Source organism: Halorussus pelagicus, from assembly GCF_004087835.1.
Taxonomy (GTDB): Archaea; Halobacteriota; Halobacteria; order Halobacteriales; family Haladaptataceae; genus Halorussus; species Halorussus pelagicus.
This window is the reverse complement of the sequence record NZ_CP035119.1, coordinates 2,238,178-2,293,390: the sequence shown is the minus strand read 5'-3', so window position 1 is coordinate 2,293,390 and position 55,213 is coordinate 2,238,178. Positions and strand designations below refer to the sequence as shown.

General features: G+C 63.8%; 58 protein-coding genes and 1 tRNA gene (2 of these 59 running past the window's edge). 35 read left to right on the top strand and 24 right to left on the bottom strand.

Annotated elements, in window-relative coordinates:
* Positions 1–1,204: the 5' portion of a cation:proton antiporter gene (locus EP007_RS11500; RefSeq protein ID WP_128477791.1), read on the bottom strand. Its footprint begins 113 nt before the window's first position; 1,204 of the gene's 1,317 nt are visible here — the first part of the coding sequence; it begins with the start codon at positions 1,202–1,204; the stop codon falls past the left edge of the window.
* Between the two features lie 117 nt (positions 1,205–1,321).
* On the opposite strand from EP007_RS11500, the gene dph5 reads away from it, so the two are divergent.
* Entirely contained in the window at positions 1,322–2,095 is a 774-nt protein-coding gene (dph5, locus tag EP007_RS11495; protein WP_128477790.1) for a diphthine synthase, read from the top strand.
* A gap of 14 nt (positions 2,096–2,109) precedes the next feature.
* Here dph5 and artA read toward each other — a convergent pair whose 3' ends face one another.
* The 5 genes from artA to EP007_RS11470 form a co-directional block, all read right to left on the bottom strand.
* Positions 2,110–3,036 carry an archaeosortase A gene (gene artA, locus EP007_RS11490; RefSeq protein ID WP_128477789.1) on the bottom strand — a complete coding sequence of 309 codons (927 nt, stop codon included), beginning with the start codon at positions 3,034–3,036 and terminating at the stop codon, positions 2,110–2,112.
* A gap of 183 nt (positions 3,037–3,219) precedes the next feature.
* Positions 3,220–5,343: a DUF7827 domain-containing protein gene (locus EP007_RS11485; RefSeq protein ID WP_166035556.1), complete on the bottom strand. Its 2,124-nt coding sequence runs from the start codon at positions 5,341–5,343 to the stop codon at positions 3,220–3,222.
* A gap of 357 nt (positions 5,344–5,700) precedes the next feature.
* Positions 5,701–6,462: a VOC family protein gene (locus EP007_RS11480; RefSeq protein WP_128477787.1), complete on the bottom strand. Its 762-nt coding sequence runs from the start codon at positions 6,460–6,462 to the stop codon at positions 5,701–5,703.
* A gap of 84 nt (positions 6,463–6,546) precedes the next feature.
* Positions 6,547–6,978 (bottom strand): TIGR04206 family protein, encoded by a 432-nt coding sequence (locus tag EP007_RS11475; protein ID WP_128477786.1) that lies wholly within the window; start codon positions 6,976–6,978, stop codon positions 6,547–6,549.
* On the bottom strand, positions 6,978–8,087 hold the full coding sequence (locus EP007_RS11470) for an OBG GTPase family GTP-binding protein (RefSeq protein WP_128477785.1): 1,110 nt from the start codon (positions 8,085–8,087) through the stop codon (positions 6,978–6,980). The genes EP007_RS11475 and EP007_RS11470 overlap by 1 nt, the downstream gene beginning before the upstream one ends.
* A gap of 137 nt (positions 8,088–8,224) precedes the next feature.
* Between EP007_RS11470 and EP007_RS11465 the strand changes: the two genes are divergently transcribed.
* Positions 8,225–8,713, top strand: a complete 489-nt coding sequence (locus EP007_RS11465; RefSeq protein WP_128477784.1) for a 50S ribosomal protein L11 — start codon at positions 8,225–8,227, stop codon at positions 8,711–8,713.
* Positions 8,714–8,875: 162 nt separating this feature from the next.
* Here EP007_RS11465 and EP007_RS11460 read toward each other — a convergent pair whose 3' ends face one another.
* Entirely contained in the window at positions 8,876–9,262 is a 387-nt protein-coding gene (locus tag EP007_RS11460; RefSeq protein WP_128477783.1) for a DUF7344 domain-containing protein, read from the bottom strand.
* A 188-nt stretch (positions 9,263–9,450) separates the two neighbouring features.
* Between EP007_RS11460 and coaBC the strand changes: the two genes are divergently transcribed.
* The 11 genes from coaBC to hpt all read left to right on the top strand — a co-directional run bounded on the left by coaBC (position 9,451) and on the right by hpt (position 19,449).
* Complete coding sequence (coaBC, locus tag EP007_RS11455; RefSeq protein WP_128477782.1) at positions 9,451–10,608, top strand: bifunctional phosphopantothenoylcysteine decarboxylase/phosphopantothenate--cysteine ligase CoaBC; 1,158 nt, start codon at positions 9,451–9,453, stop codon at positions 10,606–10,608.
* Positions 10,609–10,796: 188 nt separating this feature from the next.
* The gene (locus tag EP007_RS11450) at positions 10,797–11,843 is read left to right on the top strand and encodes a monovalent cation/H+ antiporter subunit E (RefSeq protein ID WP_128477781.1); all 1,047 of its coding nucleotides are present in this window, start codon (positions 10,797–10,799) and stop codon (positions 11,841–11,843) included.
* Positions 11,840–12,115, top strand: coding sequence for a cation:proton antiporter (locus EP007_RS11445; RefSeq protein WP_128477780.1), 276 nt, complete (start codon positions 11,840–11,842; stop codon positions 12,113–12,115). The genes EP007_RS11450 and EP007_RS11445 overlap by 4 nt, the downstream gene beginning before the upstream one ends.
* A complete protein-coding gene (mnhG, locus tag EP007_RS11440; RefSeq protein ID WP_128477779.1) occupies positions 12,112–12,429 on the top strand; it encodes a monovalent cation/H(+) antiporter subunit G in 318 nt (105 codons plus the stop codon). Before EP007_RS11445 ends, mnhG begins: the two co-directional genes overlap by 4 nt.
* On the top strand, positions 12,426–12,959 hold the full coding sequence (locus tag EP007_RS11435; RefSeq protein ID WP_128477778.1) for a DUF4040 domain-containing protein: 534 nt from the start codon (positions 12,426–12,428) through the stop codon (positions 12,957–12,959). The genes mnhG and EP007_RS11435 overlap by 4 nt, the downstream gene beginning before the upstream one ends.
* Positions 12,956–13,438 carry an MnhB domain-containing protein gene (locus EP007_RS11430; RefSeq protein WP_128477777.1) on the top strand — a complete coding sequence of 161 codons (483 nt, stop codon included), beginning with the start codon at positions 12,956–12,958 and terminating at the stop codon, positions 13,436–13,438. Before EP007_RS11435 ends, EP007_RS11430 begins: the two co-directional genes overlap by 4 nt.
* Positions 13,435–13,791, top strand: coding sequence for a cation:proton antiporter subunit C (locus EP007_RS11425; RefSeq protein ID WP_128477776.1), 357 nt, complete (start codon positions 13,435–13,437; stop codon positions 13,789–13,791). Before EP007_RS11430 ends, EP007_RS11425 begins: the two co-directional genes overlap by 4 nt.
* Positions 13,784–15,325 carry a monovalent cation/H+ antiporter subunit D family protein gene (locus tag EP007_RS11420; RefSeq protein ID WP_128477775.1) on the top strand — a complete coding sequence of 514 codons (1,542 nt, stop codon included), beginning with the start codon at positions 13,784–13,786 and terminating at the stop codon, positions 15,323–15,325. The genes EP007_RS11425 and EP007_RS11420 overlap by 8 nt, the downstream gene beginning before the upstream one ends.
* A gap of 3 nt (positions 15,326–15,328) precedes the next feature.
* Positions 15,329–16,960: a cation:proton antiporter gene (locus tag EP007_RS11415; RefSeq protein WP_128477774.1), complete on the top strand. Its 1,632-nt coding sequence runs from the start codon at positions 15,329–15,331 to the stop codon at positions 16,958–16,960.
* Positions 16,960–18,711: a Na(+)/H(+) antiporter subunit D gene (locus EP007_RS11410; RefSeq protein ID WP_128477773.1), complete on the top strand. Its 1,752-nt coding sequence runs from the start codon at positions 16,960–16,962 to the stop codon at positions 18,709–18,711. The genes EP007_RS11415 and EP007_RS11410 overlap by 1 nt, the downstream gene beginning before the upstream one ends.
* Positions 18,712–18,882: 171 nt before the next feature.
* Positions 18,883–19,449 carry a hypoxanthine/guanine phosphoribosyltransferase gene (gene hpt / locus EP007_RS11405; protein WP_128477772.1) on the top strand — a complete coding sequence of 189 codons (567 nt, stop codon included), beginning with the start codon at positions 18,883–18,885 and terminating at the stop codon, positions 19,447–19,449.
* A 299-nt stretch (positions 19,450–19,748) separates the two neighbouring features.
* Here the strand turns inward: hpt and EP007_RS11400 are convergent.
* Both EP007_RS11400 and EP007_RS11395 read right to left on the bottom strand, forming a co-directional pair.
* Positions 19,749–19,821, bottom strand: a tRNA-Arg gene (locus EP007_RS11400).
* Positions 19,822–19,834: 13 nt separating this feature from the next.
* Positions 19,835–20,107 (bottom strand): Sec-independent protein translocase subunit TatA/TatB, encoded by a 273-nt coding sequence (locus EP007_RS11395; RefSeq protein WP_208023490.1) that lies wholly within the window; start codon positions 20,105–20,107, stop codon positions 19,835–19,837.
* 215 nt (positions 20,108–20,322) lie between these two features.
* Between EP007_RS11395 and EP007_RS11390 the strand changes: the two genes are divergently transcribed.
* Both EP007_RS11390 and EP007_RS11385 read left to right on the top strand, forming a co-directional pair.
* Positions 20,323–20,793 (top strand): redoxin domain-containing protein, encoded by a 471-nt coding sequence (locus EP007_RS11390; RefSeq protein WP_128477771.1) that lies wholly within the window; start codon positions 20,323–20,325, stop codon positions 20,791–20,793.
* Positions 20,794–21,184: 391 nt separating this feature from the next.
* Entirely contained in the window at positions 21,185–22,012 is an 828-nt protein-coding gene (locus EP007_RS11385; RefSeq protein WP_128477770.1) for an HD domain-containing protein, read from the top strand.
* Here EP007_RS11385 and EP007_RS11380 read toward each other — a convergent pair.
* The 3 genes from EP007_RS11380 to EP007_RS11370 all read right to left on the bottom strand — a co-directional run bounded on the left by EP007_RS11380 (position 22,009) and on the right by EP007_RS11370 (position 24,706).
* Positions 22,009–22,377, bottom strand: a complete 369-nt coding sequence (locus EP007_RS11380; RefSeq protein ID WP_128477769.1) for an ATP-binding protein — start codon at positions 22,375–22,377, stop codon at positions 22,009–22,011. The genes EP007_RS11385 and EP007_RS11380 overlap by 4 nt on opposite strands.
* A 111-nt stretch (positions 22,378–22,488) precedes the next feature.
* Positions 22,489–23,592, bottom strand: a complete 1,104-nt coding sequence (locus EP007_RS11375; protein WP_128477768.1) for a glycosyltransferase — start codon at positions 23,590–23,592, stop codon at positions 22,489–22,491.
* 85 nt (positions 23,593–23,677) lie between these two features.
* Positions 23,678–24,706: a glycosyltransferase family 4 protein gene (locus EP007_RS11370; protein WP_128477767.1), complete on the bottom strand. Its 1,029-nt coding sequence runs from the start codon at positions 24,704–24,706 to the stop codon at positions 23,678–23,680.
* Between the two features lie 29 nt (positions 24,707–24,735).
* On the opposite strand from EP007_RS11370, the gene EP007_RS11365 reads away from it, so the two are divergent.
* From EP007_RS11365 to EP007_RS11345, 5 genes are all read left to right on the top strand, one after another.
* Positions 24,736–24,969, top strand: a complete 234-nt coding sequence (locus EP007_RS11365) for a hypothetical protein (protein ID WP_128477766.1) — start codon at positions 24,736–24,738, stop codon at positions 24,967–24,969.
* A 159-nt stretch (positions 24,970–25,128) separates the two neighbouring features.
* A complete protein-coding gene (locus EP007_RS11360; protein WP_128477765.1) occupies positions 25,129–25,404 on the top strand; it encodes a ribonuclease P protein component 4 in 276 nt (91 codons plus the stop codon).
* Positions 25,405–26,790: 1,386 nt separating this feature from the next.
* Complete coding sequence (locus EP007_RS11355) at positions 26,791–28,065, top strand: orc1/cdc6 family replication initiation protein (protein ID WP_208023607.1); 1,275 nt, start codon at positions 26,791–26,793, stop codon at positions 28,063–28,065.
* Between the two features lie 81 nt (positions 28,066–28,146).
* Entirely contained in the window at positions 28,147–28,392 is a 246-nt protein-coding gene (locus EP007_RS11350; RefSeq protein WP_128477763.1) for a YhbY family RNA-binding protein, read from the top strand.
* Entirely contained in the window at positions 28,392–29,276 is an 885-nt protein-coding gene (locus EP007_RS11345; RefSeq protein WP_128477762.1) for a mechanosensitive ion channel family protein, read from the top strand. The genes EP007_RS11350 and EP007_RS11345 overlap by 1 nt, the downstream gene beginning before the upstream one ends.
* A 99-nt stretch (positions 29,277–29,375) precedes the next feature.
* Here the strand turns inward: EP007_RS11345 and EP007_RS11340 are convergent, their stop codons facing one another.
* Positions 29,376–30,263 (bottom strand): aminotransferase class IV, encoded by an 888-nt coding sequence (locus EP007_RS11340; RefSeq protein WP_128477761.1) that lies wholly within the window; start codon positions 30,261–30,263, stop codon positions 29,376–29,378.
* Positions 30,264–30,373: 110 nt separating this feature from the next.
* On the opposite strand from EP007_RS11340, the gene EP007_RS11335 reads away from it, so the two are divergent.
* A complete protein-coding gene (locus tag EP007_RS11335) occupies positions 30,374–30,910 on the top strand; it encodes a CinA family protein (RefSeq protein WP_128477760.1) in 537 nt (178 codons plus the stop codon).
* Between the two features lie 66 nt (positions 30,911–30,976).
* On the top strand, positions 30,977–31,459 hold the full coding sequence (locus EP007_RS11330; protein WP_128477759.1) for a metal-dependent hydrolase: 483 nt from the start codon (positions 30,977–30,979) through the stop codon (positions 31,457–31,459).
* Here the strand turns inward: EP007_RS11330 and EP007_RS11325 are convergent.
* A complete protein-coding gene (locus EP007_RS11325) occupies positions 31,456–32,214 on the bottom strand; it encodes a PHP-associated domain-containing protein (protein ID WP_368408074.1) in 759 nt (252 codons plus the stop codon). The genes EP007_RS11330 and EP007_RS11325 overlap by 4 nt on opposite strands.
* A gap of 105 nt (positions 32,215–32,319) precedes the next feature.
* Between EP007_RS11325 and EP007_RS11320 the strand changes: the two genes are divergently transcribed.
* The 4 genes from EP007_RS11320 to EP007_RS11305 all read left to right on the top strand — a co-directional run bounded on the left by EP007_RS11320 (position 32,320) and on the right by EP007_RS11305 (position 36,472).
* The gene (locus EP007_RS11320) at positions 32,320–33,978 is read left to right on the top strand and encodes a long-chain fatty acid--CoA ligase (protein ID WP_128477758.1); all 1,659 of its coding nucleotides are present in this window, start codon (positions 32,320–32,322) and stop codon (positions 33,976–33,978) included.
* A 303-nt stretch (positions 33,979–34,281) separates the two neighbouring features.
* Positions 34,282–35,436, top strand: a complete 1,155-nt coding sequence (locus EP007_RS11315) for an acyl-CoA dehydrogenase family protein (RefSeq protein ID WP_128477757.1) — start codon at positions 34,282–34,284, stop codon at positions 35,434–35,436.
* 98 nt (positions 35,437–35,534) lie between these two features.
* Positions 35,535–35,876 (top strand): hypothetical protein, encoded by a 342-nt coding sequence (locus tag EP007_RS11310; RefSeq protein ID WP_128477756.1) that lies wholly within the window; start codon positions 35,535–35,537, stop codon positions 35,874–35,876.
* Between the two features lie 227 nt (positions 35,877–36,103).
* A complete protein-coding gene (locus tag EP007_RS11305) occupies positions 36,104–36,472 on the top strand; it encodes an aminotransferase class V-fold PLP-dependent enzyme (protein WP_128477755.1) in 369 nt (122 codons plus the stop codon).
* A 511-nt stretch (positions 36,473–36,983) separates the two neighbouring features.
* On the opposite strand, the gene EP007_RS11300 is transcribed toward EP007_RS11305, so the two are convergent.
* From EP007_RS11300 to EP007_RS11285, 4 genes are all read right to left on the bottom strand, one after another.
* A complete protein-coding gene (locus EP007_RS11300; protein ID WP_128477754.1) occupies positions 36,984–38,666 on the bottom strand; it encodes an acyl-CoA mutase large subunit family protein in 1,683 nt (560 codons plus the stop codon).
* 148 nt (positions 38,667–38,814) lie between these two features.
* Positions 38,815–39,396, bottom strand: a complete 582-nt coding sequence (locus EP007_RS11295) for a GNAT family N-acetyltransferase (protein ID WP_128477753.1) — start codon at positions 39,394–39,396, stop codon at positions 38,815–38,817.
* Between the two features lie 305 nt (positions 39,397–39,701).
* Positions 39,702–40,007, bottom strand: a complete 306-nt coding sequence (locus tag EP007_RS11290; RefSeq protein ID WP_128477752.1) for a DUF7565 family protein — start codon at positions 40,005–40,007, stop codon at positions 39,702–39,704.
* A 73-nt stretch (positions 40,008–40,080) separates the two neighbouring features.
* Positions 40,081–40,776, bottom strand: coding sequence for an HAD family hydrolase (locus EP007_RS11285; protein WP_166035554.1), 696 nt, complete (start codon positions 40,774–40,776; stop codon positions 40,081–40,083).
* 384 nt (positions 40,777–41,160) lie between these two features.
* Between EP007_RS11285 and mce the strand changes: the two genes are divergently transcribed.
* Complete coding sequence (mce, locus tag EP007_RS11280) at positions 41,161–41,544, top strand: methylmalonyl-CoA epimerase (RefSeq protein WP_128477750.1); 384 nt, start codon at positions 41,161–41,163, stop codon at positions 41,542–41,544.
* A gap of 9 nt (positions 41,545–41,553) precedes the next feature.
* Here mce and EP007_RS11275 read toward each other — a convergent pair whose 3' ends face one another.
* Entirely contained in the window at positions 41,554–42,201 is a 648-nt protein-coding gene (locus tag EP007_RS11275; protein ID WP_128477749.1) for an FAD-dependent oxidoreductase, read from the bottom strand.
* Between the two features lie 126 nt (positions 42,202–42,327).
* On the opposite strand from EP007_RS11275, the gene EP007_RS11270 reads away from it, so the two are divergent.
* The 3 genes from EP007_RS11270 to EP007_RS11260 all read left to right on the top strand — a co-directional run bounded on the left by EP007_RS11270 (position 42,328) and on the right by EP007_RS11260 (position 45,614).
* The gene (locus EP007_RS11270; RefSeq protein ID WP_128477748.1) at positions 42,328–44,088 is read left to right on the top strand and encodes a 2-oxoacid:acceptor oxidoreductase subunit alpha; all 1,761 of its coding nucleotides are present in this window, start codon (positions 42,328–42,330) and stop codon (positions 44,086–44,088) included.
* On the top strand, positions 44,085–44,948 hold the full coding sequence (locus tag EP007_RS11265; RefSeq protein ID WP_128477747.1) for a 2-oxoacid:ferredoxin oxidoreductase subunit beta: 864 nt from the start codon (positions 44,085–44,087) through the stop codon (positions 44,946–44,948). The genes EP007_RS11270 and EP007_RS11265 overlap by 4 nt, the downstream gene beginning before the upstream one ends.
* A gap of 237 nt (positions 44,949–45,185) precedes the next feature.
* Positions 45,186–45,614 carry a hypothetical protein gene (locus tag EP007_RS11260; RefSeq protein WP_128477746.1) on the top strand — a complete coding sequence of 143 codons (429 nt, stop codon included), beginning with the start codon at positions 45,186–45,188 and terminating at the stop codon, positions 45,612–45,614.
* Between the two features lie 6 nt (positions 45,615–45,620).
* Here EP007_RS11260 and EP007_RS11255 read toward each other — a convergent pair whose 3' ends face one another.
* Complete coding sequence (locus tag EP007_RS11255) at positions 45,621–46,628, bottom strand: twin-arginine translocation signal domain-containing protein (RefSeq protein WP_128477745.1); 1,008 nt, start codon at positions 46,626–46,628, stop codon at positions 45,621–45,623.
* 169 nt (positions 46,629–46,797) lie between these two features.
* Between EP007_RS11255 and EP007_RS11250 the strand changes: the two genes are divergently transcribed.
* From EP007_RS11250 to EP007_RS11235, 4 genes are all read left to right on the top strand, one after another.
* The gene (locus EP007_RS11250; RefSeq protein WP_128477744.1) at positions 46,798–47,703 is read left to right on the top strand and encodes a hypothetical protein; all 906 of its coding nucleotides are present in this window, start codon (positions 46,798–46,800) and stop codon (positions 47,701–47,703) included.
* Between the two features lie 102 nt (positions 47,704–47,805).
* Complete coding sequence (locus EP007_RS11245) at positions 47,806–48,561, top strand: hypothetical protein (protein WP_128477743.1); 756 nt, start codon at positions 47,806–47,808, stop codon at positions 48,559–48,561.
* Positions 48,562–48,691: 130 nt separating this feature from the next.
* On the top strand, positions 48,692–48,904 hold the full coding sequence (locus EP007_RS11240) for a hypothetical protein (protein WP_128477742.1): 213 nt from the start codon (positions 48,692–48,694) through the stop codon (positions 48,902–48,904).
* Positions 48,897–50,126 carry a digeranylgeranylglycerophospholipid reductase gene (locus EP007_RS11235; protein WP_128477741.1) on the top strand — a complete coding sequence of 410 codons (1,230 nt, stop codon included), beginning with the start codon at positions 48,897–48,899 and terminating at the stop codon, positions 50,124–50,126. The genes EP007_RS11240 and EP007_RS11235 overlap by 8 nt, the downstream gene beginning before the upstream one ends.
* A 66-nt stretch (positions 50,127–50,192) precedes the next feature.
* Here EP007_RS11235 and EP007_RS11230 read toward each other — a convergent pair whose 3' ends face one another.
* Together EP007_RS11230 and EP007_RS11225 are read right to left on the bottom strand one after the other, a co-directional pair.
* Entirely contained in the window at positions 50,193–51,788 is a 1,596-nt protein-coding gene (locus EP007_RS11230) for an AMP-binding protein (protein ID WP_128477740.1), read from the bottom strand.
* Positions 51,781–52,605: an alpha/beta fold hydrolase gene (locus EP007_RS11225; protein ID WP_128477739.1), complete on the bottom strand. Its 825-nt coding sequence runs from the start codon at positions 52,603–52,605 to the stop codon at positions 51,781–51,783. The genes EP007_RS11230 and EP007_RS11225 overlap by 8 nt, the downstream gene beginning before the upstream one ends.
* Positions 52,606–52,693: 88 nt before the next feature.
* Here EP007_RS11225 and EP007_RS11220 point away from each other — a divergent pair, with 88 nt between their 5' ends.
* On the top strand, positions 52,694–53,110 hold the full coding sequence (locus EP007_RS11220) for a MaoC family dehydratase (protein ID WP_128477738.1): 417 nt from the start codon (positions 52,694–52,696) through the stop codon (positions 53,108–53,110).
* A gap of 327 nt (positions 53,111–53,437) precedes the next feature.
* Here the strand turns inward: EP007_RS11220 and proS are convergent, their stop codons facing one another.
* Both proS and EP007_RS11210 read right to left on the bottom strand, forming a co-directional pair.
* Positions 53,438–54,895: a proline--tRNA ligase gene (gene proS, locus EP007_RS11215; RefSeq protein WP_128477737.1), complete on the bottom strand. Its 1,458-nt coding sequence runs from the start codon at positions 54,893–54,895 to the stop codon at positions 53,438–53,440.
* Positions 54,896–55,013: 118 nt separating this feature from the next.
* Positions 55,014–55,213: the 3' end of a hypothetical protein gene (locus EP007_RS11210; protein WP_128477736.1), read on the bottom strand. The gene runs 343 nt beyond the window's last position; 200 of the gene's 543 nt are visible here — the last part of the coding sequence; the start codon falls outside the window, past its right edge; its stop codon occupies positions 55,014–55,016.

Here is a 55,213-nt window from a genome sequence, read left to right as displayed (position 1 = left end):
GGACGACGAACCCGAGCAGCGCCCAGAGCTTGTCGGCCGCGACGAGCAGTTCTATCTCGCCGAACGACGCCTCGTTGAGCGCGAACGCCAGATAGTAGAACGAACCGATACCGCGAATCCCAAAGGCGGAGACGACGAGTCGCTCGCTCCACGGCAGCGACGAGCCGAGCATGCCGATGACTCCGGCGACCGGACGGACGACGAAGATGAGCGTGAGACCGACGACGATATCAAGCAGGGTCAGCGGAGCCAGCAACCCCCCGGCGATGGCTCCGCCGAACAGCACCAACACCGTCGCCATCACGATTCGCTCGATCATCACCGCGTAGTCGTGCAGGGCGGTGTAATACTCGTGTTCCCACTCGTAGTGGCGGAGTTCGACCGCGGCGACAAACACCGCGATGAAGCCGTAGCCGTGGACGAGTTCGGTCGCGCCGTACGTGATGAGCGTGACCGCCAGCGCCTCCGCGCCCTCCATGACCTTGCCCAGTTGGGTCGTGACGCTCTCGCTGAAGATGACCCGCGCAAGCACCTGTCCGGCGAGATACCCCATCACGACGCCGACCGCGATTTCGTAGAGGAAATGCATGAGGAACCACTCTCCGAGCCAATCGAGCGAGGACGCTCCGGCGGCCGCCGCGATAGCGATAGCGAGATGGGTGAACGGGAAGGCCAGTCCGTCGTTGAGACCTGCCTCCGAGGTGAGCGCGAACCTGACTTCACCCTCCTGTTTCTTGGGGTCGATCTCCTCGTCCATCTCTTCGGTCGGCGGCGTCGCCTGCACGTCGGAAGCCAGCACCGGGTCGGTGGGTGCGACGACAGCCCCGAGGAGGACGGCAGTGGACACGAGCGTTCCCAACACACCCCACCCGAGAAGCGCGGTAGCGAGTATCGTCAGCGGCATCGTGATGGCGAGGAGACGCCATGTGTTCGACCACGCCTGCCACTCGAACGGACGGTCGAGTTTCAGTCCCGCCCCAGTCAGCGCGATTATCACGACGAACTCGGTGAGTCGTTCGGCGAGGTCCCCGTGTTCGACCGGGTCGGGTATCTCGACCCCGAGCGGGAGCGAGAACAGCAGCGCTCCGGCGACGACGTATATCAGCGGAAACGACATCGGCTTGTCCGAGAGGACCCGCGGCAGGACCACAGCACCGAAGATTGCAATACCGGCGACGAGCAACGCGGCTTCGTAAGCGCCCATTGGTCACATCATACCTCATTTTTACCTAAATGTCCGGGGGCCGAGCGCCGGACGAGGATCGCTCCTCGCTCGCCCCGACTCGAAAGCCTATAGCAACCGGGAGCACCTACGTCCGGTATGCTCACATTCGTCGGTCTCGGTCTCTACGACGAGCGCTCAGTAACCGTCGAGGGCCGCGACGCGATACGCGACGCCGACCGCGTCTTCGCCGAGTTCTACACCAGCAAACTCCTCGGGGCGACCATCGAGGACCTCGAACACTACCACGACACCGACATCGAGGTCCGGGACCGCGCGGGCGTCGAGCAGGACCCCGAAGCTATTCTTCGTGCGGGTGCCGACGGCGACGCGGTCTTTCTCACGGCGGGCGACACCATGATTTCGACCACGCACGTTGACCTCCGCCTCCGGGCCGAGGAGCGGGGCGTCGATACTCGCGTCGTCCACGCGCCGACCGCCGAATCCGCCGCCAGCGGCCTGACTGGTCTCCAGAACTACCGGTTCGGCAAAGCGACGACGCTCCCCTTCGACTACGCCCACGGTGCCGAGGGCGTCCCCGCGAGCGTCACCGACGCTATCGACGAGAACCGCGAGCGGGGTCTCCACACGCTGGTCTATCTCGATATCAAAGCCCGTAACGACGAGTACATGACCGCCGACCACGCCGCCGACCTGCTCGTCGAGGAGTATCCCGACCTACTGGCGGTCGTGGTCGCGCGCGCCGGAAGTCCGGACCCGCTCGTGACTGCCGACCGCCTCTCGGAACTCGCAAAACGAGATTTCGGCGACCCGCTCCACCTGCTCGTGGTGCCGGGCGACCTCCATCACATCGAGACCGACGCGCTCCGCGAACTCGCCGGTGCTCCGCCGGAACTGGTCGAAGTCGAATAAAAACAGCCCGCTTCTTACTCGCCCTTGCCGTCAGTGGCGATGGACCGCTCGGTGCCGACGGCCTCGTGGAGGTCGTACTCGTCGCCGGTCACGATGTAGAGCACGTCCTCACCGACGGTCAGCAGTTCGGGCACCTCGCGCGCGACCGCCCACGCGATGCCCACGAGCGCGACCACCGAGAGACCCTGGGCGAGCACGCGGTCGGAGATGAAGTACGACACCATGTTCGGGTTTTCATAGCCGATCAGCGCCATCGTCGGATCGACGAATATCTGGAGCCACTGCTGGCTGAACGCCAGCGCGATGAAGACCACACGGGCGAGATTCAGCGCCCAAATGACCGGGATTGCGACGGCGAAGGCCCGCAATTTTCGCCGGAGCGGTGCCCGCACCGCGGCGATGAGGCCGCCGAAGATGGCCATGCTCCCGATTCCGGTACACGCGAGCAGGACCCGAATCGTGAACTCGCCGTCCTCGGGCGTGTCGAAGAAGTATGCACCCCGAATCGACCCTTCGCGCTGGAGGACCTCGAACTCGTAACCCAGCGCCTGCATCACGAACTCGCCCTGCCACGTCACCGTCTCGATGAGCCACTCCTTGCCCGGCGGAAACATGGTGAACGGCATGTAGATGAGACCCATGAACGCGACGGCCCGCGAGAGCAAAAAGAGCGTTTCCCGACCCTGCAAGAGCAGGTAGGCCGCGTAGAGACACGCGGGGAGCGCGACGAGACTCAGCGCGCCCTCGATGAAACTCTTCTGCTCGAACGCGAAGTGCGGGAAGAGGACGAGCCAGAAGACGCCGAAGACGGCCCACGCCGCCGACCCGAGGTAGCGCGCCCGGCCGCGTCCGCGGTCGCCGTCGTACCAGTCGAGCGCGGCCGCCGCGGCGAAGAGGCCAACCGCGAGCCACGCGAGTCCGTCTGTCAACGCGGAGGTCACTGTTACCCGTGTGAAAGCGGCCCCCGAATAAAGAGTTGACGGCTCAGGCCGTCTCGGGTATGGATTGATTACGAGTACGGAAACGAGTCGTTTCTTCGTACGACGACGCCATCGCTGTCGAGTCGAGTACGCGAAAAATGGAAACCGCGAAAACCGGGAAGCCCGGTGGTTAGTTAGCTACGCTTAGTTGCTGCGGCGGAGAGCCAGCAGCGCGGCAGCGACGAGTGCGACGAGAGCCACACTGACACCGAAGCCGGGGATGCTACCGTCACTCGACGTAGTGGTTTCGGTAGGCTCCTCGGTGGTCTCCTCGCTGGATTCATCGGTGGTGGTCTCCTCGGTGGAGTCCGCAGTGGTGGTCTCAGTCGTCGTGGTCTCGGTCGCGTTGTCCGATTCCGTGGTCGTCTCCTCGACGACGTTCTCGACGATCTGTCCGTCAACCTCGTCACTCGCGTCGTTGGACGAAGCGGAGACGGTCAGTTCCGTTCCGACCTCGGTATCACTGAAGTCGAACGGAGCGGTGAACTCGCCGTTCTCGTCGACAGTGGCCGTCGCGGTCTGAACGAACTGGTCGGACTGAACCTGCACGGTGAACTCGCTACCAGCGGCGATGCTGGTCTCACCGGTGATGTTCGTCTCACCAGCCTCGACTTCGAGCACGTCGCTCTCGTTCAGGTTGCTGAATTCGAGGGTGCGCTCCTCGACGCTGAAGTTCGTGCTAGCGGTCTGAGTGTTCTTCGTGAGAGGACTACGCTCGTGGAGCTTGAACTCAGCCATGTAGTCGTCGCCAGCCTCGATACCGTGGCTGTCGTCGGTGTTGATGAGAGCGTAGAACGTGTTGTTCGCACCGTCGAAGTAGACCTCTTCCGCAGTCGAGCCGTTGAAGCTGTTACCGTCAGCGTTTGCGCCAGCGTTCGTCTGAGTGAAGTTCAGCGCGTAGTACGAACCACCGTTCGCCCACGTGTTGCCACCGCTGGACGAAAGCGTGGTGTTGTTGAGTTGAGCCTTGTCGGTGAGATTTCCGTAGAGACCCGAGGCCTCGACCTGAACAACTGCGATGTCGTTCAGAGCCGTCGAGTCATCTTCGGAGACGCCTTCAAGGAGACTACTAACGTCGTCGGGGTAGTTCGACGCACTGGGGTGGGTCCACGCCTTCACGTTGTCGACCGATCCCGCACTCAGGACGAGTTGCGTCACGTCCTGTGCATCAGTACCGACACCGGTCGTCATCTCGTAGGTACCCGAGCCGGAGGCACCAGCCGCGATGGGGTTGTCGATTCCACCGGGACCGAGGTTGCTACCGGAGAAGACGCCCTGATTGTACTCAGCGTTCTTGTTACTCCAGTTGTAGACGTTGTCCTCGTCCTGAGCTTCGAGGAACGCCGTCGGGTCGTCGGCACCCGCAGTGTGGTAGGTGTTGAAGTCGACAGTCACCTGACCGTCGCTGTCGTTGTCAGCAACGGTGAAGTTTGCCTTCCAGTTAACTGCGTCGCCACCAATGGAGACGTTTGCAGTCTTACTGTTAGTGAGGTTGACAGTGAACGTTGCAATGTCACCACGCTCCTGCGAGAGAGCGCTGCTACTGGCGAACGACGACGAGGCGTCACCGCCTTTCGTGACGTTGATGCTTGCCTCGGCCGTCGCGCTAGTGTCGTTGACCTCGAAGTTGAAGGTGTAATTGCCAGCTTCCTGATCAACGAAGTCCGTGTCAAGCGAATCTCGGGAGAAGCTGTTGAATGCGACACCGTCTTCGGTCTTCTTATCGGCGTCGAGAACCTCGTTGAGTTCGCTCGAGGAAAGACCGTCAGCGGTGACGGTCATGTCGTAACCTGCTCTGGCCGAGTCGATGGTGATCGAGGTCGACGAGTCGAACTTGTTGTCGACCGAATCGTCATCGAAGGACGCGGACAGGTCCTGCGAAGCGACCGAGAACGTGTGAATCGGCGTATCACTCTGTGCAATCTGGAGGCGATACTTGCCGTCCAGGTTGTTCGTTCCGAACTGAACGTCGCCCGTCCCGTTCGTGACGAACTCCTTAATGAACTCGCCGTCCTCGGAATTGTCCGAGGAGTCGACGACGATTTCGAGCTTCAGCTCGTCTGCAGTTGCACCTTGATCATTCTGAACGTTGTTCACGTACAGCGTCTGTCCCTGCCAGTAGCGCTCGCCGTTTGCGACCTCCGTACCGGCGTCGCTTCCGTAATTCGCGGCGGCCGTGCCAGCGAAGGCTGCGGTGCCAGCGAATACGGACATCACGAGCATCGCAGACAGGAAGACACTGCGAAGTTTGTTAGTTGTTGTTGTCATGTTTGGTTTGTTTATTCGGTCGGCGACAGCATCTTTCCGCTGCCCGTCGGAGTCCGGCACCGCACCGGGCATGGGCAACCTGTACTCGCTACTGCCACCATGGGTAGGGGTACGCATGAAAAGTTAAGCCCTGATTATAAGTGCTTTGTGGTGTCGAATGGAATTCGCCAATCGTTCTCACGGCCTCGGACGCCGGTTCTGGGCGGTTCAGCAACGCGGGATTACTCCGACGCTCCGAGAGCGATTTATAAAGAAACGCGACGTTTCCACCGTTCGGGGCACACAGAGCGGCCTGCTGTTTAGTTTTACTCGGAGAGAATTAGTCAGAAAGTCATTGATTGTCGCTCGTCGTTCGCGCTACTCGTCGCGTTCCAGAACTTCGATCTCGTGACCGTCCGGGTCCTTCGTGAAGGCGTAGCGGTTGTCACAGGACTCGGGGTCGCGGTAGTCCTCGGCGTCGCGCTCCATCAGCGTCGCCCAGTCGTCCTGCAGGTCCTCGGCGCGGACGGCGAGGTGGCCCCACGCGTCTCCGAGGTCGTACGTGCGCCCATCGTAGTTGTAAGTAAGTTCGACGGCCATCGCCTCGTCGGCCGCGCCCTCCGGTTTCATGAAGTAGTTGGCGAAGGTGTCGGACTCCCAGCGGCCGGTGTGTTCGTACTCCAGTTTTCGGGTGTACCACCCGAGCGCCTCGTCGGCGTCCTCGACGCGAATCATGGTGTGGTCGAGGCTCCAGCGCGCGCCGTGGTCGCGCTCGACGATTTCGACCTCGTGGCCGTCGGGGTCTTTTACGAAGGCGTACGAACCGCCACAGGAGTCGGGGTCGCGGTAGTCCTCGACGCCCTCGTCCATCAGTTGCTCGTAGGCGTCGTACACGTCCTCGACGCGAACCGCGATGTGTCCCCAGCCGTCGCCCATCTCGTAGGTCCGGTCGTCGTGGTTGTAGGTGAGTTCGAGGACCGCGCCCTCCTCGTGGACGTTCTCGGGACCGAGGTAGACGTTGGTGAAGGTGTCGGCCTCCCAGCGACCCTTCTCCTCGTAGTCGAGGTGGTCTCGGTACCAGTCGAGCGTCTCCTCTAAGTCCTCTACGCGCATCATCACATGGTCGAGCGTGGCGTTCATGACGGTTCGAACGTGGCGGTTCCGGAGCGAAAAGGGTACCGTTCGCGGAAACATCGGGGTCGTGCGTGTGCGCGTGAGAAAGAATTAGCGCCACAGCGCGGTCCGAAGGTCCGGCCAGTGGAACCACCACGTCGCCGCCCAGAGCAGGAGTGACCCGACCGGCACCGCCAGCGGACCCGGCCCTCGGAGACCGAGCGTGAACCGTAACACGCTGAGGCCCGCCAGCGCCAGCAGACCGCCCGTCACGCGCCGGTCTTCGAAGTCGAGCGCAACCTGTCCGAGTACAGCATTACCGACCGCAAGGAGGTAGAGGAGGACCGCAATCGGCCACGCGAGCAGTCGGTTCGGGAGGCCGCGGGTGTAGACCAGCAGGTAGTCGGGAAGCGTCGTGACGTGAATGGGGTCAAGCGTCGCCAGCCCCCACGCGAAGACCAATTCGCCGGAAGTGAGAACGGTCCACGGGAGCGCGGCGAGCGCGAGCAGTGCGAGCGGTCGCCGCGCGTCTCGGTCGGCCATCACTTCCGGACGACGAGTCGAAGCACGTCCTCGTCTGCGAGTTCGTGTTCCGTGCCGACCTGTTGCTCGTCGTGTTGGGCGCTCGGCCCGCTGACGCGGGCGAACCGGAAGCGGTCTTCGAGTTCCCCGCCGAGTTTCCGGGCGGCGTCGCCGACAGTCGAACCCTTCTTCATCACTAGCGGTTCCTCTTTGTCAACCCCCCGACCGGGCTTGTCCATGTAGATGCGCATGAGGCCCAACTCCTCCCAGATGGTCTGTTTGAGCGAGTCGAGACCCTTCTCCTTGTGGGCGGAGATAAAGATGGCCTCCTCGGGTTCGATGTCGTGGTCCCGCAGTTGCTCGTTGACCGTCTCGACGTAGTCCGGTTCGATGAGGTCAACCTTGTTGACCGAGACGATGGAGGGGATGTACTCGCGGTTGTCCATCACGCCGTCAACGAGTCGATCAACGTCCAGTTGTTCGCGGATGGTCACGTCGGCGTTGACGTAGCCGTACTCCCGGAGGACTTCCTTGACCACATCCTTCGAGAGGTCAAGGTCAACGCTCGACGTGACGCGAATGCCGCCCTTGCCCTTCTTCGAGATTTTGACGCTCGGCGGCTCTTGGTCGAGTCGAATCTTGTTCTCGTAGAGTTCCTTTTGCAGGCGCTCGTACTGGTCGATTTCGAAGACCGAGAGGACGAACACCACGAGGTCGGCCGCGCGCACGACCGACAGGACCTCTTGGCCGCCGCCGCGTCCGTGGGCCGCGCCCTCGATGAGTCCCGGCACGTCGAGTAGTTGGATGTTCGCGCCGTTGTACTGCAACATGCCGGGGTTGACGTTGAGCGTCGTGAACTCGTAGTCGCCGACCTCGCTCTCGGCGGCGGTCAGAGAGTTCAGCAGCGTCGATTTGCCGACGCTAGGGAATCCGACGAACGCGACGGTCGCGTCGCCGTGCTTCTCGACGTGGTATCCTTCGCCGCCACCGGCGGAGGACTGGTTTTCGAGTTTCTCCTTTTTCTCCGCGAGTTTGGCCTTGAGCCGTCCGATGTGGCTCTCCGTGGACTTGTTGTACGGCGTCTCGGCAATTTCCTCGCGGAGGTTCTCGATTTCTTCCTCCAGTCCCATTAGCAGTGTCTCGGCCGTGCGCGCCGAAAAACCCTTTCTTTCTTGGCAGTCCCCCGTCGTCACGGCGTCGGGAGACCGCGCCTCGCCGACGACTGACTTAGCAAGTCTTAAAACCGCTCCGGAGTGTTCGTTTAGGTATGGCTGAGACGATAGAAGTACTCGTCCCCGGCGGGCAGGCGGACCCCGGTCCACCTCTCGGTCCCGAACTGGGACCGACGCCGGTCAACGTACAGGAGGTCGTCAACGAGATTAACGACCAGACGGAGGCTTTCGACGGTACGGAAGTCCCCGTTACCATCACAGTCGAAGACGACGGTGGCTTCGAGATCGAGGTGGGCGTCCCGCCGACGGCGGCGCTCATCAAGGACGAAGCAGGGTTCGACACCGGTAGCGGTGAACCTCAGAAGGACTTCGTCGCGGACCTCTCCATCGACCAAGTCCGAACCATCGCCGAGCAGAAGTCTCCCGACCTGCTCGCGTACGACACCAAGAACGCCGCGAAGGAGATCGTCGGCACCTGCGCCTCGCTCGGCGTCACCATCGAGGGCGACGACGCCCGCGAGTTCAAGCAGAAGGTTGACGCTGGCGACTACGACGACGTGCTTCTCGGCGAAGCCGAAGCGTAGACCGCACCGTTACTTCCTGCTTCCCGCGTTTGGATAGCCGTCAGGCTGGTTACTGGCGAGACGACTGCGCTCCCGGTAGCGACCGCTCGCTCTCGGCGACAAAGAAGACGGAGACCCCGACAGTCGTGCGGCCAGCGGCGGTCGGCCGTTCGGCGTTCGAGGTCAGGTTTCGAGGGCGCGGAAGTCGGCGGTGCGGGCGACCCGGACCAGTTCCGGTTCGCGCTCGCGGGTCCGCTCCAGTAGCGGTTCGAGGTCGGGCGTGGCTCCGATGGGTGCGACGACGCCCCGCTGGCGGTCGTACTCGACGGCACCCGCGTCCGCCAGTTTCGGGAGATGAGCGTGGACGAGCGACGTTTCGACGCTCGCCGGGTCAATCGACTCGTCGCGGCCGTCGGACTGCCACGCCGCGATGCGCCGGGCGAGTTCGGAGACGGACGTTCGGCCGTTTCGATTCACCGTGTAGAGAACCCCCCTGCGTCGGGCGTCCCGGAGGAGGTCGAAAGCGGCGCTTACGTCGCGGATGGTCTCGGTTCCGGGTTGCTCCGTCATACGTGACTACCGTAGCGCCGGGGGTACATTAACCGGGAAGTCGGTTGCGTCGGTTGTACCCGGTCTGTCCCGACCGTTGCATCTGTTTCAATTTGGCTGCCGTAGTTTTAATATTCTTTTCCGAGGGCCGGTCTCGCGGCGATGCTAACCCGTACTCCTTTAACCTATCAGGAACCGAACGTCGGGTAATGCTTGCGGGAGTCAACGTCGCGCTCGGGGTGACCGGTAGCATCGCGGCGGTGAAGGTAGTCGAGTTGGCACACGAACTCCGCCGTCGCGGCGCGTCGGTCCGGGCGGTGATGACGGACAGCGCGCAGGGTATCGTCCACCCGTGGGCGGTCGAGTTCGCCACCGAGAACCCGGTCGTCACCGAGATTACCGGGGAGGTCGAACACGTCGAGTTGTGCGGCCGCGAGGGGTGGGCCGACGTGCTCCTCGTCGCGCCCGCGACGGCGAACACGGTCGGCAAGATGGCGGGAGCCATCGACGACTCGCCCGTGACCACCTGTGCGACCACCGCGCTCGGAGCGGACGTACCCGTCGTCGTCGCGCCAGCGATGCACGAACCGATGTACGACCATCCGGGCGTCTTGGACGCCATCGACCGCGTTGAGTCGTGGGGCGTCGAGTTCGTCGATCCGCGAATCGAGGAGGGGAAGGCAAAAATTGCGACCGAGGACGCCATCGCGCTCGACGTGGCGCGCGCCACCTCGCCCGACCGTTTCGCGGGCGCGAACGTCGTCGTCACCAGCGGCGCGACCAGCGAGTCCATCGACCCGGTGCGCGTGCTGACGAACCGCTCCTCGGGCAAGACCGGCCGGGCGGTCGCGCGCGCCTGTTACGCGCTCGGCGCGGACGTGACCCTCGTGCATCAGGGCGACGACGTGCCCTACGCCGAAGTCGCGCGGGTCGAGACCGCCGCGGAGATGACCGACGAGGTAGTGGACCGCGTACAGCGCGGGACCGCGGACGCGCTCGTCTCGGCCGCGGCCATCTCCGACTACACAGTCGAGACCGCCAACGAGAAGATTCGTTCGGGGAAAGACCTCTCGCTCGACCTGACGCCGACCCCGAAACTCATCGACGCGGTGCGGGAGGCAGGCGACCTGCCCATCGTCGGGTTCAAGGCCGAGACTTCGGGCGACGACGAGGCGATGATCGGCGCGGCCCGCGAGACGCTCCGCCGGGCGGCCCTCTCGTTCGTCGTCGCCAACGACGCCAGCGTGATGGGAGACGACCTGACTCGGACGCTGTTCGTCCGCGAGAACAGCGCGCGCGAGTACGAGGGGACGAAAAACGAGTTGGGACGGGAGGTCGCCAAGCAGTTGGCCGACGAACTGCCATGACCGCCGCCGTCTCCCGGCCCGAGGGCGGTCCGAACGTCGGATTTTCTGGTCGCGGGCGACGCCGACTGCCCGGAAACCGAAGCAATCTTTATACACTGGCCACCCTTTTCAGGTAGGAATCTCACGATGGTCGGCCACCTACCGGTGTATCGCCGTTCCGAGAGAGTCAGTTCGAGCGATCCACTCCAATGACAGGAAACCGAATCCTCGTCCCGGTTCGAGAGTCGGTCACGCTCCGCAATACGGTAGCACATGCTGCCGAGAGTGCTATCGAATCGGAATCGGATTCTACTCCGACTATCCATTTCGTCTATCCGCTCTCCGAGCGGGTTACGGTCGGCGACCTGCCGGACGAGGCGACCGAACTTCTCGACAGAGTCGAAGCGTGGGTCCGAGAGGACCTCGACGAGTACGCCGAGACGGTTGACGTGCAAACGGCGTTCGTCGCGCGTGAAGAGTATCTGTTCAATCCGGGCGACTACGCCGCCGTGCTGTCCCGGTACGCCAGACGAAACGACATCGACACGGTGTTGCTCGACCCGGAGTTCAACCCATCGGGCATGACGCCGCTGTTACCGCCGCTCGAAACCGAACTCGAACGCGTCGGTCTCGCGGCCGAAATCGCGCCCGTCGAGCGCCCGACCCGACGGTTCCCCATCGTTCGGCGCGCGGGACTGGGCCAGTTCGCGGTGCTGTTCGGGTGGGCCTACGCGTTCTACCTCCTCATCGGTGGGACGCTCTCGACGTTCGACTTGGCGACGGGCGCGATTAGCGGTGTCATCGTCGCCACGCTCCTGTGGCGCATCTCGCTGAGCGGGTTCGCCAACGTCCCGCGGTTGGCGGGTCGCCTCGGCAGGATGGCGCTGTACGCGCCCTTCCTGCTGTGGGAAATTGCGAAGGCCAACTTCCAGATAGCGTACGTCGTCCTCCATCCGGACCTCCCCATCGACCCTGAGGTCGTGGAGTTCGACGCCGCGGTGTGGGCCGAACTCCCGGTGACGACGCTGGCTAACAGCATCACGCTCACGCCGGGGACGCTCACCGTGGACGTGACCCGACGCCACTTTACGGTTCACGCACTAACCACCGATTCACGCGACGACCTGCTCGGCGGCGCGTTAGAGCGGGCAGTCCGGTTCGTCTTCTACGGGCGGTCGGCGGCCCGCATCCCGAGTCCTGCCGAGCGAGGCGACGACACGAACGAAACCGAGCCGACGGAGAGTGAGAATACGTGAGCTTTATCAGTAGTACGTTGTTGACGGCGGCCGGAGCGTTCGTCCTCATCTCGCTAACGATAGTGTACCGACTCGTCCGGGGACCGACGATGCAGGACCGCGTCATCGCGGTCAACGTCATCGGTTCGAACATCGTCATCACCATCGCGCTCGTGGCGGCCGCCACCGGTGAGAAGTCGGCGCTGGACATCGCAATCGTCTACGCGCTGTTGAACTTCCTGATGAGCATCGCCATCTCGAAGTTCACGGTCGAGCGAGGTGGTGTGCTGTGACGCCCCGCGAAATACTGATTGCCCTGCTGGCGGCCGGAGGCGTCTTCTTCGCCTTCGTGGCCGCAGTCGGCATCCTCCGACTTCCCGACCTCTACACCCGGTCGCACAGCGCCTCGAAGAGCGACACTCTCGCGGCCGGACTCGCGCTGGGTGCCGTGGCGCTGACGTTCGGGTCGGACCTCTCGACGGTCAAGGCCGTACTGTTGTTGTTGTTCATGTTCATCACGAATCCGACCGCCGCCCACGCTATCGCGCGGGCGGCCGCGGAAGAAGGTATCGAGCCGTGGACCCGCGACGAGGAGGTGGACGAATGAGCGGCATCGAGTTCGCGCTGTTGGCGTTCATCTTCGCCTGCGCGCTGGCCACCGCAGTCCTGCGCGACGTACTCGGCTCCATCATCGCGTTCGCCGCCTACAGCCTCGGCATCGCGGTCATCTGGGTCATCTTGCAGGCACCCGACGTGGGACTCACCGAGGCCGCGGTCGGCGCGGGTGTGACGACCGTCCTCTTCCTGTTGACCATCGCCAAGACCGTCCGACCGGCGGGCGAGCGCACGTTCGAGAAACTCGACCTCCCGGCACTGGGCGTCTCGCTCGCGCTGATAGGCGTGCTGGCGACGACGCTGGGCGCGCTCCCGCCGGTCGGCGGCGCGGAGACGCCGGTCGCCACCTCGGACGTGACTGGCTACTACCTCGAACACGCCTACAAGGAGGCCGGAGTGAAAAACGCCGTCACCGCGGTCCTCGCGGCTTACCGCGGGTTCGACACGCTCGGCGAGGCGGTCGTGGTCTACTCCGCTGGCGTCGGGATTCTTGTCGTCCTGAAAAAGGAGGTGTTCGCATGAGCGACACTCGCGCGAACGGCGACCTCAACGGGACCGACGAGGAGGTCAAACCCTACGTCGAGAGTCCCATCATCATGGCGACCGTCAGAGTCGTCGCGCCGTTCGTCTTCACCTTCGGCCTGTTCATCATGTTCCACGGCGCGAACTCCTCGGGCGGCGGGTTCCAAGGCGGCGTCATCGTTGGCACGGTCATCCTGATGCTCGGCATCGCCTTCGGCATCGAACCGACCCGCGAGTGGGTGAACCCCTCGACCATCGTGGCGATGATCGGTCTCGGGACGCTCGCGTTCGTGTCGGTCGGTATGGCGACGGTCGGACTCGGCGGCGCGTTCCTCGACTACCCCGCGTTCGGCATCCACCACGCGAGCAAGTACGGCATCGAACTGGTCGAGTTGCTCATCGGCGTCATCGTCGCGGGCATCATCACCGGCCTGTTCTTCGCCATCGCGGCCGGGATGCAGGGAGGTGAGTCGGCGTGATAGACGTACTTACGACGCGATACTACTACCTCGCCACGTTCCTACTGCTGGGCGTCGGCACGTACATGATGATTGGCAATCGCAACATCGTCAAGAAGGTCATCGGCGTCAACATCTTCCAGACGGGAATCTTCCTGTTCTTCATCGCGGCCGCGTACCTCGACGGCGCGAACCCGGCGGTGTTGACGACCGACGCACCGCACGTCAGCCCGCTCCCGCACGTCCTCATCCTGACCGCCATCGTGGTCGGGGTGAGCCTCACCGCGGTCGCGCTTGGACTCGTCGTGCGCATCTACGACGAGTACGGAACACTCGACGCGGACGTTCTCTGGGAGGTGCGAAACGATGAGTGACCTCGTTCCGTTCGCGGTCGCCGTCCCGATAGTCGGGTCGGTTCTCGCGCTGCTCGCGGGATTGGCCCGCTCGAAGACCGGGTGGCCGGTCGCCGTCGTCGCGTCGGCGGTCCACGTCGGGGTCGCTGGCGAACTCGCCCGCCGCGCGTTCTTCGAGGGGACCGTCAGATACGTCGTCGGCAACTTTGAGGTCCCCTACGGTATCGAACTCGTGGTGGACGGCCTGTCGGCGACGATACTCGTCCTCGTCGCGGTCGTCTCGCTCGGCGTCCTCGGCTACGCCCGCGTGGCGGGACCGCGCTCGAACGCCTTCTACGCGGCCTACATGCTGTTGGTCACGGGGCTAACCGGACTGAGCATCACGGGCGACCTGTTCAACATGTACGTCTTCCTCGAAATCACGGGACTGGCGGCGTACGTGTTGGTCGCCAGCGGCGAGGGCGGTCGGTCAGCAGTCGCGGCGCTCCGGTATCTGCTCGTCGGCACCGTCGGCGCGTCGCTGTTCCTGTTGGGTCTCGGCTACGCGTACGTCGCCACCGGGACGCTCAACATGGCACACCTCGCCGAACTGCTCGCCGAGGTCGGCCACACGACGACGCTGGTGCGGGCCGCGTTCGCCTTCATCGTCGTCGGCCTGCTCATCAAAATCGCGGTGTTCCCGCTTCATACGTGGCAACCCGAGGCCTACGCGTCCTCGCCGGACTCGGTCAGCGGGTTCATCTCGGCGCTAGTCTCGACGGTCTCGGCCTACGCGCTCGTCCGCGTGGTCTACACCGTCTTCACCCCCGAGTTCCTCGCGGCGAACCCGCTCGCGCAAGACCTGCTCGCGGCGGCGGCCGCGGTGAGCATCGTCGCCGGGAGCGTCTTTGCAGTCGCCCAGACGGAGGTCAAGCGAATGCTGGCCTACTCGTCGGTGGCCCAGTTCGGACTGGTGCTGGCGGGTATCTCGCTCGTCAACGAGATGGCGATGGTGGGCGCGCTCGTCCACCTCGTCGGCCACGCGATTATGAAGGGCGGCCTGTTCCTCACGGCCGGACTGGTCGCCACCGAGACGGGCGCACGAACGGTCGATGACTACGAGGGACTCGCCGACCGGGTCCCCCTTGGTGCGACCGTGTTCGGTCTCTTGGCGATGGCGATGGTCGGGATTCCGCCCGCCGTCGGGTTCGTCGGCAAGTGGTACATCGCGCTCGGCGCGGTCGAGACCGGGTCGTGGGTGCTGACCGCGGTCATCGTGGGAAGCACCCTGCTGACGCTGGCGTACTTCGCCCGGTTGGTCGAACGGATGTTCTTCCGCGAGGCCCCGGTCGCTCCCGAGGAGACCGGGGCGACCGCCGACGAGGCGGACATCGCCGCGGACGGTGCGGACGTGCCCGCCGCCGACGGCGGAGACCGGCCGTCCACCCCGGAGACTGTCTCGTTCGGGATGTACGCCGTCGTCGTCGCGGCCGCGGTGCTGGCGCTGGCGCTCGGCGCGGCCGTCTTCGAGTACGCACAGTACCTCCAACCGACCGTAACAAGTCTCCTCTCCTGAACCATGACAGAAATCGACTCTCTCCGACCGGTCGCAGCGGTGTTGATTTCGCTCCTCGCAACCGTGCCCATCCTCGCCTCCCACCGGCGTCCGAACGTCCGGGAGTCGTGGACGATGCTGGCGGCCGGAGCCACGTTCGCCGTCGTGGCGAGCATGGTCCCCGGCGTCCTCGCGGGCGACACGTACGTCACGGACTTCGGCACGTTCGTGCCGGGCGTCGAGTTCGCGCTCCGGGCCGACGCGCTGGGCATCCTGTTCGCCCTGCTGGCGAGCATGCTGTGGGTCGTGACTAGCCTCTACAGCATCGGGTACATGCGCGGACTGGACGAACACGGCCAGACGCGGTACTTCGCCGCGTTCGCCGGGAGCGTGGCGTCGGCGGTCGGCGTCGCGTTCGCCCACAATCTGGTCGTGCTGTACGTCTTCTACGAACTGCTGACCGTGGCGACCTACCCGCTGGTCGCCCACGACGAGACCGCGGAGGCGCGGGCCGCGGGCCGGAAGTACCTCGCGTACACCTTCGGCGGCGGCGTCGCGGTACTCGCGGGCATCCTGTTGGTGTTCCTCACGACCGGGACGACCAACTTCACGCCGGGCGGCATTGCGGAGTTGGCGGCGGCCGACCCCGCGATGGCGCGGGCGGCGTTCGGCCTGCTCATCGCCGGGTTCGGCGTGAAGGCGGCCCTGATGCCGATGCACTCGTGGCTTCCCGACGCGATGGTCGCGCCGACGCCCGTCTCGGGACTGCTCCACGCCGTCGCGGTCGTCAAGAGCGGCGTGTTCGGCATCGCGCGGGTCGTCCTCGACGTGTTCGGTCCGGACCTCGTGGGCGACCTCGGGATGGGGCTTCCGCTGGCGGTGGTCGCGGCGTTCACGCTCGTGGTCGCCAGCGTCATCGCGCTCCGGCAGGACAACCTGAAGCGACGGCTCGCCTTCTCGACGGTGAGCCAGCTGTCGTACATCGTGTTGGGGCTGGCGGTGTTGCACCCCATGTCGCTGACCGGCGGGCTACTCCACATCCCCGCTCACGCGTTCATGAAGCTCACGCTGTTCTTCTGCGCGGGCGCGATTCACGTCGAGACCCACACCGACGACATCTCCGAGATGGCGGGCATCGGGAGGCGGATGCCACTCACGATGGCGGCGTTCGCCGTCGCCGCCGCCGGGATGGCCGGGATTCCGCTTGTCGCCGGGTTCGTGAGCAAATACTTCCTGCTCATCGGCACGGTGTCGGCCGGACAGATAGTGTTCACCGGTTCGCTGTTGCTGTCGGGCGTGCTGAACATCGCGTACTTCTGGCCGATTGTCTACGCCGCCTTCTTCGAGTCGAAGGGCGAGGAGGACCCCAAGCCGCTCATCGAGACCGTCCTCGGCGGTCGGTTCGGCGGCGACGTTCGCGCGGACGGCGGTAGTCACGCCGACGACCACGCGAGCCACGGCCACTCGGGCGACCACGGTCACGCTGGCGGCTGGGAGACTCGCGCGCCCACCGGCGCGGAATCGACGTGGTTCATGCTCTTCCCCATCCTCTTTGCGGCCTCGGGGTCCATCGTCCTCGGGGTTGTTCCCGACGCCGCGGTGTTCCTGCGAATCGTGCGTCACGTCGTCGCCGGAGCGACGGGGGTGACCATCTGATGGACCCAATCGTTCCGCCGTTCGTTCCGGTCTTGCTGGCGGCACTTCTGCTCCCGTTTGTCGGGCGGCGCGTCGGCCACGCGCTTGGCGTCCTCGCCACCGCAGTGGTCGTGCCGTACGTCTGGCTCGTTCCGACCGGTGAACACCTGCCCGTGAAGCTGTTCGGCGTCTTCGACGCCGTGCTGTTCAACGTGGACGGATTCTCCCAGCTGATGGGGATAATCTTCGGGTTCATCGGCGCAATCGGGGTGCTGTACTCGTGGGCGAGCGACGCCGATAGCCGCCAGACCGCGTTCGCGCTGAGCTACGTCGCCAGTAGCCTCGGAGCCGTCTTCGGCGGCGACTGGCTCACCCTGCTGTTCTTCTGGGAATTGATGGCCGTCACCAGCACCCTGCTGGTCTGGCACTACGGCGGCCGAGCGGTCCGGGCCGGATACCGGTACGCGCTCCTCCACGGCGTCGGCGGGACGCTGTTGATGGGCGCTATCGTCTGGCACTACGCCGAGGTCGGCACCTTCCTGTTCACCGGCGAGGGAATGGCCGGACCCGTCGCGCCTATCTTGGCGGGCATCGGCATCGGCGTCAACGTCGGCTTCGTCGGCCTGCACGCGTGGCTCCCCGACACGTACCCGCGTCCCCACATCGCCGCGAGCGTCTTCCTCTGCGTCTACACGACCAAGACCGGCGTGTACGGGATGTACCGCGCGTTCCCCGAGGGCGAACTCGCCATCGCCTACATGGGCGGCATCATGGCCGTCTTCGGCGCGGGGATGGCGCTGCTCCAGAACGACATGCGCCGACTGCTCTCCTACCACATCCAGTCGCAAGTCGGCTACATGGTCGCGGGCGTCGGCATCGGGTCGGCGCTGGGGCAGGCCGGAGCGATGGCTCACGTCTTCAACCACATCCTCTACAAGGGCCTGCTGTTCATGACCGCTGGCGTCGTCGTCTACCGCACCGGCAAGGAGAGCCTGAAGAAACTCGGCGGACTCCGCCACGAGATGCCGATTACGGCCGTCTCGTTCGCCGTCGCCGCGCTCTCGATTTCCGGATTCCCCGGATTCAACGGCTTCGTCAGCAAGGGAATCGTCATCTCCGCCAGCCACTACGACTTCCCGAAAGGGCCATTCGCAGTCGGCGACTTCCACACCTTGGAGCTACTCCTCCTCATCGGAGGCGTCGGCACTTTCCTCTCGTTCATCAAGTTCGGCTACTACGCGTTCCTCCGCGGCGAGTACGACGGCAGCGTCAAGGACGCCAACCGCGGCCAGACCGTTGCGATGGTCACCGTCGCCGCGCTCTGTGTCTTCTACGGAATCTTCGACGGCGCGCTGTTCGCACTCCTGCCCTTCGACGTGACCGGCCAAGTCGTCTCCCACGCTTACCACACCTACACGGTCAAGCACCTCGTCGAAGGGTTCGCGCTGGCGGCCATCGCCCTCGTCGGGTTCGTCCTCATCAAGAAACCGCTGGAGAAGGTCGGGGGGAGCGTCCCGGACATCGACGCGCTGTACAACCCCGCGGCGTTCTACGGCACGCGGAGCGTCGTCGTCGGCACCACCGAACTCTACGCCGCGGTCGATAGGGTCGCCGTCGCCGTCGCTGGCACGGCGACCACCGCCGTCCAGCGTCTCGGTCACGGCGTCGTCACGGGTCTCGGCGGTCGCCCGGTCGAACTCCGGACCGACATCCGCAACGGCGTCCTGCTCATCGTGATGGCGCTCGTCGTCGCGCTGGTTGTCGTCCTCTGACCGGCACCCGAGCGAACGTTTTTCTTCGGTCGCCACGCTCCCGAGCGACGCTCGAACTGTCGAGTCGCCACCGGTTCGACTGCGAAATCCATGTGAACGAACCCCGTGAAAATGCCGGGCACGGCCGACGCCAGACCGTCACCTTTTATTCGCACGTCGAGTACCTCCGACATGGAAAAGCTGAAGCAGTCCTTGCTCGACGCGCCAATCATCGAGAAAGACGGCTACCACTACTTCGTCCATCCCATCAGCGACGGGATTCCGGTTCTCGAACCCGGACTGCTCCGGGAAATCGTCATCCAGATTATCCGGAAAGCGGAGCTAGAAGACGTGGACAAAATCGTCACCCCGGCGGCGATGGGTATCCACATCTCGACCGCGGTCTCGCTGATGACCGACATCCCGCTGGTCGTCATCCGCAAGCGCGAGTACGGACTCGAAGGGGAAGTCGCGCTCTCCCAGCAGACCGGCTACTCCGAAAACGAGATGTACGTCAACAACGTCCACGAGGGCGACCGCGTCCTCCTGCTCGACGACGTACTCAGCACCGGCGGTACGATGAAGGCCATCACGGAGGCGCTCGAACATATCGGCGCGGACGTGGCCGACGTGGTCGCGGTCATCAAGAAGGAAGGGCCGAACGAACTCGACGACACCGACTACAACGTGAAGACGCTCATCAACGTGGACGTGCAGGACGGCGAAGTCGTCATCACGGACGAACACGGCGACGGATAGCGTTCGAGAGCGTCTTTTCTGGCGAGCGATGGGGACGACGACGTTTGCTTCGCATAGCGGTGCGAGTGGGCGCGAAGTCGAACGCTTCGTTCTCGGTCTCGCGTTGCTCGACACGAGAACGGGCGTGACGGGAGTGAGCAAACGCGGTTTGTTTGCGAACTACGTCACGCCCGCAAACGAAGTGAGCGGGCGTGACGGGATTCGAACCACGGTCGGACGTGCTCGCTTCGCTGCGCGCGACCTCCCTGATTCGAATCCCACACGCTTCGTTCTCGGTCTCGCGTTGCTCGACACGAGAACGGGCGTGATGGGATTCGAACCCACGGTCAGAAGGTTAGGAACCTCCTGCCCTATCCACTAGGCCACACGCCCCGCGAAAAAGCGGTTATTTGGTGTTCGTATCGGTCTCGGCGTCAACGGTCGAGTCAGTTGCCGGTTCGCTGTCGGCGTTGAGCGACTCCGTGCCGCTTTCCTGCATCTCTTGGAGTTCTTCTTCGACTTCCTGACGACCTTTCTTGAACTCGCCCATGGCCTCGCCCGTCGAGCGCGCGAGTTTGGGAATCTTGTTCGCGCCGAACAGCAGGACGGCGATGAGGAGGATGACCATCATCTCCATTCCGCCCGGAATCGGCCCGAATAGTGGAATCATCTCTACCATCTCTAGGTGAGAATAGCTGATTCTGAATTATAGGCTTTTTGCTCGTTGCACGACGCCCCAAACCGGTCGAAAACGACCGACAGAGCCGGTATATCCGTATTTTGGACATTCAGTAACTTCGAGGTGACAGCAACGTTGAACGTCGGTCCCAAGAGACCGACCCCGCTACGAGATTCGGAACTGTCTTTTCGCCGACGCACCAACTGCGGTCTGTAATGGTTACAGTCGGAGACGCCGCGCCTGATTTCACCGCACCGCTCGCAAACGGCGATGTCGAGGAGTTCACGCTCTCGGAGACCCTTGACGACGCGCCAATCGTCCTCGCGTTCTTCCCCGGCGCGTTCACCGGGGTCTGCACCACCGAGATGGCTACCTTCGAGGAGAAGTTGGACGAGTTCGAGGACGCCACCGTCTACGGCGTCAGCGTGGATGCGCCGTTCTCGCTCAACGAGTTCCGCGACCAGCAGGGCCTGAGTTTCGGCATCATCAGCGACTCGAACAAGGAGATAATCGACGACTACGACGTAGAGATGGACTTCGCCGACATGGGCTACTACGGCGTCGCCAAGCGCGCGGTCTTCGTCGTGAACAGCGACGGCGAGGTCACGTATGAGTGGGTCAGCGACGACCCCGGCGTCGAACCTGACTACGACGAAGTCGCCGACGCCGCCGAAGCGGCCGAGTAATCAGTTTCCGTCGGTATTTTTCTTTGCGAAAGCCCGGACCGTCGAGAAGTCACTAGCTATTGCCGACGGCAATCAAACCACGACCGCACCGCACTGCACAGCACCGCGACCGCACAGCCACTGCACACTGCCTCTCCGCATCTCGGCGAGCGAAGCGAGGGTCGGAAGACGCGGGTTGTCTTTCGGTGTGCGCGTTCGGCCGCGCAGAACCGCGAGGGCGGCCGAGCACGCGGCGCATCCCGTGGTCGGTCGCAATGCATGGAACTAAACGGTCGGGGATTCGCGGAACTCGATGGTCAGTAACGATTCGCGGAACGCGGGAAGTGGCGACGACCCGGCCAAAATCACGCGTGGCCGAGGCCTTTTTCCGCTCGGGCACGAGGTATCGGGTATGAGTGAGTCAGAGACCGAGGAATCCGACGACGTGAGTCGCACCTATGACCCCGACGCTGAACACGCCTTCCCCGACGAGCGTCTGAACGAGGTGTTAGCGGTCGTCCGCGAGGACCCCGAGATTCAGACGTACCTCGACGCCCAAAACGTCAACGCCGTCACGCGGAAGGGGTACAACGACCACGGCAGAAAGCACATCGAAATCGTCCGAAATCGCGCGCTGTCGCTGTACGACTTGCTGAAGCAGGGCGGCGTCGGGTTCAACGGCGCGTCCGAGCAGGGACTCGACGAGGCCGACGAGAGCGTCATCGTCGCGCTCGCGGCGACCATCCACGACATCGGCCACGTCGTCCACCGCGACGAACACGCCTACTGGTCGATTCCCTTGGCGGCAGACATCCTCGACCGCATCCTCCCCCAGTTCGACTTCTACGACACCGAGGAGGTCGTCCGAGTCAAGGGCGAGGTCCTCCACGCGATTCTCTGTCACCACACCGAGGAGGACCCGCTCACGACCGAAGCGGGCGTCGTCCGAGTCGCCGATGCCCTCGACATGGAGGAGGGCCGGTCGCGCATGCCCTACGAGAAGGGCGGCCGAGGCATCGACACCGTCTCCAGTCAGGCCATCCAGCGCGTCTCGCTGCGACAGGGCGACACCGTACCCGTCCTCGTGGAGATAGAGATGCTGAACGCCGCGGGCGTCTATCAGATCGACAACCTACTGAAGGCGAAACTCCGCGATTCGGGGCTGGAGGACGACATCCGCATCATCGCGGTCAACATCCGCGAGGGCGAGAACAATCTGGTCGAGCGCGTCGAGCTTTAAAACGCCACCTCGAAGCGCGCGCCCCGGTTGCGCGGTGACGCCGGGGACTCCCGGCCGCCGTCGGGCGTCACTTGTCGCGCGTCGGCGATCGCCGCGTTAGACGCGCTCTCTGTCACATCTATCGTCCAGTCGTGGGCATCGACGACCTGCTCGACGATTGCCAAGCCGAGTCCGGTCCCGTCCTCGCTCGCGTCGCAGACCGACAGATAGTTCTCCCCGACGTGGTCTCCCTTGGGACCGTCCGCAACTGCGAACTCCCGCCACGCCCGATTCGTGATGAGGATGTAGCCCGACCGGTCCAGCACGGCGGCTTGGCCCGGAAGCGCGTTGAACCCCGCACTGATGGCGGCGACTGAGATTGTCATGCTTCTCTCTGGAGTTGCACAAACTTATAACATGTGCAACCCCTCAGATGAGGGACTGCTAAATTCCGGTGTCGGACGCTGAAACGTATCGGAATCGGTCGTCGCCCGACGCTACCGGATGCGGTCGTAGATGCTCTCTAGCTTTTGGACCGCGTGTTCGACGCTCACGTCGTCGCGCCGGGCCAGACACCGCTCGCGGAGGTCGTCGCGGTCGGCCAGCGTCCGGCGAATCGCGGCTTTGAACTCGTCGATGTTCCCGCTCTCGTAGTGATAGCCCGTCTCTCCGTCCTCGATTGTGTTGGCGAGCGCGCCCGCGTTCGCGCCCACCACGGGCGTCCCGCAGGCGTTGGCCTCCAACGCGACGAGTCCCTGCGTCTCGACTGGACTCGGGAAGGCGAAGACATCGAGCGCCGAGTAGAACGCGGGCAGTTCCTCGCGGTCGAGAAAGCCGAGGAACCGAGCGTCAGCCCCGAGGTCGGCCGCTTGGGACTCCAATTTCTCGCGGGCCGGGCCGTCGCCACCGAAGACGACCGTCACGTCCATGTCGGCCGCCGCCGCGACGAGTTCCGGGAGACGCTTCTCGTAGCCGTGTCGCCCGGTGTAGCCCACGAGCGGTCGCTCGTTTCCGAGGTCGTAGCGAGCGAGGAACTCGTCGGTGTCAACCGGGCGGAATCGTTCGGTGTCGATACCGTTGGGAACCACCTCTACGTCGGTGTCCACGCCGACCTCCGTCTTCAGGTGGTCGCGGGTCGCCCCGGATGGTACCAGTACCGCGTCAGCCCGGCCGTAGAACCACCGCTCGTAGGCTTCCGAGACCCGGCCGACCAGCGACGCGATGGAGTCGGTCGGCGAGATGTAAGCGGCGTACTCGCTGGTCGGCGTGTGGTAGGACGCCACCAGCGGCACGTCCCGTTTCCGAGCGAGACGCAGGCCGCCGAGACCGATGTTGAACGGCGTGTGGGCGTGGACGACTTCCACGTCGCGGACCGCCTCGGGCACCGTCGGCGTGCCGAGTCGGAATCCGTCGTAGAACGGAAGCGGAAGGCTCCCGACCGGGTGTTCGCCGTCGCTCGGACGGTGGCCGTCAGCGCCGGGGTAAACCACGTCCATGCGGCCACCTGCTCGCTCCCACCGGTCGCGCCACGACTCGATGGTGTAGGTCACGCCGTTGACCGTCGGGAGGTAGGTGTCTGTGAACGCGGCGACCCGTTCCATTGTTGGCCCCTTTGGCAACCGGTAGTTAAGTCCTTTTGAAGTTCGCTCGCGGGCGAACACCGGGGTGAACCGGCGACGAAGGGGTTCAGGCCAGCTTTCGGTACAGCGACACGAGGTCTTCGCCGACCGCGTCGAGTTCGAACTCGCGGCTCTTCTCGGCCGCGGCGTCGCCGAGTCGTTCCCGCAGGTCGGGGTCCCGGAGTCGGTCCAGCGCGTCGGCGAACTCGTCGGCGGCCGTCGCGGCGTCGGCCGACTCGTCGCTGGCTTTCAAGCAGTGAGTCTCGTCGTCCAACCAGTCGTAGGTCGGGATGTCGCGGATGACCAGCGGTTTGCCACAGGACATCGCTTCCAGCAGCGCGATGCCCTCGTTTTCGTTCTTGCTCGGCCAGAAGAACGCGTCGCCCGCCGCGAACGCGCCCTCGATGTCCTCGACGTAGCCCGTGAACTGGCAGTTGTCGGGCGCGCTCTCGACGAGTCGCTTGGTGTCCTTGCTCTTGAGGAAGCGGTCGAGTTCGCCACCCGCGGGGTTGAGGAAGCCGAACCAGACGAAATCGAGGTCGGGCATCTGGCGGGCGGTCTCGACGAACGCTTCCAGTCCCTTGCGCTTGATGACGTGGCCGACGTTGAAGATTACGGGCGGGTCGAGGTCGTAGCGGTCCAGATATTTCTGCCGGAGGTCCGGGTCGTCGTAGCCCTCGACTTTCGCGGGGTCGAACCCGTTGCTGACGACCGTCTTGGGCGCGTCGGCGTACTCCTCGATGACCCGCCGGTTGTACTCGGAGGGGCAGACGAGGTGGTCGGCCAGCGAGTAGGCGTAGCGCAGATAGGGCTTCATCGGCTTGGCGAGGGCGTTCGAGAACGCGAAACTCTCCTCGAAGTCCTCGGCGGTCTGGTGGGTGTGAACGAGGACCGGCACGTCGGCGCGCCGGGCGCGCTTGGCGTAGTAGAGCGATTTCGGTCCCATGTTGTTGAGGTGGAGCAGGTCGGCGTCGAGCGTCGGTTCGGCGGTGTACTCGATACCGTGGCGGTCCATAATCTTGCGCTGGTTGTCCACCGACTGGGCGTGGCCGCCCGTGATGTACTCCTCCCACTCGAAGTAGTGGCTCACTCGCATCGTCGGCTCTCGGGGTCGGAGTCAGCGAGGTGGTTCTCGAAGAGGTCGAGTTCGGAAATATCGGAGAGACCGCTCTCGGAGAGGCTCTTCTCAGAGATGTCGTTCTCGCGGCCGTACAGCCTTGTCACTGTCCGACCGATGCGGCGGCCGCGACAAAACCCTACCGGAACGCACTGGATGGGGGTTACCGGAACGAACTTGATGAGGGTTACTGGAACGAACTTGATGAGGGTTACTGGAACGAACTTGATGAGGGCTACTAGAACCCGCTGGATGAGGGCGACTTCGGGGATTCGACGCTTTCGACACAAAACAAAAAATATATAACCTGCACCGAGAATTGCCCGCATGGGGCAACACAGGAACCTTCTATCCTTGTCCTGTCTCGCCCCGGAAACCCCCACCCCCCATTCCCACACTTCATGACGATAGCCGAAGAGCGCATCGAGCGACTCGCCTCGCTCGCCCGTGACGCCGCCGCCGAGTGCCACGACGACCGCGCCCGAGACTACGTGCGACTCGCGCGTAGACTCGCCGAGCGCAACAGACTCTCGCTTCCCACGCAGTTCAAGCGCTTCACCTGCGACGACTGCGACGCCTACCTCCGACCGGGGAAGAACGCCCGTGTCAGGCTACAGGGCGACCACGTCGTCGTCACCTGCGACTGCGGCGAACAGGCGCGATACCCCTACGAGTAGTCGATTCGCCCCGTCGAGCCGCCCCGGCGTTCGGTTTTGCTTCTCCGTGTCGAGGAGACACCTCTATCGATTTGTACTCGACGCCGGGAGACGTTCCCACACACCTCTATCGAAGTGTGTTCCGTGTCAGAGTGGGGGTAACTCGTTCAGTCAGTGAGTAGATTCCATAGCGAGGAATGCGTCTACCCATCCTTATCTGCGACTTCGGAGCAGTGGATACCTCTACCCATCCCTATCTCTGACTTCGGAGCAGTGGGTACCTTTGTCCGCCACTATTTTCGCCTTCGTCGCGGCAAGTGTCGGGTCTCTCTCGCTGTGAGACCGATTTAGTAATACACGTCTATCGAAGTGTATCGGAGAAAGGAAGCTGAGAGACGCACACCTCTATCGAAGTGTTTGCGTGCTCATCAGTGGAAGTTGACTCACCCGAGAACACTCGTCTCGCTACAGCGAGTTCGGAGAACGATTGAGAGTTTACTCGTTTCTCGCGCATTCGTATCCTTGCTGGTTCCTTTCTCTTCGTTCTCCACCTTCTCTGTTCTCCTCTCCTCTCTGTTCTCCTCTCCTCTCTTTTCCTCTACTCTACTCTACTCTACTCTTCTAGAGAAACGACAAAAATGAAGAAGCGATAGATACAACGAAACACATCGAACACTTCGATAACGGTGAGTGGGAGTTCCTTTTAAGAAGAGATGAGTTTATGCGTATCGCCCTCAAAAACACGCAAAATCGGTCGTACCGTCGGTCTTGCAGAGACACGACCCCGGTGGACGTTCCTCGACACTCCCACCCCTCCCTCCATACGACCGAAACACTTCGATAGAGGAGTCTCTCTGTCAAGAGCTACGCCTCGCCGCCGGTCACAGCGAGAGTTCGTCTCGCTCGAAGCAAACACTTCGTCAATACCGTCCGAGATATCGACTTCGCAACGCCGAGACCGTCGTCTCCGGTATCGTCGCCGAACGTACGGACCGAATACACATCGATAACGGCAAAGTTTAATGGATGGGCCGAGACGCTCGAAGCATGAATTCTGACGCTTCAGTTGGAAATACCGAAGAGGGGGACGCTTCTCTCGGGGACGACGAGGCCGATTCGCGCCCCGCGGACTCGCGGGCCGCGGCGGTGGCTGGGGAGAGAGAAGCCGAGGGACCGGGGCAGATCGCCGAGTCGGAGACGACGGATGTCGTCGAGTCGAGGACGACGGACGAGGTGGACGACTCCATCGAGTCCGAGGAACCCACCGAGTCGGAGGGTCCTACCGAGTCCGAGGGCGATGTCGAACGGGGAGAGACCACCGAACAGCGAGACGCCGCCGAACAGCGAGAGACCACCGAACCGGACGAAGCGGCCACCGACGAGGACGGGTCGAAGTCCATCGAGGAGATGCTGTTGGATTTCGACGAACAGCAGTCGCTCATTCGCAATCGCTCGCTGCTCAACCCCAACGAGGTCGTCGAGGAAGAGCGCATCGTCGGCCGCGACGAGCAGTTGACACAGGTCACGAAGATGCTCCGAGTCGCCATCGGCGACAATCGCCCGCCGAACCTCTTTCTGTACGGGCCGTCGGGGACCGGCAAGTCGCTCATTATCAACGCGGTCTGTGAGAACATCGGTCGCCTCTGTGACAGTCGGGGGATTCGGTTCGGCGTCGTCGAGATGAACTGCCAAGACATCGGCACGCTCGGGTCGGCCGTCTACGAACTCGCCATGAAGGTCGCCGACCAAGCGGGCGTCCCCCTCGAAGTGCCCCAGCACGGGGTCTCGACCAAAGAGAAGTGGCGGGAACTCTACCGGCTGGTCAACGATAACTTCGACACGGTCGTGTTCGTCCTTGACGAACTCGACATGCTCGTCGGGCGACGCGACAAGGACCAACCGGCGTTCTCCCGACTGCTCTACCAACTCTCTCGCGCGGGGTCGAGCAACGACATCACCGCGCAGGTCTCGATTGCGGCCATCACGAACGACACGAAGATGCTCGAATCGGTCGGGAGTCGCGCGCTGAGTTCGTTCACGCCCGAGGACGTTCACTTCGACGACTACGACGCCAATCAGTTGCGCGCGATTCTCCGTCATCGGGAGGACGCGTTCCGCGAGGGCGTCCTTCAGGACGACGTGATTCCGCTCGCGGCCGCGTTCGCCGCGCAGAACCACGGCGACGCTCGGAAGGCCATCGACCTGATGCGAGTCGCGGGCGACCTCGCCGAACGAGAGGGTGGGGACCGCGTGGGCGAACAGCACGTCCGGAAGGCACAGGACAAAGTCGAGCGCAACCGCGTCCTCGAAGTGACGCGAGGAATCAGCACCCAGAAGAAGCTCTGTCTGTACGCGACGGCGGCCGTGGCCGACGAGAGCGGGGATAGCTCGGCCCGGAGTACGACGGGGTATCAGGTCTATCGCTTCCTCACGGACGCGCTCGACGCCGACCAGTACCATCAGGAGACCTACGTCAACAAGATGAAGGAGCTGACGACCTACTCCATCGTCGAGTCCGAGCGCAAGAGCCACGGTCCCTCTTCGGGGATGTTCATCGAGTTCACGTTCAACGAGCAACCCGAGACCATCATCGAAACGCTCGGCGAGGATTCCCGGCTCGGGGACCTGTCGAGCGACGAGGTCACGGCCGTCGTTCGCGCGCAACTCTCGAACGGCGGATAGCGCCGAGAGATCGTCGGACTCGGCCCCCACTCACCGAGGCGGTGCAAGCCCTTTAAGGCCGTTCGTACCCCAAACGAAACTATGACCGACGAAGACCTCCGGAAGCAGGCCCACGACCTCGACGTGACCGTTTGGGTCGGCAAGAGCGGTATCGACGCCGTGACCGACGAACTCGCCGACCAGCTCGCCGACCGGGAACTCGTGAAGGTGAAGTTCCTTCGTGCGGCCCGCGGCGGCACCACAACCGACGAACTCGCCGAGGAGCTAGCGGAACGAGTCGATTCGGACCTCGTGGAGACGCGAGGGAACACTGCGGTTCTGCACTGATGGTTGACCCGCTCCCGTTTCTGGACCGTGTTCTCGACACGGGCTACGCGACGGCAATCACGCAGGCGCTCTACTTCGTCGCCGCGTTCGTCGCCATCTACGTCGTCGGCCGCCTGACGGTGATTCCGCTCGTCAGTCGCTTCCTCGACCGCCAGAGTATCGACAAGCACGCGAAGAAACCGCTGCTCAAGATTACGAAGTTCGCGGTCGTGTTCGTGGCCGTCTCGGTGGCGTTCGGGGCCGCCGACTACGGCAACTTCCTAACCTCGCTGGCGACTATCGCGGCGGCGGCCACCCTCGCCATCGGCTTCGCCATGCAGGACGTTATCGCCAACTTCGTCGCGGGCGTGTTCATCTACACCGACCAGCCGTTCAAAATCGGTGACTGGGTCGAGTGGGACAACGGAAGCTACTCCGGCGTCGTGGAGGACATCGGTCTGCGCGTGACCCGCGTGCGCACCTTCGACAACGAACTGTTGACGGTGCCTAACTCGCAGTTGACCGACGGCGTCATCAAGAACCCCGTCGAGGGCGAGCGACTCCGCCTGAAGTTCCTGTTCGGTATCGGTTACGACGACGACATCGAGCGCGCGACCGAGATAATCGTCGAGGAGGCCGAGGCGCATCCGGACATTTTGGACGACCCCGCGCCTTCTGTCCGACTCACCGAACTCGGCGACTCGTCGGTCGGTCTCCAGTCGCGCATCTGGATCGACGACCCCTCGCGGGGCGACTACGTGAAAACCCGCGGCGAGTACGTGACCAACGTCAAACGGCGCTTCGACGAGGAAGGCATCGACATTCCGTACCCGAACCGCACCCTCGAAGGCGGTCTCGAACTGGCGAACGTCGAGGCGACGGTCGGCGCGACGGGCGACGACTGACCACCGTTTGCCGCGCTCCGAGCTGCCGTCGCTGACCCTTTTGAAACTCACCGAGGACCGAGCGACGCGGCGCTCGATCGCCGACTCCGCTCGGGCGACCTACTCGTAGCACTCGCGCTCGACGCGGGCGTCGAAAGCCTCGGCGAGGCGTTCCGTGACGGGTCCAGCGCCGAGTTCGACGGACTCACCGTCTTCCGCCCCTTCGACCGCCGCGAGCGGCCGAATCTCCCACGTCGAGTTCGTCAGAAACGCCTCGTCGGCGTCGCGGAGGTCGGCGGGGTCGTCGGTTCCTTCCTCGACCGGAACGCCCTCCGACTCGGCGAGTTCGAGGACGACCCGGCGCGTGATTCCCGGCAGAATCGGCCCGTCGAGGCTCGGTGTGTGGAGGACGCCCTCGCGGACGAAAAAGAGGTTGCTCGTCGCGCCCTCGGTGAGGTTTCCGTCGGAATCGAGCATGAGGGCTTCGTCGGTCTCCTCCGAGAGTTCGAGTCTGGCGAGAATCCCATTCAGGTAGTTGTGCGTCTTGGCGTGGGCGGGCAGCGCGGCGTCGGGAATCCGGCGCGTCTCGACGACCGCCGCGGTCGCCGGGCCGTCCCAGACCGGTTCGCCGCCGGAAGACTCACGGCCGCCGCGCGGGAGTTGTGCGACGTAGACGACCACGGTGGGGTCCTCGACCGGACCGGGCGAGAGTTTGCCGGGTTGGACGCCCCGCGAGATGGAGAGTTTGACGTAAGCGTCTTCGAGGTCGTTCGCGTCCAGCGTCTCCCGTATCCGGCCCCGGAGGTCGCTCTCGGAGAGACCGTGGTCGAGCGAGAGGGCGCGGCAGGTCCGCGCGAGGCGGTCGGCGTGGGTTTCCCACTCGAAGACGCGACCGCCGTAGGCCCGAAGCGTCTCGAAGGCGGCGTCGCCGTACATGAACCCGCGGTCCCGGACGCTGACGGTGGCCTCCTCGGCGGGCACTAACTCGCCATCGACGTGGTACTGCATGGGCGTATCGTCGGCGACCGGCGTAGAGAAGCCTTCGGAACGCTCGCTTCTCGCGGTCTGTCCGAGTGCCCTCCCCTACTTCTTTTTACGGCGCGCTCTCACGTTCGGACATGAACGAACGTGACGCGGACCGCGACCGACCGCCCATCGAGCAGCGACTCGGAGACGCCCTGCGAGAGCGCGAGGAGACTATTGCTGTCGCCGAATCCTGTACTGGCGGTCTCGTCGGGTCGATGCTGACCGACGTGGCGGGGTCAAGCGACTACTTCGACCGCGGGTTTGTGACCTACTCCTACGACGCCAAGATGCAGGACCTCGGCGTCGCCCGCGAGGACTTAGACGAACGCGGCGCGGTCAGCGACCCCGTGGCGCGCCAGATGGCCCGCGGCGTCCGCGACGCCGCCGGAACGACGTGGGGCGTGGCGACCACCGGCATCGCCGGACCGACCGGCGGGAGCGACGAGAAACCGGTCGGGACCGTCTTCGTCGGCGTGGCGTACGCTGGCGACTGGGGCACGCAGGCATCCTACGCCGTGGTCTCGCGCTACGAGTTCGACGGCGACCGGCGAGAGGTAAAGGCCAAAATCGCTCGGCAGGCGCTCGCAGATGTGCTGAGCGAAGTCAAGTCCGAGTCCGACGGCGAGTAGCAAGACGCGCGTCAGACATTGGAAGGAAACCCTTGAGTCGCCGCCCCAGAAGGTGTCGGACAACCCATGAACAAGGAGGGACACGTTCTGAACGCCGTGTTGTTGAGTATCGGTCTGGGGTACGTCTTCTACCCCGCGGGCGACGTGCCGACGTTCCGGGCCATCGCCGAGATGTCGGTTCCGCTCGTCCTCGGGGCGCTGTTCCCGGACGTGGACACCGCGTTCGGCAAGCACCGCAAGACGCTCCACAATCTGCCCGTGCTGGCGCTCTTCTACGCGTGGCCGGTCTTCTTCAACAACCTTCACTTCGTCTGGATGGGCGTGGCGACCCACTACGTACTCGACGTTGTGGGGAGCAAGCGGGGCATCGCGCTGTTCTATCCCTACACCAAGGAGTACAACCTCCCGGTTGGCGTCGCGGTCTCCAGCGAGCGTGCGGGTCTCGTCACGGTCGTTATCTCGGTTCTGGAGGTCGCGCTCGTCGCCGTGGTCGTCCAGCTTGAGCTGCCGATTCAGGACATCACGACGACGGTCTCGGGTCTCGTCTAGTAGACGCCCTCGAACCGGTCGTCGTAGGCGATGTGGTCGGGGTGGGTCGGTTCCATCCCCGAGAGGAACAGGCGGTCGATTTTCTCGTAGGAGTTCTCCCACCCGAGGTGCGCGAACTCCGCGGCACACCGGAGGCGGTGTCCCCACCCCGACCGGCGGACGATTCTGCGCCGCGCGCCCTCCTTGAGCGCGGCGACCAGTTCGTCCGCCGAGTCGAGCGCCCGGTCGAACTCGGTCCACGCCTCGCCGACCGAACTCCGGAGGTGCGCGTACGAGGACGTGAACGCCGGTAGGTCGAACTCGGCGGCGAGAGTCCGGGCGCGCTCGTTATCCCGCGACCAGTGTTTCGGGTTGTACGTCTCTACAGCGTCGATGCGGTCGGCGTAGGTTTCGAGGTCCGCTTCGGAGACGCTGACATTAAGGAATTCGGGGTGGGGCGCGAGGACCGCGGCGTCCTGTTGGTCGAACTCGTCCATCGCGGCGTCGAACGGGATGAAGTCCGGCACGGGGTCGTCCAGTCCGACGACGAGGAGGTGTCTGCGGTTCTGCCAGTTCCCGGTGAACACCTCGCGGGCGGGCACCACCAGCAAGTCGTCGTCGGAGTAGCGGGCGGCCTCATCCCGGACGGTCGGCAGGCGCTCGAAGTGGGGCGCGTACACCAGCGCGTCCAGTCCGCGGGCCTTCGCTCGCTCGACCACCTGTCGGTCGAGTACCTTGACGTGCATATCGACGCGGAACGACTCGCCCTCAGTCACGACTGTGTTTTTGTTGCTACAGCCTCCGGTTAACGATTCTGATTTCTAGGATTTCAGTTGGCGAACTGTAACAAAGTCTAAGGTGTCGAAGCGAGGATAAAGCGTATGGGTGGAACTGACCCGACGCTTCGACCGTTTCTCTGGCGCGCGGCCAACCTGTACCCCGACACCGAAATCGTCTCGCGGACGGGACAGGGCATCGAGCGATACGACTACACCGAGTTCGAGGGCCGGACCGCCAAGTTGGCGAACGCGCTCGACGCGGCCGGAATCGACTCGGGCGACCGAGTGGCGACGTTCTGCTGGAATCACCACCGACACTTCGAGACGTACTTCGGCGTCCCCAACTCCGGCGCGCAGTTGCACACCATCAACCCCCTGCTCCCGGACCACCACATCGAGTACATCGTGGAGAACGCCGACGACCGACTCCTGTTCGTGGACCCCTCGCTGGTCGAGAAGTTGGAGGGACCCGCCGACTCGGAGGCGTTCGAGAGCATCGAGCAGTTCGTGGTGATGGGCGATTCGGTACCCGACACGTCGCTCGAACCGGTGACTGACTACGAGTCGTTCGTCGCCGACGAGTCCACCGACTACGACTGGCCGGACCTCTCGGGCGACACGAAGGCCGGGATGTGCTACACCTCCGGCACGACGGGCAAGCCCAAGGGTGTCGAGTACACCCAGCAGATGCTCTGGTCGCACACGATGGCGTCGCTGACCCCGCAAGGACTCCACTTCGACGAGTCGGACGTAATCATGCCGGTCGTGCCGATGTTCCACGTCAACGCGTGGGGGATGCCCTACTCCGCCGCCGCGGCCGGGGCCAAGCACGTCTATCCCGGTCCCGCACCGGAACCGGCCGACCTCGCCAAACTCATCGAGGAGGAGGGCGTCACGTTCACCGCGGGCGTCCCGACCGTCTGGCTCGGACTGTTGGAGTATCTTGAGGAGAACGACGCCGACCTCTCGTCGCTCGAAACCATCGTCATCGGCGGGAGCGCCGCGCCCGAGGCCGTCATCCGGCGCTTCGACGAGGAGTACGACGTAGACGTACTCCACGCGTGGGGCATGACCGAGACTTCCCCCATCGGCACCGTCTCGCACCTCAAGGACGGGATGGAGGATTGGGAGGCCGACGACCGCTACGAGAAGCGCGGCAAGCAGGGTCTCGTCGTCCCCGGTTTGGAGTTCAAAGTCGTCAACGACGACGGCGAGCAGGTGCCGTGGAACGGCGAGGACTTCGGCGAGATGTACATCAAGGGACCGTGGGTCACCCAGTCGTACTTCGAGCGTCCGGAAGCCAACGAGGAGGAGTTCGAGGACGGGTGGCTCAAGACCGGCGACGTGGTGACGGTGGACGAGGAAGGGTACGTCAAAATCGTGGACCGCGCGAAGGACGTGATCAAGAGCGGCGGGGAGTGGATATCCTCGCTCGAACTCGAAAACGCCCTGATAGCCCACGACGAGGTGGCCGAGGCGACGGTCATCGGCGTGCCACACGAACGCTGGCAGGAGCGACCGGTGGCCTTCGTCGTCCCGGTCGAGGGAACCGACGAGGACGCCCTGCGCGAGACCGTCATCGACGACATCGAGGCGGAGTATCCGCGTTGGTGGACCCCCGACGAAGTGGTGTTCATTGACGAGGTTCCGAAGACCGCGACTGGGAAGTTCGACAAGAAGGTCCTGCGCGACGAATACAGCGGGGAGTCGCTGGTCGAGGGGTCGGTGCCAGAGGAGGCCGCGCCCGACGAAGACGAGTAAGTCGGCGCACGCAATCCAACAGCAGCGAATTTCGACAGTTTGGCAAACACCCCGGCGCGTGGGGTGCGGGGTGTCCGCCCGGAGGTTGTGGGGGTATGAGGCTGTCGCGGTGCGGTGCTGTGCGGTCGCGGTCAACTCCGTTGTTCGAGCCTGACGCTCGATTCCTGTCGATTTACCGAATCGGCGACGGAGGAATAGCTCGGTCTCCCAGCACCAGCAGTCTCCCGAACTCAATCAACTCGAAGAAACTCGTTAGGTCCGAATACCCCCGAAATATAACTCCACAGAGTCCTTCTATCCGCTATGGAGCTTCTCAGCGACGACATCGTACCGGAGTACGCCCACGAGGTCAAACACGAGGCGCGCGAGTTCGCCGAGGAACACATCGCGCCGAACGCCGAGGAGTATTTCCGAGACGCCACCTACCCCGAGGACATCCTCCAAGCCGGACAGGACGCCGGACTCGTCGCCCAAGACATCGGCGAGGAGTGGGGCGGCCGGGGTCTCGACGTGGTTCAGATGCTCGCTGTCGCCGAGGAGTGGTTCCGGGCCGACGCGGGCATCGCGCTGTCGCTCCAACTCGCCAGTTTCGGCGCGGAAATCGTGGAGGAACACGGGACCGAGGCCCAGAAGGAAGAATACCTCCGACCGGTCGCCGAGGGCGACCAGATAACTGGTCTCGCCGTCTCGGAACCCGACACTGGAAGCGACCTCTCGGGGATGCAGACCACCGCCGAGAAGGACGAGGAGACTGACGAGTGGGTGCTGAACGGCGAAAAATACTGGATCGGCAACGGCGTCGAGGGCGACTGGATAACTGTCTACGCCCGAACCGGCGACGACGAGGACAACCGCTACGGCAACCACTCGCTGTTCATCGTGCCGACCGACACCGAGGGGTACGACGCCGAACACATCTCCGAGAAGATGGGGATGCGCGCGAGCAAGCAGGCCCACATTGTCTTCGACGACTGCCGGATTCCCGACGAGAATCTGGTGGGCTACGAGGGTGCCGGATTCATGCTTCTGGCGGAGTTTTTCAACCACGGACGGACGGTCGTGGCCGGGCACGGTCTCGGTCTCGCCGCCGCCGCCATCGAGGAGGCGTGGGACTTCGTTCACGGCCGCGAGGAGTTCGGACGCACCATTTCGGACTTTCAGGCGGTCCAGCACGGTCTCGCCGACATGCGGTTGGAGTTCGAGTCCGCCCGCGCGCTGACCTACCGCGCCGCCGAGAAAGTCCGCGACGGCGACAACCCGAGCCTGTGGGCCGCGATGGCCAAGACGAAGGCGACCGAAGTCGCCACGGACTGCGCCGAGCAGGGAATGCAGTTCCACGGCGGGCGCTCCATCCTGACCGACCGCCGCATCGCGCGGGTGTACCGCGACGTGCGCATCCCGGTCATCTACGAAGGGTCCAACGAGATTCAGCGGAATCTGGTCTACCGGCAGTCCTGAGACGGACGTATCGTTTCCAGACGATTTTGTAGCGATTTTTCCGAACGGAGTGTCAGTCGTCGCCAGCACTTATCGGGCAGTCTGCGGTGAGAGAAGCCGTGACTCCGACCAAACTCAGGGCCGCGATGCCTGCGCTCGACCACATGACGTACCTGAACACCGGGGCTGCGGGACCGAGTCCGAGGAACGTTGTGGCGGCCGTCGAGTCCTGCGTCGAGCGCCACGAGTGCGACGCGCCCGCCGCGGAGCGGATGTACCGCTACACCTTCGACGTGCTCGATGACACGCGCGAGACCGTCGCCGACCACCTCGGCGCTCGCGTCACCGAGACAGTAGGATGGCTAGCGACTCCGAATTGGTCGAAAGAGTCAACAACACTGGTACTAACTGATACGGACCGTCGTAACTCGATACTGCCGGACCGTTCTACAGATGAGTAAAGCGAGTGTCTCAAGGATTGACTTCGAGGCGAGTCACTACTCGTGGACCGGTTCCGAAAATTAAAATCGTTTGTAGGTGATACCTTGACCGCGTGACTGTTCGACGGTCTAACAGCGATTATCGGCGTCACAGTAGTGCAGTGGGATAAGTCCAAACATCTTTTCACCTCCAATAGTATATAATAAAATAGAGTAAAATAAAATTATCTTAAATAATATTATGTTATATGATAGAAATAATTTGCTGGCGGTTCCGCTGGCCTGCACCGCCGCGACGGGTCGGTACTCGCCAAAGTCGTCGAGACCATCGAATAATTGGCTACGAGACGATTCGGAATCACATCGAAACCCTGACCGACCGAGTTAAGGGCGGTATCGAAGACTCCGAGACCGCGCGCCTGCTGAGTCCCCGCGAATACGAGTCGGGTCTCGTCACGTTCGCCGTCGAGGACCCAAACGCTGAGGCGTTCGTCGAGGCGTTGGCGGGAGACGGCGACCAAATCCGGTCGCTCCCGTTCCTGGAGAACGCGGTCCGAGCGTCGGTCTACGTCTTCAAAACCGAGGCGGACGTGGACGAACTGGTCACACGACTGTGAGAGTTGGGTTCCAATAGATTGCGGAGAACTGAAGTTATTTTTTGGCGGCCACATCGTCGGCCGCAATCGTCACCTGTTCCGGGGAAACGCGATTACGCACCGTAGCAGTATCCGGCGCCAACGCAGATGGCGTGCTGGAGCGGCTTGAAGTCAATCATGTGTGTCACCTCCAAGTTACCAATTGCCACATGCACATATAAATTCTCTGGTATTACCACACTCTAAAAACAACCATATTCATGTGAAATCCAAATATAGTCGCAGTCCGCGGGTCGTGCGGTCGTTCGACTCGAAGGAATTAGCAGGCGATATGAAACCGATGGCCATCGACGGACCGCTGGCACTAACAGCCGTCGTTGATGTCTCCGTCACAGACTTGGAGCGGATTAAATCCGAACGTGGTCTCACCCCGAAATGTATTTTTCCCTATGAAAGAATAAAATTATTATAAAATAGGGTATCGTTACAGAAACGCGAGGAGACTGCTCTGCGTGTCAGGGTTGGGCCGATGTCAAACTGCCGCGCCGGGCTTGTACTCCCCGAACACGTCGCGCATGACGCCGCAGATTTCTCCGACCGTCGCATAGGCTTTCACCGCCTCGACGATGTAGGGCATCACGTTCTCCTCGCCCTCGGCGGCCTCCCGGAGGGCGTCGAGTTTCGCCTCGACCTCCTCGTCGTCGCGGTCGGCCTTCACGTCGTTCAGGCTGTCTATCTGGCGCTGTTCGTCCTCCTCGGTCACTTCCTGAATGTCCACTTCGGGGTCCTCGTCCACCTCGAACTCGTTGACGCCGACGATGACGCGCTCTTTCTCCTCGATTTCGCGCTGGCGCTCGTAGGCCACGTCCTGAATCTGGCGCTGGACCCACTGGTCCTCGATGGCTTGCAACATCCCGCCCTTCTGGTCCACGGTGTCGAGGATGTCGAAGGCGTCCTCTTCCACACCGTCCGTCAGGCTCTCGACGTAGTAGCTTCCCGCGAGCGGGTCGATAGTGTCGGCGGCACCCGACTCATGGGCGAGAATCTGCTGGGTCCGGAGCGCGGTCCGGACGCTCTCCTCGGTCGGGAGCGCGAGGGCTTCGTCTTTCCCGTTGGTGTGGAGGCTCTGGGTCCCACCGAGGACGGCCGCCAAGGCCTGATACGCCACGCGGACGATGTTGTTGTCCACCTGTTGGGCGGTCAGGGTCGAACCGGCGGTCTGGGTGTGGAACTTCAACTGCTTGGACTTGGGGTTCTCCGCGCCGAATCGCTCCTCCATAATCTGTGCCCACATTCGGCGGGCCGCGCGGAACTTGGCGACCTCTTCTAGAATGTTGTTGTGAGCGTTGAAGAAGAACGAAAGCTGGGGCGCGAACTCGTCCACGTCGAGTCCGGCCTCGGTGGCGGCCTCGACGTACTCGATGCCGTTACCGAGCGTGAACGCCAACTCTTGGGCGGCGGTCGCTCCGGCCTCGCGGACGTGGTAGCCCGAGATAGAGATGGTGTTGAACTTCGGGGTCTCCTCGGCGCAGAACTCGAAGATGTCGGTGATGATGCGCATCGAGGGTTCCGGCGGATAGATGTAGGTGTTGCGCGCGATGTACTCTTTCAGGAGGTCGTTCTGGATGGTCCCACGTAGCTCCTCCCTATCGACGCCCTGTTTGTCGCCAACGGCGATGTACATCGCCAGCAGGACCGACGCGGGCGCGTTGATCGTCATCGAGGTCGAGACCTCGTCGAGCGGGATGCCGTCGAAAACGGTCTCCATGTCGTGCAGCGAGTCGATGGCGACGCCGGACTTGCCGACTTCGCCCGCGGCCATCGCGGCGTCGGAGTCGTAGCCCATCTGGGTCGGCAGGTCGAACGCCATCGAGAGACCCGACGAACCGTTCTCGATGAGATACTCGAAGCGCTCGTTGGTCTCCTCGGGCGTCCCGAACCCGGCGTACTGGCGCATCGTCCAGAGTCGCCCGCGGTGCATCGTGGAGTACGGCCCGCGGGTGTACGGTTCCTCGCCGGGAAAGCCCAAGTCCTCGTCGTAGTCGAGGTCGGCGGCGTCGTCCGGCGTGTAGAGGCGCTTTACCTCTTGGCCGCCCGTGTCGGTGGTGAACTCCTCCTTGCGCTCGCCGAACCGCTCGACCGTCGGACCGACGGTTTCGTCCTCCCACTCCTCGCGTGCCTCACGTATCTCTTCGAGGTCGTCGGCGTCGAACATTGTATGGACCGACGGCCGGACCGGTCTTAACAATTGGCGGATTGGACGCGGCGCGCGCGAGACAATTCAGGAGAACGACGAGCGCGGCGAGTGGTTGACCACTGAGTGAGACCACGCGCCGGAACGACCGGCGACCGGGGTTCCGTGCTTATCCGCCGGTGTCGTACTTGTAGGTCGCCTCTTTGGGGTCGATGCCAAAGTCCTCCGCAGACTCCTCGGGTTCGGTGTCTTCCTCGTGAGGCTGGGCGCGCTTGAACCGCTCGCGCAGGCGGTCGGGCATGACGAACGCCTCGGCGTCGAGGACCATCCCCACCGCGTCGGGGTCGATGGTCTCGCGCTTGGCGTCGAGACGCTCGCGGAGTTTGTCGGGCAGGTCGCTGGACTCGACGCCGCGGAAGCCGAACTGCGAGAGATAGTCGGTCGCGCCCGTCAGCGAGAACACGGCGTCGAAGCCGTGGTCGCGGGCCTGCTCGACCAGTCGCTCGACGACGTGCGCGCCCACGCCCTGCTCGCGCCACGACTCCAGCACGCCGATGCTGGTGAGTTCGCAGAGTTCCCGGTCGTCGGTCTTGTGAATCCGGATGCGGCCGAACCCCGCCTTCTCGCCGGAGGTCTCGTCGATTGCGACCACGTAGTCGCGGGAGCGGAACGCGGTTTCGTCGAGACCCATCGCCTCGATGTGGTCCAACAGCCAGACTTCCTCCCTGTTTTTCGCGCCCCGGACGTACATGGATGTGACTTGGCTGTCAGACCGTAAAAAGGGTGTGGCGCGAAGAGTCGAAAGCACTCCACTCGACGAGTAAAGCGGGTTTCACTCGTGTACTTTGTCCAGCTCAAATAAAATATGTAGAGTCAAAACAGAGGCCACGAGGAGTTGTATTCCCTGTAACAGTCGATTCTGGTATCGGCCAGTTACGAAATTGTATCCCGAGATTACAGCGACGCCGACGAGTAAGAAGACAGCGGCCGCTGCGAACGCGCTATTTGCTTCTACCCATCCGACGGTCTCGTCGTTCATAGGTCGTAGAAGCGAGGTTACAGTCCACCCGTAACTTCGTCCAGTCGGTTCACGACCTGCTGGAGGTCGGCGTCGTCCTCGATGGCGTCGCGGACGCGCTCGCGCTGGCGGACCTCCGCGGCGCTCGCGCCGTAGGCCCGGACGTACTCCGCGCGCGAGTGTTCATCGAAGGCGTGGCGGATAGCGAAGTAGCCGTCGGGGACCACCGAGCCACAGACCTTGCACTCGCGGCGCTTGTGGTCGGTCGTCTGATGCACGATGGCCTCCTCCACGTCGTCGAACGCTTCGCCGCAACCGTCGATGCCGCACTCCCAGTCGCTCATTGGCGAGTGGTGGAAGCCACGCGACAACAAGCTTTCGGCACCCTCGCTGCGGACGCCCCCACTTGCAGCGGGACTACTTGAACAGCGCGGGAACCTCGCGGAGCGACCCGACGCAATGGTCGGGTCGCTCCGCGCTCTCTCCTGCTTCCGAGGCTATCCCGTCTCCTCGGTCGTCTTCGGCCACGTAGACGCCCGTGAATCCCTCTCGCTGGGCGGCGCGCACGTCGCGGTCCAAGTCGTCGGCGACGAAAGCGTATTCGTCGGCGGGAATCGCGTCCCGCGCGGCCGCGAAGATTTCGGGGTCGGGCTTGCCCGCGCCGACGTCCGCCGAGATAACGACCGACTCGAAGTAGTCTGCGAGGTCGTGGACGGCCAGCTTTCGGCGCTGACCGCGCGCGCCGCCGTTGGTCAGGACGCCGAGCGCAACGTCGGCGGCCGAGTCGTCGGACTCGGCCGCCGCGAGCGCGTCGAGCGCGTCGCGGGCACCCGGCCGGAGTTCGGTCGCGGCCGCCTCGCGCTCGGCATAGCTCTCGGCCAGCGCCTCGGCGGGCGGAGCGAGGTCGTACTCGGTGCGCAGGTCGGCCATCGCCGCGCGGTAGGGGTCGGCGCGGCACTCGCCGAGGTAGTAGAAGAACGCCTCGGTGAAACACTCGTGGCGCTCGGCGTCGGCGCGGACGCCGTGGTCGGCCAGCGCCGCCTGGAAGACTGCCGCGAAATCGTCGGGGAGCGCGACCAGCGTGCCGTCGAGGTCGAAGAAGACTGCTTGCACTAAGTCGGAGTTCGAGATAGTCCGACAAAAAGGTCAGAGTGGAACGTGACTGAGAGTCCTGGTGTGAGCTAACAACCATTTTAAATTCTTTGGTTTAGATAAATTTATGTGGTAGATAGTGACTAACTAACAATGGAGGTGAGAAAGTAATGTTCGGATTCAGCCCCTTGGACCACGACTGGTGCGGTTCCTGGTGCGCCGACGGCTAACGACGGTCGGTCTTCGACCGACTTTTCGGTGGTATCTTACACGCATCGTAGTATCAACTGCTCACAGAAACAGTGTGTCCCTGCTAACCATCTCGGAACGCGTAGCTCTGTCCTCACCGAGATACTGAGCCAAAGACCCCGGAAACTATACTCCGACGACGCGATATTCTCGCACATGCACATCGACCACGTCGGAATCGCCACCGAGGAGGCCGGAGACCTCGCGGAGTTGTACGCCGACCTGTTCGACGTTCCGGTCATCCACGAGGAGGAGTTCGACGGCCTCCGAATCGTCTTCCTTGAGTTCGGCGATAGCTACTTCGAACTGCTCGAACCGCTCGAAGACGGCACTATCTCGCAGTATCTGGACAGAAACGGACCGGGAATCCATCACGTCGCGCTCGAAACGGACGACATCGAGACGGCGCTCGACACCGCGCGCGACCACGGCGTCACACTGCTCGACGACGAACCGCGACCCGGCGCGTGGGGCCACGATGTCGCGTTCCTCCACCCCAAATCGACCGGCGGCGTCCTAATCGAGTTCGTGGAACACTGACTGAAAGAGTTAGCTGTCGGGCGCGGGACCGAAGTTCTCGGTCTTGGCGTCCTCGGCGTCGATGTTCGCGGCGTCGAGCGCGGCCGTCGCGCGGTCGAGGAAGTCCGCGAAGCCGTAGATGAACGTCTGGCCCTGCGCGTCCGCGAGGACTTCCAGCACGTCCTCGCTACTCACGTCGTCGGTGATTGCGACCGTCGCGCCCGCGTCGGCGAGCGCGGTCAGTCGGTCCTCGTGGGCGGGTTCGTCGTCCTCGTAGACTACCGTGACGGTCGCTCCGTCCTCGTTCGCGCGCTCGCCGATGCCGACCGCGGGACCGACGCCCGGCCCGCCCGCGAGGACGACGACGCTCTCCTCGCTCTCGTAGTAGGCGTCGCCGAAGGGACCGGCAACCTCGACCGCGTCGTCGGGTTCGAGGTCCGCGAGGTAGGGACTGAGCGACCCCTCGGGGTCCACCTCGACGGTCGTCTCGAAGGTCTCGTCGGCGTCCGGCGACGAGAGCGTGTAGTGGCGCGTGACCTCCTCGCCGTCTATCGTCGCGGCTAGCTGGACGAACTGACCGGGGTGGGCGTCGAATCCCGCGGGCGTCTCCAGCGTGAGCGCGATGGTGTCGGTGCCGACCGTCTCGACTGAGCGGACCGCGACTTCGGTTCCGTCCATGTCACTTCCTTGCCGAGGCGCGACTAAAGAGCCTCCGACTGCGGCCGCGAGTCGGTATCGGAAACCCTTGCCGCAGGGGCGCTTCAGAAGGTTTTTGATTTGGCATGGGTTACCGGCTAGTTAGGAATGCCAGACGACCTGAACTGGGCCATCGGCGGAGAAGCCGGCGATGGGATCGACTCTACCGGGAAAATTTTCGCGCAGGCGCTTTCCCGCGCAGGACGACACGTTTTCACTTCAAAGGACTTCGCGTCCCGAATCCGGGGCGGCTACACCGCCTACAAGATTCGGAGTTCGACCGACCGCGTCGAGAGCGTCGTTGACCGCCTCGACATCCTCGTCGCGCTGACCGAGCGCACCATCGACGAGAACCTCGACGAACTCCACGACGGCTCCGTCATCATCTACGACGGCGAGCGCACCGAGATGGAGGATATCGAGATTCCGGGCGACATGACCGGGCTATCGGTCCCGCTGCAGCGCCTCGCCGAGGAGGCGGGCGGTGCCATCATGCAGAACATCGTCGCGCTCGGCGCGGCCTGCGAAGTGACCAATTTCCCCATCGAGAACCTCGACTCCGCGCTGGAGAAGAAGTTCGGCAACAAGGGCGAATCCATCGTCTCGAACAACAAGGACGCCGCCCGCAAGGGCCAAGAGTTCGTGGCCGAGGAGTTCGACCACGAGTTCGACTACGACCTCGACACCACCGACAACGACTACGTCCTGCTGAACGGCGACGAGGCCATCGGCATGGGCGCAATCGCGGCCGGATGTCGCTTCTACGCCGGATACCCCATCACGCCCGCGACCGACGTAATGGAGTATCTGACCGGGCGCATCGAGCAGTTCGGCGGCGAAGTCGTGCAGGCCGAGGACGAACTCTCGGCTATCAACATGGCGCTGGGTGCGGCCCGCGCCGGTGCCCGTTCGATGACCGCCACGTCCGGGCCGGGCATCGACCTGATGACCGAGACGTTCGGTCTCGTCGCAACTAGCGAGACCCCGCTGGTCATCGCCGACGTGATGCGCTCGGGTCCCTCCACCGGGATGCCGACCAAGCAGGAGCAGGGCGACCTCAACATGACGCTGTACGGCGGCCACGGCGAGATTCCGCGGTTCGTCGTCGCACCGACCAACGTCGGCGAGTGTTTCCAGAAGACGGTCGAGGCGTTCAACCTCGCCGAGAAGTACCAGACGCCCGTCTTCCTGCTGGCGGACCTCTCGATGGCCGTCACCGAGCAGACCTTCGACCCGGAGGTCTTCGACATGGACGCAGTGGAAATCGACCGCGGTAAGGTCGTGGATGACGACGAGGTCGAGGCGTGGACCGACGAGCGCGACCGCTTCCAGCCCCACTTCTCGACGGCCGACGGCATCAGTCCGCGCGCGCTCCCCGGCACGGAGAACGCGGCCCACATGTCCACCGGTCTCGAACACAACGCGCTCGGCCGACGGACCGAGGACACGGATGTCCGCATCGAGCAGGTGGACAAGCGCAACCGGAAAGTCGAGACCGCCCAGAACGAGGAAGACTGGAGTCCCCGAGAGTTCGGGAACCCCGAGTCGGATAACCTCGTCATCTCGTGGGGTTCGAACGAGGGCGCGATGCGCGAAGCCCTCGACTACCTCGACGAGGAGGACATCGACGTTCGGTTCCTTTCGGTGCCGTACATCTTCCCGCGGCCCGACCTCAGCGATGACATCGAGGCGGCCGACGAGGTCATCGTCGTCGAGTGTAACGAGAGCGGACAGTTCGCCGACATCCTCGAACACGACGCCCTCACTCGCGTCAAGCGGGTGAACAAGTACAACGGCATCAGATTCAAGGCCGACGAACTTGCAGAGGAAATCGAAGCAAAACTCCAGAGCGAGGAGGTCGAAGCATGAGTTCAGACGTTAGATTCACCGACTTCAAATCCGACAAGCAGCCGACGTGGTGTCCGGGTTGCGGGGACTTCGGCACGATGAACGGCATGATGAAGGCGCTGGCCAACACGGGCAACGACCCCGACAACACCTTCGTCGTGGCGGGCATCGGCTGTTCCGGCAAAATCGGCACCTACATGCACAGCTACGCGCTCCACGGCGTCCACGGCCGCGCGCTCCCCGTGGGCACGGGCGTCAAACTCGCCAACCCCGACCTCGAAGTGATGGTCGCGGGCGGCGACGGCGACGGTTACTCCATCGGCGCGGGTCACTTCATCCACGCGGTCCGCCGGAACGTGGACATGACCTACTGCGTCATGGACAACCGCATCTACGGGCTGACCAAGGGCCAAGCCTCGCCGACCTCGCGCGAGGACTTCGAGACCAGCACGACCCCCGAGGGACCGAAACAGCCGCCGGTCAACCCCCTCGCGCTCGCCCTCTCGGCGGGCGGGAGCTTCATCGCTCAGTCGTTCTCCACGGACGCCCAGCGCCACGCCGAAATCGTCCAGAAGGCCATCGAACACGACGGCTTCGGCTTCGTGAACGTCTTCTCGCCGTGCGTGACGTTCAACGACGTGGACACCTACGACTACTTCCGGGACTCCATCGTGGACCTCGACGACGAGGACCACGACCCGACCGACCGCGACGCGGCCAAAGACAAGATTCTCGACGCCGACAAGGAGTATCAGGGTATCCTCTATCAGGACGAGGAGAGCGTTCCCTACTCGGACCTCCACGGTCTCGATTCCAACATGGCCGACATTCCGGACGGCGCGCCCGAGGGCGCGATGGACCTCGTCCGCGAGTTCTACTGACGCCGCGCTCGTCGCTCTTTCTTCTCGATAGGTCCCCGCGACTACTGCTTTCGAGGTCGGAGATTCGTAGTTACGCGCGAGTTCGGTAATGGCACGTTCGGTGGTTCGCAGTCACCTCCCCGATAGGCGACTTTCCACTACCGTCGCCGGACGACTGCATCGGGCCGCAGTCCGAATTTAAACGGATCAGAAAAATTATAAAGAAGATACTTTACTGCGCGAAAATTGTAACCGAACATGATGAGAAGAGAATTCTCCGCCGTGGCCGCCACGCTTCTTTCTACCGGCTGTTTGGGGATGCTCGGCTCTGAGAGTTCCTCTGGTGACGGGAAAATCGCCGTAGAGAGCCGAAACTGCGGAGAGGTGTCACAGACCGCGAAGTGCGAATCGAACGGACAGAAACTCTCGATACGAGGAGCGTTCGGCGTCGAGGATACGTGCCGGACACTCGATTATTCACTTTTTACGACTGCGAACTCGAAATCGCCGAAACGGGTGTATCTCGACGTAACTGCAATTGACGGTGGCGTCGAGAGTTGCACGTCGTGTCGCGGGACGCTCGGCTACTCGGCGACGGTCACGCTCCCAGAGGACATTGATATCGCGGTCGTCTCTCACGTCGTCGAGGGGGAACAAATAGAGGTGGCACGGGTGGAGACCCAGTAACGGGTCTCAGTTCGTGATCGGGGTCGTAGTGATCGGTGGGTTCTCTGCCACGTAGTAGAATTTCGAATCGACGTCCATCTCTCGGAGGACGTGGTTCGGAATGTTCTCCGCTCTCGTCTTCTTGATCCCGAAGTGATCGACTTGCTCTTGACTCATCTCTTGTGGGGTCGTCCACTCGTAATCCGGCGTGGTCGAATCGGTCGACCCGTCGCCGGAAGTCGAGACACTTCCGGACGTCATCGACACACCGCGGTCACCGAAGGCGACGTCCCAACCGTTTCTGGCGAGGCCGACCTCCGAGTAGATGTTGAGATTGTTAGTGGCGTACGGGTCGCCGTCGTCGTACTCGTCCACGTAGAAGTTGAGGTGGTGGCCACACTGGGCGACACCACCCGTCCCCGCGTAGGTGGCGACGTGGTCGTAGTTGTTGTTGCTCTCGGAGTATCCATCGAGTGTCCGCACCAGTATCTCAGCCAACGTCGTCGCACTGAGAGCGTAACTGGCCGCCGTCGAACCCGCAGCGGTAGCCGCGGCACCGAGAACTGCGGTAGCAGCGCTCACGACGTCACTGCCGTCACCTAGGTCACCGGTCCCTTCCGGGCCGAAGCCGAGTTCACGCTGGTTCTTCGAGGTGAAGACGCTCAGGTAGGACGTATCGGTGTTCTCGATGAGCATGCTCTGAGAGGTGACCTCCGAAGCCTTCGACCCGTTCTCTTCGCAGGAGGCGTCTCCCGCCATCCTGAAACTGTGGTGCCAGTAGTCTTCTCCACTGGGTGGGTCCTTGGCGGCGACGTCCCATCGGTGAAGGGCAGAGCCGAGGTAGGTCGTGAAGCCGCTTAACGAGTCGTAAGACGTCGTCAAGCTGGTTTTCTCACATCCGTCGTACGTCGAACAAGCGATGGCGGGGCCCGTGGAAACTTTAAGTCCGACGACCCCGGTCCCTGCCGCGGCGGAGCCTTTGAGGAAGTTTCTACGATTCATTGCGCCAGCGCTTTGGTCTTTCTCATCGACCATGAAATTTAATTCTCTCCCCCAAGAAGAATAAATATTTCTTAGAAATTCTTACTTAAATTAATTTCTCTAAAGAGGATATCAAATGATGGGAGCCATACAGGAATTGTCTCGCGCGAAATAGAGAACCGTCCCCACAAAGCGTAACTTCGGCTGCGTCGTGGCGTCGTCAATGCATCGACGGGAGCTACTCGGGGCCGTGGGGACGGGAACCGTCGGACTGACGGGCCTCCTCGGGATGGGAGCGCGGGGCGCGGGACAGGACACCGAAACGACCACGATGAGGGAAACGACGACCGGGGGCGAGGAGTTCGACGGCATCGAGTCGTCGGCCGACCTGCCGTTCGCCACGGTCTCGGTCGGGACGCGGACGGGCGTCCTAACGCCGGAGAACGCCCGGCCTCACGAAATCCGGGTCTGGAACGCCAGCGACCGAGCGCGGACAATCGCGCTCCGACTGACGCGAGGCGGCGAAACCGCGACGCTCGACCGGCGCGTCGAGTTCCCGGCCGACGGCTACCTGACGCTCCGACTGCTCGAACCCGGCGACTACGCGCTGGCGGTCGCGGCGAACGGCGACGCGACCGCCCGGACCGTCGAACTCTCGCGCTCGCAGTTCGACTGCAACGACTCGCGGACGGCCGTGCGCGTCGCGCCCGACGGGGGTGTCCAGTCGGTGACGACGACCGAGGAGGCCTGTCCGCTCGCGGTGGTCGAGCGAACGTTCACCGCGTTTCAGGGCACCTGCGGGTCGGCCGACGACGCCAACGTCTCCTTCGGCGAGGAGTCGGTCGGCGTGTCGGGGGCGATTCGCGTGCCGAACCCCTGCTACGGCGCGCGACTGGCCGAAGTCGCGGTCTCCTCCGCCGACGCGCTCAGGGTGGTCGTCGCCGCGACCGACCCGACCGCGGGCGTGTGCGTGCAGTGTGTCGGGACCGTCGAGTACGCCGCCGATTTGGGGTTGCGCGACAGCGTGCCGGAGACCGTCGAGGTGGTCCACCGGAGAGACGGCGACTCCGCGGTGGTCGCCACGGCGTCTCGCGGAGAGGAGACCACGACGGACAGGGCGAGTTCGTAGGTCGCCGGTCACGGACTTGTCAGAAACTGGCGAACCGGCCTAGAAAATTCCACGTTGTAGAATCAGAAAGAAATAAATTTGGTTAGTGTTATTATTAATTGTATGCAGGACGAGAAACTAGACGACGCAGATAGTGCCACTAACCGCCGCTCGCTCCTCCAACTAGCCGCGCTCGCAGGCCTTCCGTTTGCCTTCGCGGGGAATGCGTCAGCCTCGACTGACCACGACCACATGGGTGAGACATGGGGTTCGTCTTCACTCGATGGTACAGGACTTAATATTGAACTGGGTACAGGTGTCCCGCTCGATCTTCATTCGAACAGAAACTCCGGACTCGTAGCGACCACCAACACCGGTGCGTCGGCAATCCAAGCCATCTCAAGCGACGATAGCGGGACCTCGTACGGTCTCTACGCTTCCGCCATTAGCTCGAATCCGGACGCGTACTCAATTCGCGCGAACGGCGATGTTCGCGTCGAAGGCGACTTTGAGGCTACCGGCACCAAGAACTTCGTCCAGTCCGTCGAGACGGCCGACGGCGAGAAGCAGGTCGCCTACACCGCCGTCGAGGCCGACCAAGCCCAGACCGAGACCACCGGCGTCGCCGAACTCGACGACGGCCGCGCCGAAATCGACCTCCCCGAACACTTCGGCATGGTCACGTCCGACGACGAGGACCTTGTCGTCCAACTCACGCCCTACGAGATCGACGTGCCCGGTCTCGCCGTCACCGAGCGCACCACCGACTCCATCGTGGTCCAGTCGCGCGACGGCACGGGTGACTTCGAGTTCTCCTACACGGTTCGAGGCGTCCGCGAGGGGTACGAGGAGACCCCGGTAGTCAGCGACTCGGAGTAGTCCGGCCGCTCGAAGCAGTTGAAAAGCGGTCTGACACGTCTCGTCTTTTGCCCGCTCCGCGCCAACAGAATTTCCGTGTGAGAGCGTTTGCGTCCGTTTTTTAAGGGAGAGGTGACTACAGGCAGTAGAGATGACTGCGGACGAATACGACACCGGCGAGCGGACCTCGCCGAGCGACCGGGCCGCCGGGGGCGACGCGGGGTGCGGGGTCCCCACGCCGGTAGGTTCGCGCGACTGCTTCGACGCCGACCGAATCCGCGGGCCGACCGGCGACCCGCCCGCCCGACGATTCGGAACGGAGATGCCGTCTGGACCTACTTCCGAGGAATTACTCTATGTCTGACCACTTCGACGTAGTAATCGCGGGTGCTGGACCGGCGGGCGCGCAGTGCGCTCGGGACTTGGCCGAGCGCGGCTACGATGTCGTCGTCCTCGAAACCGAGTCCGAGGACGAGTTCCCCGCCCAGAGCAACAAATCCACAGCCGGGACGTTCCCCTCGATGATGGGCACGTTCGGTATCCCCGACGACGTGGTGATGAACTACACCAACGACGTGGTGCTGGAGTCGCCCAACGAACACTACGTCCGGTACCAACCCGGCGCGGTCCTCGAATTCGCGGAGTTCAAGAACTTCCTCGCGGACGACGCCCGCGAGGACGGCGCGGAATACTGGTTCGACGCCCGCGTCTCCAAGCCCATCATGGAGAACGGCGATATCGTCGGCGTCCGATTCAACGGCGACCAAGAGGTGTACGGCGACATCGTCATCGACGCGACCGGTCCCGCCGCGCCGCTGGCCAAGGACCTCGGCGTGACTGGTCTCGAACGCGAGCATCAGGCTATCGGCGTCGAGTACGAATTGGAAGGCATCGACATCGACGCGGACGGCTACGCCGACCTCACCGACGCGATGATGCTTCGCCTCGACCACGACCTCGCGCCGGGCGGCTACTCGTGGATTTTCCACACGGGCGAGGACACCGCGAAGGTCGGACTCTGTTACATCCAGAACGAGGCCCACCGCAACTACGCCAAAGACGGGATGGGCATCGACGGCTACCTCCAGTACTGGCTGGACAACGACCCGCGATTCGAATCGGCCGAGCGAATCGCCGGGAACCAGCACCGCGGGTCGGCCCACATCCAGATGCCCGACGGCTTCAGCACGGACAACTTCATGGCCATCGGCGACACCGTGCCGACAATCGACCCGCTCTGGGGCGAGGGCATCTACACCTGCATGAAGTCGGGCCGAGCGGCCGCGGTCACCGCCGACCGCTGCTTTATGTCGAACGACCGTGACACGTCCGCCGAGAAACTCGCCATCTACGACGACCTCTGGCACGAACGGGTCGCCCCGAAGATGCGGCGGCGACTCCTGATGACCCAACTGCTCTATCTCGTGTCGAACGAGCGCTACGACACGCTCATTCAGGACCTGAATCGGGTTGACGGCGACGCGCTCCGGAAGGCCAACGCCGGAAGCGTCCGAGGAATCCTGAAACTGATGCACAGCGACGACATCCCGACCTTGGCTCGGTTCGTCAGGGAACGACTGCTGTAGGAACGCCAGTCGCGGACGGAACGGTAACCGCCGACCTCGCTTCTCGCCGAATCGCTTCTCACCGACTCACTCCTCGCCGAACGCCGATTTTACGGCCTGCCGGTCGATTTTCGACGGTCCCGCGGTGGGCATCTCGCCGACGAACGCCAGATGGCGCGGTCGCTTGAACCGGGCGAGTTTCCCCCCCAAGAAGTCGGTCAGTTCGGCCAGCGTCAGCGACTCGTCACCCTGCACCACCGCTTTCCCGACCTGTCCCCACTGGTCGTCGGGAACCGGGACGACGACGACCTCCTCGACCTTCGGGTGGTCGGCGATGCGGTCCTCAACGGCGGCGGGATAGACGTTCTCGCCGCCCGAGACGTACATGTTCTTCTTCCGGCCCTCGATGTAGACGTAGCCGTCGTCGTCCGTGCGCGCGAGGTCCCCCGTCGAGACCCACTTCCCGAACGTCTCGGCGGTCTCGGCTTCGTTTCGCCAGTAGCGGTCGGCCGCGTGGGGACTCGCTAGTTCGAGTTCGCCGATTTCGCCCGCGGGCAGTTCCTCGCCGTCCTCGCTCGCCACGCGCGCGTCGGCGTGCATGACGGGCACGCCCACGCTGTCGGCCTTCTCGCGGGACCATCCATCAGGCATCGTGAAGTTGTTCGGGCCACACTCGGTCAGGCCGTAGCCCTGCGAGAGGTCCACGCCCCTGTCCCACCACGTCTCCATGACCGATTCCCGGCAGGGACCGCCGCCCGACTTGGCGAACCGGAGCGTCGAGAGGTCGGTCGCTTCCCAGTCGTCGTGGTCGGTCATCATCCGGAGGACCGCCGGAACCGCGACGAGGACCGTCGCGCCCTCCGACTCCACGAGGTGCAGAACTTCGCCCGGTTCGAACTCGCGGGCCAGCACCACCGTCGCGCCGAGGTGGAACATCGGGACCGTCAGGACGTTCCACCCGCCGGTGTGGAACATCGGGAACACCATGGGCGTCACGTCCTCGGGGCGCAGGCCCCACGCCGTGATGGTGTTGAACGAGTTCCAGAGGATAGAGCCGTGAGTGAGGACCGTCTCCTTGGGCACTCCGGTCGAACCCCCAGTGTGGAGAAAGAGGTGCGGGTCGTCCATCGACGCGTCGGCGGTTTCGACCGGCGAGTCGTTGTCGGGGAGCGCGTCGGCCCACGGGTCGGCCGCGAGTTCGCGCGACTCGGACGCCGTGGCGTCCGAGTCGCGCGCGGATAGCGACCGGACCGAGCAGTCGAACTCGCGGTCCTCGCGGGCCAGCACGTCTTCTGCCAGGTCCGCGAAGGGGTCCTCGACAACGAGGAGTTCGGGGTCCACGTCGTTCAGCATCTCGACCAACTCGCCCGCGGCGAGGCGGTGGGAGAGCGGAGCGAGAACTCCGCCAGTCTTCGCCGTGGCGAAAAAGAGGTCCACGAGTTCCGGGCGATTCCGCGAGATGACCGCCACGCGCTCCCCGTCCTCGTCGCCTCCCGCGTCGCCAGTCACGCCCTCCTCGCGGAGCAAGCGGGCGGTGCGATTCGCTCGCCTGTCTAACTCGGCGTAGGTGAACCGCTCGCCCGTCGTCGCGTCCACGAGTCCGACGGCGTCGGGCGAGAGTTGCGCGCGCTTCTCGCTCCACGCGCCCACCCAGTCGTAGGGGCGCTGGCGGTGGCTACGCATGGCTCAGGAACTCCGCGAGGCGGTCGTTGACGGTCTCGGCCTGCTCAATGAAGAAGAGGTGCGAACCGTCCTCGAAGCGGGCGCGTTGGGCGCTCGGCAGCGCCTCGTACAGCAGGTCGGCGTTTTCGACCGGGAGGACGCGGTCGGCGGTCCCGTGGGCGACGAGGACGGGCACCTCGATGTCGCCGAGTCGGTCGCTCGCGTCGAAGCGCGCGACTCCGGCGGCTTGGGCCTCGCGTGCGGCGTCACTCGCGTCGCCCGCCAGTCGCCAATCCACGATACTCTCGATGAGGTCGTCGTTTTCCGCCCAGAACTCGTCGGTCATCGCGGGCTTCATCTTGTACCGGATGGCCTCGCGCTCGTCCGCGTCCTCGGGCACGCCGAACATCCGGGCTTGGGTCTCCTCTGGGGTCTCGGGCGCCTCGTCGCCACCGGGACTGGTGCAGAGCAGGCCCAGACTCTCGGCGCGGTCGTAGTCGAGCGCGTACTGCTGGACTATCATCCCGCCCATGCTCGCGCCGACGACGTGGGCGCGCTCCGCGCCGACGGCGTCGAGGACTGCTTCGAGGTCGCTGGCCATCTCGGCGACGGTGTACGGGCCGTCGGGCGCGTCGGAGTCGCCGGTGCCGCGGTTGTCCCAGACGACGACGCGGTAGCCCTCTTCGGCGAGTCGGTCTTTCTGCCAGCGCCACATCCACCGGCCGTAGCCCAACCCTTCCACGAGCGCGACGGTCTCGGCGTCGCGCGCATCCTCGTCGTCCTCCGGGGCGATGGTCTCGTAGTAGAGAGAAATTCCGTCGTTGTCCGCGTAAGGCATAGGTCATCCCACGAACGAAGCCGCCTTGAAAACCCCCTTTCACATGTTAACCTCCGGATTGATTCACCGGCGGGCGCGACGTTCGACCATGCCAGTCGCAACTGTCGAGGACGCCGCCGAAGCCACGCTGACGGTCACCGAGGAGACAATCGACGACTACGCCGACTTGACCGGCGACGACAATCCCATCCACCGCGACGAGGCGTACGCCGCCGAGACGTTCTTCGGCGGCCGCGTCGCCCACGGGATGCTCTCGGCGGGCGTCGTCAGCGCCGCGCTCGCGGACCTGCCGGGCGACATCGTCTATCTCTCGCAGGACTTGACGTTCCAGAACCCTGTCCGGCCGGGCCAGACCGTGACTGCGACGGTGACCGTCGAAGAGGAGTTGGGCGACGACAGGATTCGGGTCGAGACGGTCGCCGAGGCTGAGGGCGAGGACGGGGAGACCGAGCAGATTCTGTCGGGCGAGGCCGTCGTCATGTCAGTGCCCCACGAGAGCGAGTAAGCGCCTCCCTCGTTGGACTCCCCCTTTACCACGTCGGCGCGCGCTGGCGCGGCCCGTCAGTGGCCGCGCCATCGTCGCGCGAGGGACGAGTATCGCAGGCCGACGGCCGAGAAACGCAGGAGGTTGGGGAGGAATGAGGCTGATGCGGGCGGTGCTGTGCGGTAGACTCCTCTGCTCAAGCCGGAAGCTAGCTTTTCGCTGACTCTCCCGCAGAACAGGTATTTACGGCTATCCCTCTGTTCAAGCCTGAAGCTAGTCTTGCTCTACCCTTTCCAGTTCACGAAACATCTCGAAAACCGCCGACAGAAAACCGAACGACGACGACTCTCAGTACGACTTGGCGAAGTAGGCCGTCTCACAGGCCTCGTCGCCGCAGACGCCGCACTCGTCGCCGATGGGTTCCTCGTCACGGTCCATCGGGACCATCACGATTTCCGCGGAAATCTCCTCCTTGATGACCTGCTCGCAGGCCTCGTCGCCGCACCACGGCGTCTTGACGTAGCCGCCGTGCTTGCCGATAGTGCCCAAGATTTGGGAGGTTTCGTAGGCCTCGCGGACGTTCTCCTCCAGATTCTCCTTGGCGTCGTCGTAGAGTTTCGCGTACACTTGGTCGAAGTGCGTCTGGATGGTCTCGCCGATGTTTTCGCGGTCCTCGACCGCGTTCTCGCCGTCGGGGCGGTGGACAACCGTGAGTTCCTCGTCCTCGACCTCGTTGGGACCGATTTCGATGCGGACGGGGACGCCCTTTAGCTCCCACTCGTTGAACTTGAAGCCGGGGTTGCGCTCGTCGCGGTCGTCGAGTTCGACGCGCACGTCGGCGTCTTCGAGGTCGTCGGCGACGCCCTCGGCGTAGTCCAGAACCTCCTCGCGGTTGTCCTCCTGCCAGATGGGGACGATGACGACCTGCTCGGGCGCGATTTTGGGCGGGCAGATGAACCCTTGGTCGTCGGAGTGGGTCATGATGAGCGCGCCGAGCGCGCGCCACGAGAGACCCCACGAGGTCGTGTGGGCGACGCTCTCTTCCTCGTCGGTGTCGGTGTAGGTCAGGTCGTAGGCCTCCGCGAAGCCCTGCCCGAGGTAGTGGGAGGTGCCGCCCTGCACGGACTTGCCGTCGGGCATCAGCGCCTCGACGGTCGTCGTGGTGTCCGCGCCGGGGAACTTGTCGTGTGCGGGCTTGCGACCCCGCATTACCGGGATGGCCAGCACGTCCTCGTAGAGGCTCTCGTACTGGTCGAGACGGGTCATCGTCTCGTCCCACGCCTCGTCCTCGGTCTCGTGGGCGGTGTGGCCCTCCTGCCAGAGGAACTCCTTGGTCCGGAAGAACGGCTTGGTCTCGGTGGCCTCCCAGCGGATGACGCTACACCACTGGTTCAGGCGCAGGGGCAGGTCGCGGTGACTCCGGACCCACTGGCTCATGAACGGCGTGATGATGGACTCGCTGGTGGGTCGGAACGCGAGGCGCTCTTCGAGTTCGTCGTGGCCGCCGTGGGTCACCCACGCCACCTCGGGGTCGAACCCTTCCACGATGTCGCTCTCGCGTTCGAGGTAGCTCTCGGGGATGAGCGCAGGGAAGTAGGTGTTCTGCGCGCCGGTCTGCTTGAACTGCTCGTCGAGGAAGTCCTGTACGCCCTCCCAGAGGGCGTACCCGCGGGGTCGGGTGACGATGAACCCGCCCATGGGCGCGTAGTCGGCGAGTTTCGCCTTCGTGACCACTTCTGCGTACCAGTCTCCGGGACTGTGTTCTTTACTTTCGGTGATGCCGAGTTCCTGCTCGTCGTCGCTCATTGGGTACTGGTTTCTTCGATGCGGTCTTAAAGGCGATGAAGCTGTGGTAGTGTTTCAGTCGATGCCGCTGGCCGGGCGTCGCGGGCGATACACCGGAGCGTCGAGTCCGACGACGCTATCAACCGCGGTCCGCATTTTCGACGGCGAACGGACTCTCGCCGTCCTGCCAGTCCCACCCCGGCAGTCGCGTCTGGAACCCGGCCGCGAGCGCCGCGTCGAGGTCGTCCGCTCCCGCGGTCTCGCGGGCGTCGCCCGCTCGTTCTCCCGAGGCGCTTCGCGCCTCGCCGCCCTCGTCAGCGTGGACGCTCACGTCCGCGT

Bases quoted from the DNA above. Each gene is read 5' to 3' on its own strand.
- dph5 (WP_128477790.1), top strand. From the start codon at position 1,322: ATGCTCACATTCGTCGGTCTCGGTCTCTACGACGAGCGCTCAGTAACC.
- EP007_RS11485 (WP_166035556.1), bottom strand. From the start codon at position 5,343: ATGACAACAACAACTAACAAACTTCGCAGTGTCTTCCTGTCTGCGATG.
- EP007_RS11480 (WP_128477787.1), bottom strand. From the start codon at position 6,462: ATGAACGCCACGCTCGACCATGTGATGATGCGCGTAGAGGACTTAGAG.
- EP007_RS11475 (WP_128477786.1), bottom strand. From the start codon at position 6,978: ATGGCCGACCGAGACGCGCGGCGACCGCTCGCACTGCTCGCGCTCGCC.
- EP007_RS11470 (WP_128477785.1), bottom strand. From the start codon at position 8,087: ATGGGACTGGAGGAAGAAATCGAGAACCTCCGCGAGGAAATTGCCGAG.
- EP007_RS11465 (WP_128477784.1), top strand. From the start codon at position 8,225: ATGGCTGAGACGATAGAAGTACTCGTCCCCGGCGGGCAGGCGGACCCC.
- EP007_RS11460 (WP_128477783.1), bottom strand. From the start codon at position 9,262: ATGACGGAGCAACCCGGAACCGAGACCATCCGCGACGTAAGCGCCGCT.
- coaBC (WP_128477782.1), top strand. From the start codon at position 9,451: ATGCTTGCGGGAGTCAACGTCGCGCTCGGGGTGACCGGTAGCATCGCG.
- EP007_RS11450 (WP_128477781.1), top strand. From the start codon at position 10,797: ATGACAGGAAACCGAATCCTCGTCCCGGTTCGAGAGTCGGTCACGCTC.
- EP007_RS11435 (WP_128477778.1), top strand. From the start codon at position 12,426: ATGAGCGGCATCGAGTTCGCGCTGTTGGCGTTCATCTTCGCCTGCGCG.
- EP007_RS11430 (WP_128477777.1), top strand. From the start codon at position 12,956: ATGAGCGACACTCGCGCGAACGGCGACCTCAACGGGACCGACGAGGAG.
- EP007_RS11420 (WP_128477775.1), top strand. From the start codon at position 13,784: ATGAGTGACCTCGTTCCGTTCGCGGTCGCCGTCCCGATAGTCGGGTCG.
- EP007_RS11415 (WP_128477774.1), top strand. From the start codon at position 15,329: ATGACAGAAATCGACTCTCTCCGACCGGTCGCAGCGGTGTTGATTTCG.
- EP007_RS11410 (WP_128477773.1), top strand. From the start codon at position 16,960: ATGGACCCAATCGTTCCGCCGTTCGTTCCGGTCTTGCTGGCGGCACTT.
- hpt (WP_128477772.1), top strand. From the start codon at position 18,883: ATGGAAAAGCTGAAGCAGTCCTTGCTCGACGCGCCAATCATCGAGAAA.
- EP007_RS11395 (WP_208023490.1), bottom strand. From the start codon at position 20,107: ATGGTAGAGATGATTCCACTATTCGGGCCGATTCCGGGCGGAATGGAG.
- EP007_RS11390 (WP_128477771.1), top strand. From the start codon at position 20,323: ATGGTTACAGTCGGAGACGCCGCGCCTGATTTCACCGCACCGCTCGCA.
- EP007_RS11385 (WP_128477770.1), top strand. From the start codon at position 21,185: ATGAGTGAGTCAGAGACCGAGGAATCCGACGACGTGAGTCGCACCTAT.
- EP007_RS11380 (WP_128477769.1), bottom strand. From the start codon at position 22,377: ATGACAATCTCAGTCGCCGCCATCAGTGCGGGGTTCAACGCGCTTCCG.
- EP007_RS11375 (WP_128477768.1), bottom strand. From the start codon at position 23,592: ATGGAACGGGTCGCCGCGTTCACAGACACCTACCTCCCGACGGTCAAC.
- EP007_RS11370 (WP_128477767.1), bottom strand. From the start codon at position 24,706: ATGCGAGTGAGCCACTACTTCGAGTGGGAGGAGTACATCACGGGCGGC.
- EP007_RS11360 (WP_128477765.1), top strand. From the start codon at position 25,129: ATGACGATAGCCGAAGAGCGCATCGAGCGACTCGCCTCGCTCGCCCGT.
- EP007_RS11355 (WP_208023607.1), top strand. From the start codon at position 26,791: ATGCTGTTGGATTTCGACGAACAGCAGTCGCTCATTCGCAATCGCTCG.
- EP007_RS11350 (WP_128477763.1), top strand. From the start codon at position 28,147: ATGACCGACGAAGACCTCCGGAAGCAGGCCCACGACCTCGACGTGACC.
- EP007_RS11345 (WP_128477762.1), top strand. From the start codon at position 28,392: ATGGTTGACCCGCTCCCGTTTCTGGACCGTGTTCTCGACACGGGCTAC.
- EP007_RS11340 (WP_128477761.1), bottom strand. From the start codon at position 30,263: ATGCAGTACCACGTCGATGGCGAGTTAGTGCCCGCCGAGGAGGCCACC.
- EP007_RS11335 (WP_128477760.1), top strand. From the start codon at position 30,374: ATGAACGAACGTGACGCGGACCGCGACCGACCGCCCATCGAGCAGCGA.
- EP007_RS11330 (WP_128477759.1), top strand. From the start codon at position 30,977: ATGAACAAGGAGGGACACGTTCTGAACGCCGTGTTGTTGAGTATCGGT.
- EP007_RS11320 (WP_128477758.1), top strand. From the start codon at position 32,320: ATGGGTGGAACTGACCCGACGCTTCGACCGTTTCTCTGGCGCGCGGCC.
- EP007_RS11315 (WP_128477757.1), top strand. From the start codon at position 34,282: ATGGAGCTTCTCAGCGACGACATCGTACCGGAGTACGCCCACGAGGTC.
- EP007_RS11305 (WP_128477755.1), top strand. From the start codon at position 36,104: ATGATAGAAATAATTTGCTGGCGGTTCCGCTGGCCTGCACCGCCGCGA.
- EP007_RS11300 (WP_128477754.1), bottom strand. From the start codon at position 38,666: ATGTTCGACGCCGACGACCTCGAAGAGATACGTGAGGCACGCGAGGAG.
- EP007_RS11295 (WP_128477753.1), bottom strand. From the start codon at position 39,396: ATGTACGTCCGGGGCGCGAAAAACAGGGAGGAAGTCTGGCTGTTGGAC.
- EP007_RS11290 (WP_128477752.1), bottom strand. From the start codon at position 40,007: ATGAGCGACTGGGAGTGCGGCATCGACGGTTGCGGCGAAGCGTTCGAC.
- mce (WP_128477750.1), top strand. From the start codon at position 41,161: ATGCACATCGACCACGTCGGAATCGCCACCGAGGAGGCCGGAGACCTC.
- EP007_RS11275 (WP_128477749.1), bottom strand. From the start codon at position 42,201: ATGGACGGAACCGAAGTCGCGGTCCGCTCAGTCGAGACGGTCGGCACC.
- EP007_RS11270 (WP_128477748.1), top strand. From the start codon at position 42,328: ATGCCAGACGACCTGAACTGGGCCATCGGCGGAGAAGCCGGCGATGGG.
- EP007_RS11265 (WP_128477747.1), top strand. From the start codon at position 44,085: ATGAGTTCAGACGTTAGATTCACCGACTTCAAATCCGACAAGCAGCCG.
- EP007_RS11260 (WP_128477746.1), top strand. From the start codon at position 45,186: ATGATGAGAAGAGAATTCTCCGCCGTGGCCGCCACGCTTCTTTCTACC.
- EP007_RS11255 (WP_128477745.1), bottom strand. From the start codon at position 46,628: ATGGTCGATGAGAAAGACCAAAGCGCTGGCGCAATGAATCGTAGAAAC.
- EP007_RS11250 (WP_128477744.1), top strand. From the start codon at position 46,798: ATGCATCGACGGGAGCTACTCGGGGCCGTGGGGACGGGAACCGTCGGA.
- EP007_RS11245 (WP_128477743.1), top strand. From the start codon at position 47,806: ATGCAGGACGAGAAACTAGACGACGCAGATAGTGCCACTAACCGCCGC.
- EP007_RS11240 (WP_128477742.1), top strand. From the start codon at position 48,692: ATGACTGCGGACGAATACGACACCGGCGAGCGGACCTCGCCGAGCGAC.
- EP007_RS11235 (WP_128477741.1), top strand. From the start codon at position 48,897: ATGTCTGACCACTTCGACGTAGTAATCGCGGGTGCTGGACCGGCGGGC.
- EP007_RS11230 (WP_128477740.1), bottom strand. From the start codon at position 51,788: ATGCGTAGCCACCGCCAGCGCCCCTACGACTGGGTGGGCGCGTGGAGC.
- EP007_RS11225 (WP_128477739.1), bottom strand. From the start codon at position 52,605: ATGCCTTACGCGGACAACGACGGAATTTCTCTCTACTACGAGACCATC.
- EP007_RS11220 (WP_128477738.1), top strand. From the start codon at position 52,694: ATGCCAGTCGCAACTGTCGAGGACGCCGCCGAAGCCACGCTGACGGTC.
- proS (WP_128477737.1), bottom strand. From the start codon at position 54,895: ATGAGCGACGACGAGCAGGAACTCGGCATCACCGAAAGTAAAGAACAC.